Origin of the sequence: Polaribacter porphyrae (assembly GCF_002954685.1) — a bacterium.
Taxonomy (GTDB): Bacteria; Bacteroidota; Bacteroidia; order Flavobacteriales; family Flavobacteriaceae; genus Polaribacter; species Polaribacter porphyrae.
This window is the reverse complement of the sequence record NZ_MSCN01000001.1, coordinates 1,119,980-1,177,650: the sequence shown is the minus strand read 5'-3', so window position 1 is coordinate 1,177,650 and position 57,671 is coordinate 1,119,980. Positions and strand designations below refer to the sequence as shown.

64 protein-coding genes (1 of these 64 cut by a window edge) are annotated in these 57,671 nt (G+C 28.2%); 45 read left to right on the top strand and 19 right to left on the bottom strand.

What is annotated here, in order from left to right; translation table 11 throughout:
• A protein-coding gene (gcvP, locus tag BTO18_RS05420; protein ID WP_105015251.1) for an aminomethyl-transferring glycine dehydrogenase crosses the window boundary here: on the bottom strand, nt 1-2,014 show its 5' portion. 824 nt of this gene lie to the left of the window's left edge; 2,014 of the gene's 2,838 nt are visible here — the first part of the coding sequence; the start codon lies at nt 2,012-2,014; the stop codon falls past the left edge of the window.
• Between the two features lie 185 nt (nt 2,015-2,199).
• Between gcvP and BTO18_RS05415 the strand changes: the two genes are divergently transcribed.
• Both BTO18_RS05415 and serA read left to right on the top strand, forming a co-directional pair.
• Nucleotides 2,200-3,021 (top strand): UbiA prenyltransferase family protein, encoded by an 822-nt coding sequence (locus BTO18_RS05415; protein ID WP_105015250.1) that lies wholly within the window; start codon nt 2,200-2,202, stop codon nt 3,019-3,021.
• Nucleotides 3,022-3,159: 138 nt separating this feature from the next.
• Nucleotides 3,160-5,052, top strand: coding sequence for a phosphoglycerate dehydrogenase (gene serA, locus BTO18_RS05410; RefSeq protein WP_105015249.1), 1,893 nt, complete (start codon nt 3,160-3,162; stop codon nt 5,050-5,052).
• Between the two features lie 331 nt (nt 5,053-5,383).
• Here the strand turns inward: serA and BTO18_RS05405 are convergent, their stop codons facing one another.
• The 3 genes from BTO18_RS05405 to BTO18_RS05395 form a co-directional block, all read right to left on the bottom strand.
• Nucleotides 5,384-5,695: a hypothetical protein gene (locus BTO18_RS05405; RefSeq protein WP_105015248.1), complete on the bottom strand. Its 312-nt coding sequence runs from the start codon at nt 5,693-5,695 to the stop codon at nt 5,384-5,386.
• A gap of 204 nt (nt 5,696-5,899) precedes the next feature.
• Nucleotides 5,900-6,136, bottom strand: a complete 237-nt coding sequence (locus BTO18_RS05400; protein WP_105015247.1) for a hypothetical protein — start codon at nt 6,134-6,136, stop codon at nt 5,900-5,902.
• Between the two features lie 244 nt (nt 6,137-6,380).
• Nucleotides 6,381-7,562 carry a C40 family peptidase gene (locus tag BTO18_RS05395; RefSeq protein WP_105015246.1) on the bottom strand — a complete coding sequence of 394 codons (1,182 nt, stop codon included), beginning with the start codon at nt 7,560-7,562 and terminating at the stop codon, nt 6,381-6,383.
• A 115-nt stretch (nt 7,563-7,677) separates the two neighbouring features.
• On the opposite strand from BTO18_RS05395, the gene BTO18_RS17585 reads away from it, so the two are divergent.
• The 18 genes from BTO18_RS17585 (at nt 7,678) to BTO18_RS05305 (ending at nt 23,032) form a co-directional block, all read left to right on the top strand.
• Nucleotides 7,678-8,475 carry a 2-oxo acid dehydrogenase subunit E2 gene (locus BTO18_RS17585; protein ID WP_170063232.1) on the top strand — a complete coding sequence of 266 codons (798 nt, stop codon included), beginning with the start codon at nt 7,678-7,680 and terminating at the stop codon, nt 8,473-8,475.
• A 6-nt stretch (nt 8,476-8,481) separates the two neighbouring features.
• Complete coding sequence (locus tag BTO18_RS05385) at nt 8,482-9,129, top strand: sterol desaturase family protein (protein WP_105015244.1); 648 nt, start codon at nt 8,482-8,484, stop codon at nt 9,127-9,129.
• A gap of 67 nt (nt 9,130-9,196) precedes the next feature.
• Nucleotides 9,197-10,495 (top strand): kynureninase, encoded by a 1,299-nt coding sequence (gene kynU, locus BTO18_RS05380; protein ID WP_105017509.1) that lies wholly within the window; start codon nt 9,197-9,199, stop codon nt 10,493-10,495.
• Between the two features lie 23 nt (nt 10,496-10,518).
• On the top strand, nt 10,519-11,970 hold the full coding sequence (locus BTO18_RS05375) for an FAD-dependent oxidoreductase (RefSeq protein WP_437438436.1): 1,452 nt from the start codon (nt 10,519-10,521) through the stop codon (nt 11,968-11,970).
• A 45-nt stretch (nt 11,971-12,015) separates the two neighbouring features.
• Entirely contained in the window at nt 12,016-12,618 is a 603-nt protein-coding gene (locus tag BTO18_RS05370) for a DUF1697 domain-containing protein (RefSeq protein ID WP_105015243.1), read from the top strand.
• 135 nt (nt 12,619-12,753) lie between these two features.
• Nucleotides 12,754-13,155: a RidA family protein gene (locus tag BTO18_RS05365; RefSeq protein ID WP_211295574.1), complete on the top strand. Its 402-nt coding sequence runs from the start codon at nt 12,754-12,756 to the stop codon at nt 13,153-13,155.
• Between the two features lie 78 nt (nt 13,156-13,233).
• Complete coding sequence (locus BTO18_RS05360) at nt 13,234-14,004, top strand: DUF6090 family protein (protein WP_105015241.1); 771 nt, start codon at nt 13,234-13,236, stop codon at nt 14,002-14,004.
• Nucleotides 14,001-14,759, top strand: coding sequence for a DUF6090 family protein (locus BTO18_RS05355; RefSeq protein WP_105015240.1), 759 nt, complete (start codon nt 14,001-14,003; stop codon nt 14,757-14,759). Before BTO18_RS05360 ends, BTO18_RS05355 begins: the two co-directional genes overlap by 4 nt.
• A complete protein-coding gene (locus tag BTO18_RS05350; RefSeq protein ID WP_105015239.1) occupies nt 14,752-15,519 on the top strand; it encodes a DUF6090 family protein in 768 nt (255 codons plus the stop codon). The genes BTO18_RS05355 and BTO18_RS05350 overlap by 8 nt, the downstream gene beginning before the upstream one ends.
• A 59-nt stretch (nt 15,520-15,578) precedes the next feature.
• Nucleotides 15,579-16,295 carry a DUF6090 family protein gene (locus BTO18_RS05345; RefSeq protein ID WP_170063206.1) on the top strand — a complete coding sequence of 239 codons (717 nt, stop codon included), beginning with the start codon at nt 15,579-15,581 and terminating at the stop codon, nt 16,293-16,295.
• A gap of 181 nt (nt 16,296-16,476) precedes the next feature.
• Nucleotides 16,477-17,172 (top strand): DUF6090 family protein, encoded by a 696-nt coding sequence (locus tag BTO18_RS05340; RefSeq protein ID WP_146106882.1) that lies wholly within the window; start codon nt 16,477-16,479, stop codon nt 17,170-17,172.
• 41 nt (nt 17,173-17,213) lie between these two features.
• The gene (locus BTO18_RS05335) at nt 17,214-17,927 is read left to right on the top strand and encodes a DUF6090 family protein (RefSeq protein ID WP_170063205.1); all 714 of its coding nucleotides are present in this window, start codon (nt 17,214-17,216) and stop codon (nt 17,925-17,927) included.
• Entirely contained in the window at nt 17,920-18,660 is a 741-nt protein-coding gene (locus BTO18_RS05330; RefSeq protein WP_105015235.1) for a DUF6090 family protein, read from the top strand. Before BTO18_RS05335 ends, BTO18_RS05330 begins: the two co-directional genes overlap by 8 nt.
• A 20-nt stretch (nt 18,661-18,680) precedes the next feature.
• Nucleotides 18,681-20,123, top strand: coding sequence for an aldehyde dehydrogenase (locus tag BTO18_RS05325; RefSeq protein WP_105015234.1), 1,443 nt, complete (start codon nt 18,681-18,683; stop codon nt 20,121-20,123).
• Complete coding sequence (locus BTO18_RS05320; RefSeq protein ID WP_105015233.1) at nt 20,116-20,334, top strand: DUF6500 family protein; 219 nt, start codon at nt 20,116-20,118, stop codon at nt 20,332-20,334. The genes BTO18_RS05325 and BTO18_RS05320 overlap by 8 nt, the downstream gene beginning before the upstream one ends.
• A 78-nt stretch (nt 20,335-20,412) precedes the next feature.
• Nucleotides 20,413-21,189 (top strand): SDR family oxidoreductase, encoded by a 777-nt coding sequence (locus tag BTO18_RS05315; RefSeq protein ID WP_105015232.1) that lies wholly within the window; start codon nt 20,413-20,415, stop codon nt 21,187-21,189.
• A 168-nt stretch (nt 21,190-21,357) separates the two neighbouring features.
• Nucleotides 21,358-21,840, top strand: a complete 483-nt coding sequence (locus BTO18_RS05310; protein WP_105015231.1) for a 3-hydroxyanthranilate 3,4-dioxygenase — start codon at nt 21,358-21,360, stop codon at nt 21,838-21,840.
• Nucleotides 21,841-21,946: 106 nt separating this feature from the next.
• Nucleotides 21,947-23,032, top strand: a complete 1,086-nt coding sequence (locus BTO18_RS05305; protein WP_105015230.1) for an amidohydrolase family protein — start codon at nt 21,947-21,949, stop codon at nt 23,030-23,032.
• 69 nt (nt 23,033-23,101) lie between these two features.
• Here the strand turns inward: BTO18_RS05305 and BTO18_RS05300 are convergent, their stop codons facing one another.
• From BTO18_RS05300 to BTO18_RS05270, 7 genes are all read right to left on the bottom strand, one after another.
• On the bottom strand, nt 23,102-23,725 hold the full coding sequence (locus BTO18_RS05300; RefSeq protein WP_105015229.1) for a tetratricopeptide repeat protein: 624 nt from the start codon (nt 23,723-23,725) through the stop codon (nt 23,102-23,104).
• An 11-nt stretch (nt 23,726-23,736) separates the two neighbouring features.
• Nucleotides 23,737-24,354: a DUF2306 domain-containing protein gene (locus BTO18_RS05295; RefSeq protein WP_105015228.1), complete on the bottom strand. Its 618-nt coding sequence runs from the start codon at nt 24,352-24,354 to the stop codon at nt 23,737-23,739.
• Complete coding sequence (locus BTO18_RS05290) at nt 24,354-24,788, bottom strand: DUF2141 domain-containing protein (protein ID WP_105015227.1); 435 nt, start codon at nt 24,786-24,788, stop codon at nt 24,354-24,356. The genes BTO18_RS05295 and BTO18_RS05290 overlap by 1 nt, the downstream gene beginning before the upstream one ends.
• 111 nt (nt 24,789-24,899) lie before the next feature.
• Nucleotides 24,900-27,086 carry a TonB-dependent receptor gene (locus BTO18_RS05285; protein ID WP_105015226.1) on the bottom strand — a complete coding sequence of 729 codons (2,187 nt, stop codon included), beginning with the start codon at nt 27,084-27,086 and terminating at the stop codon, nt 24,900-24,902.
• A gap of 96 nt (nt 27,087-27,182) precedes the next feature.
• On the bottom strand, nt 27,183-27,464 hold the full coding sequence (locus tag BTO18_RS17815) for a GyrI-like domain-containing protein (protein WP_105015225.1): 282 nt from the start codon (nt 27,462-27,464) through the stop codon (nt 27,183-27,185).
• A 350-nt stretch (nt 27,465-27,814) separates the two neighbouring features.
• Nucleotides 27,815-28,120: a hypothetical protein gene (locus tag BTO18_RS05275; protein WP_105015224.1), complete on the bottom strand. Its 306-nt coding sequence runs from the start codon at nt 28,118-28,120 to the stop codon at nt 27,815-27,817.
• Entirely contained in the window at nt 28,120-29,412 is a 1,293-nt protein-coding gene (locus BTO18_RS05270; protein ID WP_105015223.1) for an NAD(P)/FAD-dependent oxidoreductase, read from the bottom strand. The genes BTO18_RS05275 and BTO18_RS05270 overlap by 1 nt, the downstream gene beginning before the upstream one ends.
• Nucleotides 29,413-29,564: 152 nt before the next feature.
• On the opposite strand from BTO18_RS05270, the gene BTO18_RS05265 reads away from it, so the two are divergent.
• A complete protein-coding gene (locus BTO18_RS05265) occupies nt 29,565-30,107 on the top strand; it encodes an rRNA adenine N-6-methyltransferase family protein (RefSeq protein WP_105015222.1) in 543 nt (180 codons plus the stop codon).
• 2 nt (nt 30,108-30,109) lie between these two features.
• On the opposite strand, the gene BTO18_RS05260 is transcribed toward BTO18_RS05265, so the two are convergent.
• From BTO18_RS05260 to dnaK, 7 genes are all read right to left on the bottom strand, one after another.
• Nucleotides 30,110-30,643, bottom strand: a complete 534-nt coding sequence (locus BTO18_RS05260) for a hypothetical protein (RefSeq protein WP_105015221.1) — start codon at nt 30,641-30,643, stop codon at nt 30,110-30,112.
• The gene (locus tag BTO18_RS05255; protein ID WP_105015220.1) at nt 30,644-31,528 is read right to left on the bottom strand and encodes a metallophosphoesterase; all 885 of its coding nucleotides are present in this window, start codon (nt 31,526-31,528) and stop codon (nt 30,644-30,646) included.
• 57 nt (nt 31,529-31,585) lie between these two features.
• Complete coding sequence (locus BTO18_RS05250; protein ID WP_105015219.1) at nt 31,586-32,047, bottom strand: hypothetical protein; 462 nt, start codon at nt 32,045-32,047, stop codon at nt 31,586-31,588.
• Between the two features lie 97 nt (nt 32,048-32,144).
• Entirely contained in the window at nt 32,145-33,371 is a 1,227-nt protein-coding gene (locus BTO18_RS05245; protein ID WP_105015218.1) for a T9SS type A sorting domain-containing protein, read from the bottom strand.
• An 88-nt stretch (nt 33,372-33,459) separates the two neighbouring features.
• Nucleotides 33,460-34,209, bottom strand: a complete 750-nt coding sequence (locus BTO18_RS05240; protein ID WP_105015217.1) for a LytR/AlgR family response regulator transcription factor — start codon at nt 34,207-34,209, stop codon at nt 33,460-33,462.
• A 3-nt stretch (nt 34,210-34,212) separates the two neighbouring features.
• Complete coding sequence (locus BTO18_RS05235; RefSeq protein WP_105015216.1) at nt 34,213-36,159, bottom strand: tetratricopeptide repeat-containing sensor histidine kinase; 1,947 nt, start codon at nt 36,157-36,159, stop codon at nt 34,213-34,215.
• A gap of 236 nt (nt 36,160-36,395) precedes the next feature.
• A complete protein-coding gene (gene dnaK, locus BTO18_RS05230; RefSeq protein WP_105015215.1) occupies nt 36,396-38,291 on the bottom strand; it encodes a molecular chaperone DnaK in 1,896 nt (631 codons plus the stop codon).
• 248 nt (nt 38,292-38,539) lie between these two features.
• Between dnaK and BTO18_RS05225 the strand changes: the two genes are divergently transcribed.
• Both BTO18_RS05225 and BTO18_RS05220 read left to right on the top strand, forming a co-directional pair.
• Nucleotides 38,540-38,881, top strand: coding sequence for a DUF2853 family protein (locus BTO18_RS05225; protein ID WP_105015214.1), 342 nt, complete (start codon nt 38,540-38,542; stop codon nt 38,879-38,881).
• Nucleotides 38,882-38,970: 89 nt separating this feature from the next.
• Nucleotides 38,971-40,395, top strand: a complete 1,425-nt coding sequence (locus BTO18_RS05220) for an L-serine ammonia-lyase (RefSeq protein ID WP_105015213.1) — start codon at nt 38,971-38,973, stop codon at nt 40,393-40,395.
• Here the strand turns inward: BTO18_RS05220 and yaaA are convergent.
• Complete coding sequence (gene yaaA / locus BTO18_RS05215; RefSeq protein ID WP_105015212.1) at nt 40,392-41,150, bottom strand: peroxide stress protein YaaA; 759 nt, start codon at nt 41,148-41,150, stop codon at nt 40,392-40,394. The genes BTO18_RS05220 and yaaA overlap by 4 nt on opposite strands.
• Before the next feature lie 183 nt (nt 41,151-41,333).
• Here yaaA and BTO18_RS05210 point away from each other — a divergent pair, with 183 nt between their 5' ends.
• The 22 genes from BTO18_RS05210 to BTO18_RS05105 all read left to right on the top strand — a co-directional run.
• Nucleotides 41,334-41,873: an RNA polymerase sigma factor gene (locus BTO18_RS05210; RefSeq protein ID WP_105015211.1), complete on the top strand. Its 540-nt coding sequence runs from the start codon at nt 41,334-41,336 to the stop codon at nt 41,871-41,873.
• 41 nt (nt 41,874-41,914) lie between these two features.
• Nucleotides 41,915-42,451, top strand: a complete 537-nt coding sequence (locus tag BTO18_RS05205) for a hypothetical protein (protein ID WP_105015210.1) — start codon at nt 41,915-41,917, stop codon at nt 42,449-42,451.
• A gap of 82 nt (nt 42,452-42,533) precedes the next feature.
• Nucleotides 42,534-43,409 carry a hypothetical protein gene (locus BTO18_RS05200; protein WP_105015209.1) on the top strand — a complete coding sequence of 292 codons (876 nt, stop codon included), beginning with the start codon at nt 42,534-42,536 and terminating at the stop codon, nt 43,407-43,409.
• Between the two features lie 46 nt (nt 43,410-43,455).
• Entirely contained in the window at nt 43,456-43,929 is a 474-nt protein-coding gene (locus BTO18_RS05195; RefSeq protein ID WP_105015208.1) for a hypothetical protein, read from the top strand.
• Nucleotides 43,930-43,938: 9 nt separating this feature from the next.
• Nucleotides 43,939-44,856 (top strand): hypothetical protein, encoded by a 918-nt coding sequence (locus BTO18_RS05190; RefSeq protein WP_105015207.1) that lies wholly within the window; start codon nt 43,939-43,941, stop codon nt 44,854-44,856.
• 57 nt (nt 44,857-44,913) lie between these two features.
• Complete coding sequence (locus tag BTO18_RS05185) at nt 44,914-45,240, top strand: ArsR/SmtB family transcription factor (RefSeq protein ID WP_105015206.1); 327 nt, start codon at nt 44,914-44,916, stop codon at nt 45,238-45,240.
• Between the two features lie 10 nt (nt 45,241-45,250).
• On the top strand, nt 45,251-45,712 hold the full coding sequence (locus BTO18_RS05180; protein WP_105015205.1) for a DUF6428 family protein: 462 nt from the start codon (nt 45,251-45,253) through the stop codon (nt 45,710-45,712).
• A 44-nt stretch (nt 45,713-45,756) separates the two neighbouring features.
• Nucleotides 45,757-46,119: a DUF2200 domain-containing protein gene (locus BTO18_RS05175; protein WP_105015204.1), complete on the top strand. Its 363-nt coding sequence runs from the start codon at nt 45,757-45,759 to the stop codon at nt 46,117-46,119.
• Between the two features lie 391 nt (nt 46,120-46,510).
• Nucleotides 46,511-47,506, top strand: a complete 996-nt coding sequence (locus BTO18_RS05170; RefSeq protein ID WP_105015203.1) for a hypothetical protein — start codon at nt 46,511-46,513, stop codon at nt 47,504-47,506.
• A 129-nt stretch (nt 47,507-47,635) separates the two neighbouring features.
• On the top strand, nt 47,636-47,998 hold the full coding sequence (locus BTO18_RS05165) for a hypothetical protein (RefSeq protein WP_105015202.1): 363 nt from the start codon (nt 47,636-47,638) through the stop codon (nt 47,996-47,998).
• 45 nt (nt 47,999-48,043) lie between these two features.
• A complete protein-coding gene (locus BTO18_RS05160; RefSeq protein WP_105015201.1) occupies nt 48,044-49,189 on the top strand; it encodes a pyridoxal phosphate-dependent aminotransferase in 1,146 nt (381 codons plus the stop codon).
• Nucleotides 49,179-49,637: a GNAT family N-acetyltransferase gene (locus BTO18_RS05155; RefSeq protein WP_105015200.1), complete on the top strand. Its 459-nt coding sequence runs from the start codon at nt 49,179-49,181 to the stop codon at nt 49,635-49,637. The genes BTO18_RS05160 and BTO18_RS05155 overlap by 11 nt, the downstream gene beginning before the upstream one ends.
• Before the next feature lie 54 nt (nt 49,638-49,691).
• Entirely contained in the window at nt 49,692-50,222 is a 531-nt protein-coding gene (locus BTO18_RS05150; protein ID WP_105015199.1) for a GNAT family N-acetyltransferase, read from the top strand.
• A gap of 11 nt (nt 50,223-50,233) precedes the next feature.
• Nucleotides 50,234-51,361, top strand: coding sequence for an alpha/beta hydrolase (locus BTO18_RS05145; protein ID WP_170063230.1), 1,128 nt, complete (start codon nt 50,234-50,236; stop codon nt 51,359-51,361).
• Between the two features lie 93 nt (nt 51,362-51,454).
• A complete protein-coding gene (locus tag BTO18_RS05140; protein ID WP_226789009.1) occupies nt 51,455-52,510 on the top strand; it encodes an ATP-grasp domain-containing protein in 1,056 nt (351 codons plus the stop codon).
• A gap of 39 nt (nt 52,511-52,549) precedes the next feature.
• Complete coding sequence (locus BTO18_RS17810) at nt 52,550-53,242, top strand: cupin domain-containing protein (protein WP_211295573.1); 693 nt, start codon at nt 52,550-52,552, stop codon at nt 53,240-53,242.
• Nucleotides 53,243-53,249: 7 nt separating this feature from the next.
• The gene (locus BTO18_RS05130) at nt 53,250-53,957 is read left to right on the top strand and encodes an HAD family hydrolase (protein WP_105015197.1); all 708 of its coding nucleotides are present in this window, start codon (nt 53,250-53,252) and stop codon (nt 53,955-53,957) included.
• 18 nt (nt 53,958-53,975) lie between these two features.
• Nucleotides 53,976-54,536 carry a helix-turn-helix domain-containing protein gene (locus BTO18_RS05125; protein ID WP_211295572.1) on the top strand — a complete coding sequence of 187 codons (561 nt, stop codon included), beginning with the start codon at nt 53,976-53,978 and terminating at the stop codon, nt 54,534-54,536.
• 95 nt (nt 54,537-54,631) lie between these two features.
• Nucleotides 54,632-55,534: a carboxypeptidase-like regulatory domain-containing protein gene (locus BTO18_RS05120; RefSeq protein WP_105015195.1), complete on the top strand. Its 903-nt coding sequence runs from the start codon at nt 54,632-54,634 to the stop codon at nt 55,532-55,534.
• A gap of 41 nt (nt 55,535-55,575) precedes the next feature.
• A complete protein-coding gene (locus BTO18_RS05115) occupies nt 55,576-56,460 on the top strand; it encodes a hypothetical protein (protein ID WP_105015194.1) in 885 nt (294 codons plus the stop codon).
• A gap of 86 nt (nt 56,461-56,546) precedes the next feature.
• A complete protein-coding gene (locus BTO18_RS05110; RefSeq protein ID WP_105015193.1) occupies nt 56,547-57,065 on the top strand; it encodes a DUF421 domain-containing protein in 519 nt (172 codons plus the stop codon).
• Between the two features lie 229 nt (nt 57,066-57,294).
• Nucleotides 57,295-57,671 (top strand): AraC family ligand binding domain-containing protein (locus tag BTO18_RS05105; RefSeq protein WP_211295571.1); only part of this gene is annotated, 377 nt, incomplete at its 3' end.

Genomic DNA, 57,671 nt, shown 5'->3' with positions numbered 1-57,671 from the left:
CATCCATATACACTTGCCCTCCATTATCGTGAATAATTCCAGTAATTTCTTGAATTTCACTTTCAAAAACGCCATGAGTTGATGGATAAGTTACCATTAATGCAGCTAAATTGTCTTTATGCAATTCTGCTTTTTCACGTAAATCAGCAACATCTATATTTCCATTTTCAGCGGTTTTAGTAACCACAACTTTCATACCAGCCATAACAGCAGAAGCAGGGTTTGTACCATGTGCTGATGCAGGAATTATACAAATATTTCTATGCGAATCGTTTCTTGATTGATGATAAGCTCTTATTGTCATTAAACCTGCAAATTCTCCTTGAGCTCCAGAATTTGGTTGCAAAGAAGTACCAGCAAAACCAGTTATAATATTTAATTGATGTTCTAATTTTTCTAAAACATCTTTATAGCCTTCAGCTTGGTTTAAAGGCACAAATGGGTGAATATTTCCCCATTGAGGATTGCTTAAAGGCAACATTTCTGATGCTGCATTTAACTTCATTGTACAAGAACCCAGAGAAATCATAGAATGATTTAAAGCCAAATCTTTTCGCTCTAATTTCTTGATGTAACGCATCATATTTGTTTCAGATTGATACGTGTTGAATATTTCATTATCTAAAAAAGAAGTATTTCTTTGTAAATTTTCAGGAATAACATTGATAGGTAATGGTAATTTTCCAGATTTTAAATTAAAAGCTTTCTCAAAACAATTTACAATTGCTTTTACTTCTTTAATACCAACAGTTTCATTTAAAGATATAGAAACATGTTTTTCATCAATATAATTAAAGTTAATTTTATTAGCTTCTGCAATTTCTTTTAATTTAGTAGTATCTGCTTGAATTAAAATGGTATCAAAATATGCAGAATTTAATTGCTCAAACCCTAAATCTTTGAGCAGTATTGCTAAAGTTTTAGTAGTAGTGTGTACATAATCAGCAATGTGTTTTAACCCTTCTTTACCATGATAAACAGCATACATACCAGCCATAACAGCCAATAATACTTGGGCAGTACAAATATTTGAAGTCGCTTTTTCACGTTTAATATGTTGCTCTCTAGTTTGTAAAGCCATTCGCAAAGCACGTTCGCCATCTTTATCTTTAGTAACTCCTATAATTCTACCAGGTATACTTCTTTTATATTTTTCTTTAGTTGCAAAGTATCCTGCATGTGGTCCTCCATAACCTAAAGGGATCCCAAAACGTTGAGTAGTTCCAACAACAACATCAACCCCAAACTCTGCAGGAGCTTTTAATTTTACTAATGATAGAATATCTGCAGCAACAGCCACTTTAATGTCGTTTTCGTTAGCTTTAGCAACAAAATCTGTATAATCATAAACCTGACCATGTTTACCTGGGTATTGCAAAATTGCACCAAAGAATTCAGTAGAAAAATCAAACTCTCTATGATTACCAACAACTAATTCAATACCAATAGGAGTAGAGCGTGTTAATAAAACTGATAATGTTTGCGGTAAAATTTCTTCAGAAACAAAGAATTTACAAACACCAGCTTTTTTTTGAGCTCTTTCTCTAACATCAAATAAGAGAGCCATTGCTTCGGCTGCAGCTGTACTTTCGTCTAAAAGCGAAGCATTAGCCAACTCCATTCCTGTTAAGTCACAAACCATAGTTTGGTAATTCAACAAAGCTTCTAAACGACCTTGTGCAATTTCTGCTTGATAAGGAGTATAGGCAGTGTACCAACCTGGGTTTTCTAAAATATTACGTTGAATAACGCTTGGTACTATAGCTTCATGATATCCTAAACCAATATAACTTTTAAATACTTTATTTTTTTCAGATAATTCTTTAATATGATTTAAATATTGATACTCACTCATTGCAGGAGCCAAATCTAAATCTTCTTTAAGCCTAATGTTTTCAGGTACAGTTTCGTTGATTAGTTGCTCTAAACTATCAACTTTAATGGTTTGTAACATTTTATCCTGTTCCTTTTTACTAGGGCCAATATGTCTTAATTGAAAAGTATTTGTATTCATAAACTAAAAAATTTAAGTCTATAATTTCAATCGATTTAGTTGCGTATTTTTATCTCTTTAATCAACTGAAAATTAATTTTGCAAAAATAGTGATTTTACAAGATTTAATTTCTAAAAATAACTTCCTTTAGATATTAATTATTAACTAAATAGAATAATTATAAACAATAGGCTATTTTTGTGTTGTGAAAATTTTAAAAACCATTTTCAATTTTTATATCAATGCTAGTATTCATGTTGCATTAGCTGTTTTTGCATTTGTAAGAATTACCGAAATTTATTTTGATTTATCTTATAATCAAAATTTAAACTACTTCATTTTTTTTGGTACTATTACTGGTTATAATTTTGTAAAATATGCAGGTGTTGCAAAGTTGCATCATAAAAGTTTAACGGATGATTTAAAAATTATTCAAATTTTTTCGTTTCTCTGTTTTTTAGCTTTGTGCTATTACACCTATTTGATTGATATACAAACACTCCTATTCATACTCCCTTTAACTTTATTAACAGTTTTTTATGCAGTCCCTTTTTTAAGTGGATTTGAAAAAAATCTACGAGAAATAAGTTATTTAAAGATTGTTGTAGTAGCATTAGTTTGGGCATGTTTTACAGTAATAATTCCTTTAGTCGATGCTGATAAAGTTTTAACATATTCAGAGCTAGTTTATACAATACAGCGTTTTTTACTGGTAGTTGTTTTAATTTTGCCTTTTGATATTAGAGATGTTAAATATGATGCTATTTCTCTACAGACAATTCCTAAAAAAATAGGTGTTGAAAAGACAAGGAGAATGGGAGTAATGTTAATGATTATCTCTTTAATTCTAGAGTATATTTTAGATACTCCATCAAGTGTGAAAACACCATTCATGTTGTTTTTCTTTTTTGTTATTATTTTATTAATGAGAGCGAAAATTAATCAACCTAAATATTACAGTTCTTTTCTAGTGGAAGCATTGCCTATTATTTGGTGGTTACTTCTTTTAGGATTTCATAATTTTTAAGGATTTTAGTGAAATATTTTATGAACCTTTTTATAATTTGATATAAATAAAATCAATATGATAAAATTTTAAAAAGCTTTCTCAAATCCCTAGTATCTTTGTAGATTTACCCACTTAAATAATTGATGTTTTAGATAAATGATTACCACAAAAAGAAATTATATTTTCGATTTCGATAGCACATTAACACGTGTTGAAGCACTAGATGTTTTAGCGGAAATTACATTGAAAAATCACTCAAAACAAGATGAAATTATTCAAGAAATCATTGATATTACCAATTTGGGGATTGATGGCGAAATTTCATTTACAGAATCTTTAGAGCGTAGAATTAAGTTGTTAGAAGCTAATAAGTCTGATCTTACAAAATTAGTAGAGAGTCTAAAAAAGCAAGTTTCATCATCCATAGAAAGAAATAAAGAATTTTTTGAGTTATATACAGATGACATTTATGTGATTTCTTGTGGATTTAAGGAGTTTATAGACCCAATTGTAGCAGAATATAATATCCCTTCAGAAAGAGTATTTGCCAATACTTTTGAGTTTGATAAGAATGGGAAAATTATAAGTTTTGATAGCAACAATCCTCTATCGCAACACAATGGAAAAATCAAGTGTTTAAAAGATATGAACCTTGAGGGAGAAATACAAGTAATTGGTGATGGTTACAGTGATTATGTAACTCGTGAAGCTGGTGTAGCAGATAAGTTTTTTGCTTATACAGAAAATGTTTCTAGAGATAAAACCACAGAAAATGCAGACCATATTGCACCAAATTTAGATGAATTTTTATATGTTAACAAGTTGCCAAGAAATATAAGTTACCCAAAGAACAGAATTAAGATTCTATTATTAGAAAATGTACATCCAGATGCTTTTACAAAATTATCTACAGATGGTTTTTCAGTAGAAACGGTTTCTAAAAGTTTGTCAGAAGATGAACTTATCGAAAAAATAAAAGACGTTCACGTTTTAGGAATCCGTTCTAAAACAAACGTAACGCAAAAAGTAGTAGATGCTGCAGAAAAATTGATGGTGGTTAGTGCATTTTGTATTGGTACAAAGCAAATTGATTTAGAAGCGTGTAAAGAAAAAGGAATTGTAGTTTTTAATGCACCTTATAGTAATACTCGCTCTGTAGTTGAATTGGCTATTGGAGAAATTATTATGTTGATGCGTTCTGTATTTCAGAGAAGTACAGAAATTCATAATGGTCAATGGCAAAAAACAGCAGCAGGTTCTAGAGAAGTTCGTGGTAAAAAGTTAGGAATTGTAGGTTATGGTAATATTGGTAAGCAATTATCGGTATTAGCAGAAGCACTAGGAATGGATGTGTATTATTACGATGTAGAAGATAAATTAGCTTTAGGTAACGCAACTAAAATTAATACTTTAGAAGAATTACTTTCAATTGCTGATGCTGTAAGTTTGCATGTTGATGATAATGCTGCTAATAAAAACTTCTTTGGAGCAAAAGAAATCGCTCAAATGAAAGATGGAGCAGTTTTAGTGAATTTAGCTCGTGGTTTTGTAGTTGATATTCCTGCTTTGGTTGCTGCTTTAAAAAACGGAAAATTAGCAGGTGCTGCAGTTGATGTATATCCTTCTGAACCAAGAAAAAATGGTGAATTCGAAACAGAATTACAAGGTTTAGATAATGTTATTTTAACACCTCATGTTGGTGGAAGTACAGAAGAAGCACAGAGAGATATTGCAGATTTTGTACCTGGTAAAATTATGGCGTACATTAATTCTGGTAATACAGTAGATGCTGTAAATTTCCCAAATATTCGTCTGCCAAGACAAACCAATGCACATCGTTTTTTGCATATACATGAAAATGTGCCTGGAGTTATGGCAAAAATCAATAAAATTTTAGCAAAATACGATTTAAATATTACTGGTCAATATTTATCTACAGACCCAAAAGTTGGTTATGTAATTACAGATTTAGACAAAGAATACAATAAAGAAGTAATAGATAAATTAAGAGCTGTTAAAGGAACAATTAAGTTTAGAGTGTTGTATTAATATTAGAAACAAGATTTTTAGACATAAGAGCCAAGATTACGTTTAGTTTTGGCTTTTTTGTCCCTCACAAAATCTCAAACAAAAGCGTGACTTGAGCTTGAAGAAAAGGTTCAACCTGGGCTAAACTAGTTTGTAAGCTTTTCTCTTATGGATATAGTTATTGCTTTTTTAATGTTTCGTTAACGTTTTGGTATAAGCTTTGTTGCGTTTTAGTTATGCTAAAAGTAAGCAAAATATTAAACAACTTTGTGTCTGTGTATTTTTCCGAAGGAAAAATTTAGCAGCAATAAAGTTTATACTGCTTAAGTTTGTTTTTTAATTCAAAATAAATTTATTGTTTGATTTCAAATCCTTGACTAATAAGTGATATTTTTGTTAATATTTTTCGTAATTCTTTATGTAATTTCATATTGTCAATTATTACTTTTTCACTAATGATTATATAATGTGGTTTTTCATTTGGTGGTTTTACCTCTAAAATTGGTGTGAAATTTGGAAATAAAAAGGATAAAAAACCGTGAGTATAGCAGTCTCTGTCGTAAATGTAATTATGCAAACTTTTTGTAAAATTTTTTCTTTTTTCTGAATTATTCAGTTCGTTTATTTGATGAAATACTTTGTCAGTTTTAACTATACAACTCAAAATGTTTCTTAATTGATTGAATGTTAAATTGGCATTTAATGGGTATTTTTTTAATTCTTTACATTTACTGTTTCTTTCAATTATCTCTGTTATTTCATTATTCTTTAAGTAAAAATTATAAATACTCTCAAGTTCTTTATTTATTGTTTCGGATAATCTACTTAATTTTGATATTCTACAAGAGAGAAATTCATATTTATTTATTTATTTATTTATTAAATTATCAATAACATTTTGATTCAATTGATTCAGTTCATTTCTTACTTCATATAAAATCTTATGAAAGTTTACGTTATCTTCATTTTCAATTCTTGCAATTTTAATTAATACTGACATTTCCATTACTTCAGGATTTTCTTCAAAATCCTTACTTGGAATTGTCAATTGTGCAGAAGTGAATATTTCTATTCTTTCAGGTCTTGCAATTTCTTCAATTTTCATTTTATTACAGGTTCAGATTTCAGTTTGGCAATGGTAGGTAACTATTTTCGAATATACCGAGTCTTAATTCGTTATATTCAGAGTTAACGAAGTTAGTTTTTTAGAACTAGAAAGTCAATAGAAAAAATAATTGTTATGTAAAAAAATCTATTATTTTTTGTCATTGCTTGTTTACGAAGCAATTTTTTTTCTTGTGATTACTTTTTATATCAATCATAGAGGTGGTTCTTGCATCTTGTATAGTTTAATTTTCTTCTTTCAAATCAACAATCATTTCATCTTTTACACCTAAATAACGTCTGCTACCTAAATATCTGTTTTTATTCATTTCATCATAATGAGGTTGAGTTGCATCCATAGAACTCAAATGTACGTTTCCAGAAGCATGAATAAATTCCATTTTATCATTCCCCAACCAAATGCCTACATGAGTAACTCTTTGTTTTTTCTCTGCTGTAGCTTTTTTTCCAAAGAATACTAAATCTCCTTTCTGTAAATCAGAAAAGTTAAGGTCTTTGTCAACAGTTTTACCAGCATTTATTTGTTGTGAAGCATCTCTAGGAATTATATATCCATTCATTAAATACACCATTTTTGTAAAGCCACTACAATCCATTCCTTTGCTCGAGGTTCCTCCCCATAAATAAGGGAAACCGTCCATTTTTTTAGCAACTTGTTCAATATTTTCTTGTGAAGTATTTAATTTGTTTAACCAAGAATCATACATTAGAGATTCCTCTCTTTTTACAAAACCTTTTCTTTTATCAGGATATTCTACCTCAAAAAAGTCCTTGCTTAAACCTTTAAATTTTAATATTCCTCCTAAAGTAATATCAGAAATAATTTTAGAATCTTTAGTTTTATCAGCATAAACATATCCAAAATTTTTGGTAAAAATGATTTTCTTACGATTATTCCAATTATCAAAATCAGCTTTATTTATTTTTGTAATTCCACCTTTATCAACCCAAGAAATATACTTATCAGGAGTTTGAATTCTATAAAAATCGCCTTTTTTATCTAAAACTTTTAAAGGCATTCCTAATAAACCTTGTGTGCCTAATTCAGCAGAATGCTTGGGTTTAGAACGAATATTAATCACAGAATTTCTAGCTATAGCATATTTTAAATCACCTACAGCAGAATCTGGTAAAACTCTTATTTTATTAATAAAAGTAATATCTAAACTTTTTAAACTATCTAATAATTTTTGATAAGCTGGTTTTAAATTTGTTTCTCCTGATGCAATAATTTTTCCATCATTATTGTCAATTTCAATATCATAAATAGCTACTCTTTTATCAGGTGCATATTGCGATTGTATGCTTTCACTAACACCTTCTATACCCGAAACTAACAATGAATTGTTATTACAAGAAAACGAGATAAATATGAATACAAAAAGTAGATTTTTAAACAAATTCATTTTTGGCTAATTTATAGATGAAACAAAACCTAAAGATAGTAAGATTTAATATGATAATAATTGTATTATTTAAACGTTTTTAATTAAGGCTAAAGAATAATTAAAAAGAGATTAGATGAAACACATTTCTTACAAATCGAAATTAAAGTTGAGTGCTTGGCGAAAAATCTCTTTAGGTTCTTGGAAGCCCAGAGGAGATTCATCTATTTACGCTTTCGAAGATTTTAATGTAGATAATGTAATAGAATTCTGCAAAAACCAAAGTATTTCTTTCAGTAGCTTTGTAATTAAAGCATTATCATCAACCATCAATCAAAATAAAAGAATTAATAGTATTATTCGTTTTGGGAGTATTTATCAAAGAGCACAAAACACCATTTTTGTACATACATTAAAAAATACAAATGAAGACGATTTGTCTGGTGTTTTAATAAAAGAAGCTTTTCGTAAAGAAATTCATAAAGTTGATAAAGAATTTAAAACCGAAATAGAAAAAGTAAAAAAAGGAAAAGAAAAACATGGAGCTTCCAAACAAAGTTTTCAAAAAATTCCTGCAATGTTATCAAAATATGTGTTAGATGGTTTAAGTTTTTTAATGTATTCTCTTAATATTCATTTTAAACAATTGCCTTCGATTAAAGACCCTTTTGGTAGTGTAATGTTAACAAATATTGGTAGCCTAAATCTTCAAAAAGCATTTTGCCCAATTGCACCTTATACTAGAATTCCTATGGTAGTTTCTTTAGGAAGAATTGAATTAAAACCAACTATTTTTAAAGGAGAAATTGTAAAAAGTAATATGGCTACTTTTGGTTTTACTTTCGATCATAGAATTATGGATGGCATGCATTTCTCAAAGTTTATAGAAACATTTCAAAGCTTTTTTTTGAATCCTAAATTAATTTTAAAATAAGATGATATGAAGAGTAATATGGCTTCAGAAAATCATTTTTTATTGCATTTTTTTGCTTCGAGGAATCCAAAATTTGTTTTATTAAAAATTATCCCGATTTTAGTTTTTTATTGTGTTGTTATTTTTAAAAGTGAGATTGCTTTTTATAAAATAGTAGGCTACTTTTTAATCGGTTTGTTTAGTTGGAGTTTCTTTGAATATATTGTACACAGAGTCGCGTACCACAAGAGAACAAAAAGTAGAGGAGTACAATGGTTTTTAGATGCTTTTCATTTACATCATCATAATAACTTAATGGATTATAGGGTGTTAAACGCTGGTGTATTGTTGATTTATCCGTTAACAATTATCATTTTAGGAATTGTATATCTACTTACAAGTAATCTTGTTTTTGTTTCCAGTTTTGGATTAGGTATGACTTTATATTATCTCTTATACGAATATATACATTACCAAATTCATAAAAAAAGACACAAAAAAGGATATTTAAACATGCTACAGAAATATCATTTACACCATCATTATAAAAACTGGAACAAAAATTTTGGCAATACAATTACCATTTGGGATAAAGTTTTCAATACCTATGACGTAAATTATAAACATTTGATTTTAACCGATAATCAAGTAAATGATTTAATCCTTAAAGAATAATTTTCAGTCAAAAAGTTTAGGTTGCAGAATGATTGTTTTATATTTGGTAACAATCATTTTTTTATTGATGAAATTAGAAAACTCATTAGCATTTGCCAAACAATTAGATCAAGAAGATAAACTTTCGTCTCTACGAAATCAATTTCATATTCCCAAAGATAAAGAGGGAAATGATTGGTTATATTTCACAGGAAATTCTTTAGGATTACAACCAAAATCAACCAAAAAATATATCAATCAAGAATTAGAAGATTGGGCAAATTTAGGCGTAGAAGGTCATTTTGAAGCCAAAAATCCGTGGTTGAATTATCACGAGTATTTAACAAATAAAATGGCAAAAATAGTAGGTGCCAAACCTATTGAAGTTGTAGTAATGAATACGCTTACCACAAATCTTCATCTGCTAATGGTGTCTTTTTATAGACCCACAAAATCAAAATATAAAATTGTTATTGAGAGTGATGCTTTTCCTTCAGACAGATATGCAGTACAAAGTCAATTAAAATTCCACGGTTTTTCAGAAGACGATTTAATTGAATGGAAACCAAGAGAAAATGAAGAATTATTAAATATTGAAGATTTAGAAAAGATTGTTTCAGAACAAGGAGATGAAATTGCACTTTTACTAATTGGAGGTGTAAATTATTACACAGGTCAGTTTTTAGATATTAAAAAAATAGCAGAAATTGGGCATTCTAAAAACTGTATTGTTGGTATAGATTTAGCACATGGAGCTGGAAATATTCAACCAAATTTGCACGATTCTAATGTAGATTTTGCAGCTTGGTGTACCTATAAATATTTAAATTCTGGTCCAGGAAGTTTAGCAGGTTTGTTCGTACACGAAAAACACGCTAAAAATAAAGAGTTACCACGTTTTGCAGGTTGGTGGAATCATAATAAAGCAACACGTTTTAATATGAGACAACCTTTTGATGTGATGGAAGGTGCAGAAGGTTGGCAATTATCGAATCCGCCAATATTATCTATGGCAGCCATAAAAGCTTCTTTAGATTTATTTGATGAGATTGGAATGGTCATTTTAAGAAAAAAATCAGAAAAACTAACAGGCTATTTTGAGTTTTTAATCAACGAAATTAATTCAGATGATATAAAAATCATCACACCAAAAAATCCGAAAGAAAGAGGTTGCCAATTATCCATTCAAGTAAAAAATGCTGATAAAAGTTTGCATAAAAAACTGACAGAAAATAATATTATTACAGATTGGCGAGAACCAGATGTAATTCGTTGTGCACCTGTGCCACTATATAATTCTTTTGAGGATGTTTATAGAATGGTAAAAAGCCTATCCTCAATCCTTTCCAAAGGAAAGGAAGTCAAAATTCAAAACAAAATATATTGAGTTCAAATAAAAAAAAAACACGTATCGATGAGAAAGTCCTCCCTTTTGGGGAGGATTTAGGAGGGGCTTCAATTTTGATAATTGGAGCAGGACTTTGTGGCTCACTACTAGCTTTAAGACTCGCCCAAAAAGGCTATAAAGTAGAAATATACGAAAGCAGACCAGATTTAAGAAAAGTTGATATTTCTGCTGGTAGATCTATCAATTTAGCTTTATCAGATAGAGGTTTAAAAGCGTTACGTTTGTGTGGAATGGAAGAAAAAGCTAGAGAAATTTGCATACCTATGTATGGCAGATTAATGCACGATAGCCAAGGAAATACTTTCTCATCAAACTATTCTGGGAGAGAAAACGAATATATCAATTCCATTTCTAGAGGAGATTTAAACGCTATTTTATTAGACGAAGCAGAAAAACATGAAAACGTAAACATCCATTTTAACAGCGGATGCAAAAAAGTCGATATCGAAAATAAAATTGCTCATTTTAAAAGTTATGAAACGGGTGAGAAATTCAAGGTAAAAGCAGATGTTATTTTTGGAACAGATGGAGCAGGTTCATCTTTAAGAAAAAGTTACATTTCAGAACGCAAGTTTCTGTTTAGTTATTCTCAAAACTATATAAATCATGGATATAAAGAATTAGAAATTCCAGCCGATAAAAACGGAAATCATCAAATAAGCAAAGAGCATTTACACATTTGGCCTCGTGGAGATTTTATGCTAATTGCCCTACCAAATATGGATGGAAGCTTCACAGTCACCTTATTTTTAAGTTACGATGAAGGTGAATACAACTTCAATAATTTAACTTCCGAAGAAAAAATGATTGCCTTTTTCGAGAAGGAATTTCCAGACGCTTTGGTTTTAATTCCAAATATAAAAGAGGAATTTGCTAATAACCCAACAGGACCATTAGGAACCATAAAATGCAGTCCTTGGAGTTATCAAAATAAGACATTATTAATGGGAGATTCAGCACACGCAATAGTTCCTTTTTACGGACAAGGAATGAATGCTTCTTTCGAAGATGTGGTTGTTTTTGATGAAATACTTTGTCATTTCGAGCGCAGTCGAGAAATCTTCGATTGGGAAGCTATTTTCAAAGCCTATCAAAAAGCAAGAAAACACGACACAGATGCCATAGCAGATTTAGCGATTGATAACTTTTATGAAATGCGAGATCATGTTGCAAATCCTTTGTTTAAAGAAAAACGAAAGATAGAAATGGATTTAGAAAAAACATTTCCAAATCAATACTCATCTAAATATTCATTAGTTACTTTCAACGAAAATATCGGTTACAATGAAGCTATGAAAAAAGGTAGAGCACAAGACAAAGCTTTACTGAATTTAATTGCAGATGATGAGGTGCACACACATTTAGAGATGACAAAAGAAGAATTAAAAGTGATTTTAGATAAGGTAATTTATGAAACAGACAGAATTTTAGAGGAAGATAAAATCCTATCCTAACCTTTCCAAAGGAAAGGGAATAGCAAGTTTGTAAAAATATTTCGTATGAACACAAAAGAAAAACACAAAGTTGAGAGTTCCTCTCCTTTGGAGAGGTTAGGAGAGGCTTCAGTTTATATTGTTTTACTTCGTGGCATAAATGTATCAGGAAAAAATAAACTTCCAATGATAGATTTACGTAAAATTTTAAATGGTTTAGGATATCAAAATGTGCAAACTTATATCCAAAGTGGAAATATTATTTTAGAATCAAATGAAAGTAAAAATATTATTTGTAAAAATATAAAAGATGCTATTTTAGAGAAATTTGGATATGATGTTCCAGTTATCGCAAAAACAATTCCAGAATGGGAAAAAGCAATTGAAGAATATCCATTTTCTAAAGACTATGAAAAAATTGTTGCTTTTACTTTTTTAGATAAAATATCAGAAATCAAAGAGCTAGAAATTAAAAATATTGGTACTGATAAATTCAAAATAAACAATGATGTAGTGTACATCTATTGCCCAAATGGATTTGGGAAATCAAAAATTACAAACGATTTGTTTGAAAAGAAATTAAAAGTTACAGCAACTACAAGAAATTTAAGAACCACTTTAAAATTATTAGAGTTAGCTCATCCTAACCTTCCCAAAGGGAAGGAGTGAGTAAGTTTGAGAAGAAAATAAATTTAGAATTTTCTTAAAATAAAATAGTAAAAAATAAATATTAATAAAGAATTTCAAATTTACACCCAGTTTGGAATCCCTTCCCTTTGGGAAGGTTAGGATGGGCTTTAGATTATGAGTAGAAAAGTAACACCAAGAGGTGCATATCCACACGTAAAAGTTGTAGGAGATTTTATTTTTGTATCAGGTACAAGCTCCAGAAAACCAGATAATTCAATAGCTGGAGTGGTAATTATTGATGAAATGGGAACTAAAAAATTGGATGCTTATTTGCAAACAAAAGCAGTTTTAGAAAACATAGATCGTAATTTAAAAACGGTGGGAGCATGTTTAAAAGATGTAGTAGATATTTCTAGTTTTTTAGTAAATATGAATGATTTTGCTGATTACAATAAAGCCTATGCAGAATTTTTTGAGAAAGAAACTGGTCCAACAAGAACAACAGTTGCTGTGCATCAATTACCACATCCAGATTTGGTAGTTGAGATTAAGGTTACTGCTTATAAGAAGTTGTAAGTTATAACTTTTGTCAAATCAAAGTTTCGTAACATTTTTTGTATCTTGACTACTAATTAGTTACTAACCCAACTTTTAATGATTAAATTCTTCCGTAAAATTAGACAACAGCTGTTGTCTAAAAATCAATTCCGTAAATATTTTAAATATGCATTTGGTGAAATAGTTCTTGTGGTTATTGGTATTTTAATTGCACTTCAAATTAATAACTGGAATGAGAATAGAAAACTGAATAAAGAAGAAGTAGCAGTACTAGCTGAATTAAGAGAAGATTTAAAAACCACTTCAAAAGAGTTAAAAAACGATTTAAAAACTCATATTACAGGGTTAGAAGCAAATATTCAATTTATACAGTTTTTAAAGTTTAATAAAATACCAGATAAAGATATAGGTCAAGTTTTTGCTTTGTGTAATAGAGATGCACAAGCTTATCCTAAAACAAGTGGTTATAAACTTTTAGAGTCTAAAGGCATTTCAATAATTACAAACGATACATTTAGAAAAGAGATTTCTAAATTATATCAATTAAACATAAAAAGAGTAACAGAGCGTGGTAAATTAAATCCTTATCATGACATTGCAAAAGTATTAGACTCATATGAGAAGGTGCATTTTACACAAACTAATTCCCCTTATTATAGTGTCTATAACAATGATATTAAAGATAGTATTCAATTTTACAAGTTTAAGACAGTATCAATAGAAAAATTAAAGAGAGATAATAACTTACTAATTGATTTAGAAAAGATTGTTAGTATAAGGATGAGTAAAATTTATGCTCACAAAGATGCTATTTCACAAATTAAAACTGTTTCAGAAATTATAAATAAAGAGCTTGAAAAATTATGATTAAATTCTTTAGAAAAATCCGTAAAAACTTAATTATGCAGAATAAGATTTCTAAATATTTTAAATATGCAATTGGCGAAATTGTACTTGTTGTAATTGGAATTCTAATTGCTTTGCAGATTAATAATTGGAATGAGGATAAAAAATCTATAAAACAAGAAAAAACCTATTACTGTAAAATTTCTGAAGATTTACAGGTTGACATTATTAATATTGATAGTTCTATTGTTTCAGTTGGCAAACGTTTTAAAATTACAAAAAGATTATTAAAAAATCTCTTAAAAATTCAAGAAAACAAGGATGTAATTTTAAAAGATTTTATAGCTACTTTTAGATCTTATCAATTTTTACCCACAACAGCTGCAATTACTGATATTACTTCATCAGGATTTTCTAATCAAAACATAAAAAACAGAATTCTAAATCATTATACAGAACAAGAAAGTGCCTTAAAAATTATTGAAATTAACTCTAACAAACATGTTGATAAAACTTTTGAGTTAGAGCATTTTGCAGATGTTGGCTTTCAAGAAATACCAGAATACCAAGATATATTTGATCAGGAATTACAAGGACTTTTGGCTAGTACTGATTCGCATAAAAACCCCAATAGTGCTATTTTTATCACTATGAAAGAAGTTATGATTCTAAATATGATTATAGGACAAAGAGAAATAGAGCTTTTAAATCAAATAAAAAAAGATGCAGTAGCTCTAAATGATTTACTAGTACCAAATTGCCATTCAAATGATTAAATTCTTTAGACATATTAGAAAATCACTATTAGAACAAAACAAAATGGGTAAATACTTTAAATATGCCATAGGCGAAATAATTTTAGTTGTTATCGGAATTTTAATTGCTCTAGGCATCAACAATTGGAACGAGAACAGAAAAAGTAAACTAGTTGAAAGAGACGTACTAAATAATATTTATGAAAATTTAGGTGTTGATTCAACACAATTTAATTATTACAATAACCAATACAAACAGATAGACAAGCTGCATCTAGACTTGTATAAGTATGGTATGAAAAATGAAACAATCGATTTAATTTCGGAACCGATACTTATTAGACGGTCTTTATACTTCAAGCTATTAATTAATTCAGATTTTAAAGAAAATCTCTACACCATAAATAATCAAAAAATAAAAAAGGAATTAGTCTCATATATTGGAAGCATTAATGATATGGAGACAATTTATTGGATTGAGCTTGTACCTTTAATAAATGACAGACTAAAACCATATCTCGCAGAACAAGAGCTTTATAACGCTGAAAACTGGTTTGAATTAAGGAAAAGAACCATTCAGAGTGATACATTTGAAGAAATTACCGGTAAAAATATTATTGACAAGGATAAGCTACTTGCACTGGCAAAAACGAAGAAATTTCAGCAAATTTTATTTGAAGTCAATGCGAAATGGAGTGATTTCTTCACGCGCTTAAAAACTGTAATAGAAGAAAATAATGACTTAAGAATGCTAATAAAATCTGAATTGAAAAACTATTAAAATCAGAAAACAAATTGTATATGATTAAATTCTTCAGAAAAATCCGTCAAAAACTAGTTATGGAAAACAAAACAAGTAAATATTTAAAATACGCCATTGGCGAAATCGTACTTGTAGTTATCGGGATTTTGATTGCCCTTCAGATTAATAATTGGAATGAGCAAATTAAGTTAGATAAATCAATAAACAGCCATCTTGAAATACTAAAACAGAACTTAATTGAAGACAAAATACAATTACAAAATTTAAAAGAAAAGATAACAAATGGAAAAGCAGCAGCAGATTCTACTATATTGCAAATAATGACAATTGTCCCAGTAGATATTCATTTGAAGAAATATTTAGCATTGTTACTTCTTGAATATAATTTTAGTCCAAATACTAATGCCTTTGAGACCATAAACCAATCAAACGAAATACCCTCTTTAAAAAATGAATTAAGGACAGCTATTCTCGATTACTATGCTTTAATCGAGAGAACAAAAGAAAGAGAAATTATTTCGAACACTCAAATAAAAACGAAATATGAACCTTATGTATATCAGGAATATCCGAACATTTTTCAAAAAAACAATGAATGGGATATTCTCGCAACAATTTATGAAAAAGACCCTAGGCCTTCAACTTTGATTGATAAAGACAGGTTTCTCAACGACAAAACATTTGAAGCACTAATAGTAGCTAGATATTACCAATTAATTGCGTTAGAAAAATTTTATGAAGATTTAATTGTATCGAGTAATAAAATAGTTTCAATTATAAATAAAAATAAATAACCAATGATTAAATTCTTCCGAAAAATCCGTAAAAACCTACTTATGGAAAATAGGGCAGAACGTTTAGAAAATGTAATGTGGATATTTTTAGTGAATGAGCCAGCTTGTCGCGTTGGATTTAAAACTTACTAATATGATTAAATTCTTCAGAAAAATAAGATTTGAACTTATTAATAAAAATATGAATACAAAATACTTCAAATACGCCATTGGTGAAATTATCTTAGTGATGATTGGTATTCTTTTGGCACTTCAGGTAAATGACTGGAATACCAAAAGAATATTGAAATCTAAAGAGCAGGTCTATTTAAAACAAATTAGAATTAGCTTAAACAATGATTTAGAAAGTATAAAAGACGTAAAAAAATTTAATGCTGAAAAAGCTTCTTATATAGATTCAACCTTTATAGCGCTAGAACAATCTTCTAATCCTGAAAAATATATGCCTCTAATTACCAATTACCTGTTTGTAATGGGTGAGTTTAATGTTTTTGAACCTAATAATATTGCTTTTGAAAATATGATAGCTTCAGAAAATATTGACCTTATTACCAATATGAAGTTAAGAAAAAACTTGTCACTATATTATAAAAGAGATTTTGTGAATAGTACTCAAGAGCGTATTAAAGAACAAACGCGCCAATTCGTAGATTATTTAACTCCTAAAATAACCAACAAACAATTTATAAAACAATTTACGAAACACGATTCTCATTTGCCCAATATTTTTGAGGTTAAAATTCATAGTGACCAACAAGTTTATGCGCACCTACTTATTATGATTTTAAACATAGATAATCAGAATGAACTTTTAGACACTACTACTGAAGAAATAAAACGTTTACTAGATTTAATTGATAATAATCTAAAATCATAGGAATGATAAAATTCTTTCGAAAAATCCGTCAAAAACTACTTATGGAAAACAAAACTTCTAAATACTTTAAATACGCTTTTGGTGAAATTATTTTGGTAGTTATTGGAATTTTAATTGCGTTGCAAATTAATAATTGGAATGAAAATACAAAAGAAAAAATAGCATTAAATGGCTATTTAAAAAACATAAGTAAAAACTTAAAAAGTGATATTAAAAAGTTAACCGAATTAAAAACTTTTAGAGATAGTACAAAATTGGGTGCAAGCCTTTTTATGAAAATTGCAGATCAAGAAAAAATAAATGCAACAGATTTAGGAATCTATTTAGATAAGTACCTTTTTTCTTACAATGCTTTTTTTGATGTTTATTTTAAAGCTGATAAAAGTGGTTTTGAGTCTTTAAAAAACTCTGGTTATTTAGGTAAACTTCAAGGAACATCTCTAGAATCTCAACTATTTGATTATTACAATTTAATTGAAACGATAGAAGACGAAGAAAAAAGTTATAACAACTTTATTGAAGAAATGGAGTATGAAACTTTTAAAAAAGATGTGATATTCACTTTTATAAAACGATTAAGAATATTTTCTAAAAACCCCAACCCAAAAACGTTAAATGAAATTCATATGTTAATGAATAAACCCTCTTTTAAAGGAGCAAATTTTAGAACCAGAACTTCTGAAAATTTTATAGAAAAGTATATCGATGCAAAAAATATTGCAAGTAATATTATTGAAATTATAGAAAATGATTAAATTCTTTCGTAAAATCCGCCAAAAGTTAGTAGTTGAAAACCGTTTCAATAAATACTTGTTGTATGCCATTGGCGAAATTATTTTGGTGGTTATTGGAATCTTAATTGCTTTACAGATTAATAATTGGAATGAAAGTAATAAAGAAAAAAAACAAGAAAAAGCAATACTTTCTAATATACATAGAGAGTTTAAACAAAATAAAAAAGCACTTTTAACAGATTTAAAAACAAATAATAATGCTTTTAATTCTGGGTTAAAATTAATGGAATTAATGGGTAAAACCCAGAGTAAAATTAAAATGTATAATACAGATAGTTTAATATACTCAATTGTAGAATTTAATAGTTTTAATCCTTCAGAAAGTGCAATTTCAGATTTATTACAATCAGGTAGATTACAGCTTTTAAGTAATGAGAAACTAAAAGACCAACTCTACGAATGGTCTAGAATTATGACAAAAGCAAAAGAAAATTATCAAGGTTTTGATAGTAAAGTTGAAAATGATCTTATGCCATATTTAACAAAATATTATTCATTAAAAGATATTGATAAGTATGGTTTTTTAAAATGGAAAAAATCTTCTATTCTAAAGGTTGATAAATTAAAAGTATTTCAAGATATAGAATTTGAAAATTTAATTGATGACGCTCTTTTTAGATTAAAAGTATATAATACTACTCTACATAATGCCAGTTTAATTATTGATCATATTTTAAATGAAACAAAAAAGTAATTACTAAATTTATGCAGTAAATGAAAACACAAAACTACATCAATAGCGAATTTGTAAATCCAATTCAAGACAATTGGTTAGAAAACTACAATCCAGCAATAGGAGAAATCTACGGACAAATCCCAAATTCAACCAAAGAAGATGTAGAAAAAGCTTATGAAGCTGCAGAAAAAGCATTTCCAAGTTGGAGTAATACTAGTTTAGAAGAAAGAAGTAAAATCTTATCAAAAATCGCTGATTTAATTTTAGAAAAGTTAGATTTTTTAGCAACTGCAGAATCAAAAGACAATGGAAAGCCAATTAGTTTAGCAAAACAAGTAGATATTCCAAGAGCTGCAAGTAATTTTCAGTTTTTTGCGAATGCAATTACACAGTTTTCATCAGAAGCTCACGAAAGCGTAGGTTTGGGTGCTGTTAATTTTACTTTGCGTCAACCAATAGGAGTTGTAGGTTGTATTTCTCCTTGGAATTTACCTCTCTATTTATTCACTTGGAAAATTGCTCCTGCAATTGCATCAGGCAATTGTGTAGTTGCAAAACCAAGCGAAATTACACCAATGACAGCCTATTTATTAGGAGAAATTTGTAATGAAGCTGGTTTGCCTAAAGGGGTTTTAAATATTGTTCACGGTTTAGGAACAACTACAGGTCAAGCAATTGTAGAACATCCAAATATCAAAGCAATTTCTTTTACTGGAGGCACAAAAACAGGAGCTCATATTGCCAAAGTTGCAGCACCAATGTTTAAGAAGTTATCTTTAGAATTGGGAGGAAAAAATCCAAATATCATTTTTGCAGATTGTGATTATGATAAAATGTTAGCAACTACAATTCGTTCATCTTTTGCAAACCAAGGACAAATCTGTTTGTGTGGTAGCAGAATTTTAGTAGAAGAAACCATTTATGAGAAATTCAAGAAGGATTTTATTCAAAAAGTGTCCGAATTAAAAGTAGGAAATCCATCTGATTCAGAAACAAATATTGGAGCATTAGTTTCCAAACAACATTTAGAAAAAGTAAAAAATTATATTGATATTGTAGCACAAGAAGGAGGTGAAATTCTTTTTGGTGGAAATAGAGTTACAGTTAAAGATTGCGAAAATGGCTATTACTTACAACCTACAATTATTGAAGTTACTAATAATGATTGCAGATTAAATCAAGAAGAAATATTTGGACCAGTTGTAACAATTATGTCTTTTAAAACTGATAAAGAAGCATTAACTTTAGCAAACGACACAAAGTACGGATTATCAGCAATTTTATGGACTAACAAGTTAAATAGAACAATGCAGTTTTCTAAACAATTACAAACAGGAATTGTTTGGGTAAATACGTGGATGTTACGAGATTTAAGAACACCTTTTGGAGGCGCAAAAGAAAGTGGAGTAGGAAGAGAAGGTGGTTTTGAAGCCTTACGATTTTTTACGGAACCAAAGAATATTTGTATTCAATATGAATAAAGAAATCATAGAAAAAATTATTCGAATTTGTGATGAGAAAATTGCAAAAAAAGGAGAAAATGTAGGTTTATCATTTTATGCATTTTTCAAAAATAAAAATGATAACCCAAAGTTGTTAATGGAAGTTGCCACTTGGTGGATTGAAATCCATAAATTAGATCACTTTGAAAAAGCGGTTAAGATTAAAAAAATGATTACAGAAAATAAATAAGAATCAGGAAAAGAGAATAGAAAAGAAAGGTTGGAAAGTCTTTATTCTTGTCTCTTTTTTCTTACATCTATTTTAGATATGAATTTAAATTTAAAAAATAAAAACGCATTAGTTTGCGGAAGCACACAAGGAATTGGTAAAGCAACAGCAATTTTATTAGCAGAAGAAGGTGCAAACGTAACTTTAATTGCCAGAAACGAAGAAAAATTAAAATTGGTTTTAGCAGAATTATCAAATAATAATCAAAATCATAATTATTTAGTAGCCGATTTTCTAGAACCAGACCAACTGAAAAATGTTTTACAAACTATAGATTTGCAATTTCATATTTTGGTAAATAATACTGGAGGTCCTGCAGGAGGTCCAATTTTTAATGCAGAAATTGGCGAATTCGAAAAAGCATTTACCTTGCATTTAAAATGCAATCATATTTTAGTTCAAGCACTTGTCCCATTTATGAAAACTGCAGCATATGGCAGAATTATCAACGTAATTTCTACTTCTGTAAAACAACCTTTAGATGGTTTAGGAGTTAGTAATACAATTCGTGGAGCAGTAGCAAATTGGTCTAAAACCTTGGCAAATGAGTTGGGCCAATTTAGCATCACAGTAAATAACGTTTTGCCAGGAGCAACAAATACAGAACGTTTAAATGAAATCATCAAAAATAAATCAGCAAAAACAAGATTATCTATAGATGAGGTTTCCAAAATTATGATGAATGCATCACCAGCAAAACGTTTTGCAAAACCCCAAGAAATTGCCAATGCAATTGTATTTTTGGCAAGTGAGCAAGCAAGTTATATCAATGGAATAAATGTTCCTGTAGATGGTGGGCGTACAAAGAGTTTATAGTTTTTTCAGAAGCTATTTCCTGCTTTTCACTATATCTTTTTTATGAAAAATAAAAAAGGATGTCGTTTCAATCAGGGCTAAACTTGTTTGCCAAATTAAGTAAATTTAAAAGTAGTAATTTTAAAGTCTAACAATCAAAACATCCAACCATCTAAAAATCTAAAAGAAATGAGCAATTTAGTACAACCCATAAATTTTAAAAAGTGGATAGAGGAACATCGTCATTTATTAAAACCACCTGTAGGTAATAAAGTGGTGTGGAAAGATGCTGATGTTATTGTAATGGTTGTTGGTGGGCCAAATAGCAGAACAGATTATCACTACAATGAAACACCAGAATTTTTCTATCAAGTAGAAGGAGATATCGTTTTGAAAGTTATTGAAAATGGCAAACCAAAAGACATTCATATTAGAGAAGGAGAAATTTTCTTTTTGCCACCAAAGATTCCTCATTCTCCAAGACGTGGAGAAAATACGGTTGGTTTGGTAATCGAATATCCAAGACCAGAAGGTGTAAAAGATAAATTGCAATGGTATTCAGAAAAAGATACAAGTCTAATATATGAAGAAGAGTTTACTTTAGAGAACATTGAAACTGATATGCCTGCAATTTTTGATAGATATAATAATACCATAAAGAATAAAAAATAAAAAAAGAGTAGTTGTAAAAAATAAAAGTTCGTCATTACGAATGAGGAACGAATGAAGTAATCTGTTTATTAACGATGAGATTGCTTCGTAAACTCACAATGACAAAATGAAAAATCGCAAACTACGAATTAACGGACACTCACACTTATTACCATATCCAGAAGAAATTCCTCAATTTATGAAGGAAAAAGAAATTTTTTGGGTAGACGATGAACGTAAACATATGTTACAAAAAGGTTGGAAACGACCTGTAACAGATTCTAGTTTTTTTTTAGATGAGAAACTAAAATGGATGGAGAAAAACAAACTAGATCACGCAGTTGTTTTAAATCTTTCTCAATTGTATGGAAATGGATTGCGTTTAGAAGAAATGAAAAAAGCACTTCGTTTTCAAAATGATTTTAATGCTAAAGTGCAACACAATCATCCAGATAAATTTACTTGTGGATTTGTAGTACATCCAGGCTTTATTTATGGAGCTTTATATGAAATGGAACGTTGTATAGAAGAATTGGGCTTAAAAGTATTGTGTTTGCCAACTCATTTTATGGATTCTATTGGGCAGTGGAGATGTGTTTTTGATAAGGAAAATGATAGAATTTTTGAGCTTGCTGATAAATACAAACTAGCTATTGAAATCCATCCTTATGATGGAGATAAAATGATAAAATTAGAAAACACCAATTGGCGTTTTCATTTAATTTGGATGCTGGCTCAATGTGGAGATGCCTATCATTTTTATACGTTGAATGGCATGCAAGAACGTTTTAAAAATATAAGAACTTGTTTTGCTCATGGAGGTCAATTAGCGCAAATGAATCTAGGTAGAAGGATACAAGGTTTTGATGGCAGACCAGATTTGTTTGAAGGAAAAACGCATCCAAGAAAAGCAGTTGGTCATAAAAACATCTTCTTTGATACTTTGGTTCACGATACAGATTCTTTAAAATTAATGTTTGATAGACAAGGTACAAAACAAGTTTTAATGGGTTTAGATGATCCTTACCCTTTAGGAGAAATGGAAAGTGATAAACAATCTTCTTATCCAGGAAAAATTTTAGATTTAGCTATCGAAAAAAATATTATTTCAGAAACAGAAAAAGACGAAATCTGGGAAGATAACGTCTTACAATGGTTGTTTGGTGATGATGAAAAAGCAAAGCAAGAATTGGTTGATAAAATACTTGGTTAGCGTATTAAGTCTTCAGTGGTAGTATTCAGTCAAAAACTAAACTTTATACTGAAGACTGTAAACTACTTGCTAACTTTGACACTGTTTCAAAACTTGTTCAGCTCTTTTTACCTGAAATTTAGGATAAAACTCTTGCTCAATTTTTTCTTTTTTACCTAATTCAATAGCTTTTTTAATTTGTTCACAGTAAGGTTTTGTAGATTTTCCAAAGAATTTGGCAGCACCCATATTCCATTCTGCATTTCCTAAAAGTACTCTTGGGTTTTCAGGAGCAATTTTTAAAGCTTTAGCATATAATTGTGCATTTTTTCCAGACAAAGTCATACCATATTTCTGACCATCAAAAGCAATATACGCAGTGTTTAATAAGGCTTGGGTAATTATAATTTCAGGATTATTTTCTGAATTTGATTTGGCATCATCCAAAAATTCTTGAGCTTTGGTTAGTTTTGCTTTCAATTTTGTTTCATCTTTTAAACCAAAACTTCCTAAAATTTCAATAGTAGCTGCATAATAAGAAGGCAACCAATTTGTTGGTTCAGCTTTAGAAATTCTTTCAAATAATTGAGAAGCTTTATTCATTTCTCCTTTTTCCCAATGAGAAAATGCTTTTTGCATTCCTGTTTGATATTTTGTTTGTGCAGAAATTCCTGTCGCAATAAAAATTGTGATAATAAATAATACTTTTTTCATGATGTTTTTGTTTAAGTTGTTTTTTTAAATTGATATTTAATGATAAAGTAGGCTACTATAATATTCGGTATCCAAGATAGCCAAGCAACAATTCTGTAGGCTGGTAAAAAACCTCCTAATGCACTTGATAAAATTGGGAGCCATATTCTTAAGGTTACTGCAGAGAAACATGCTGCATAACTATAAATCATTAGTTTTTGATGTTTGATAACTTTTCCGTTTTTAATAGCAGTAAACCCTAATAATGTTGAGAAAAACCAGAACAAAGCCATAGAAGCAAAACCTAATTTTGGGCTAATACCACCAGTTGCATGTAAAGCAATATAAAACCCCGAAATTCCACTCAATAAGCAAGAAGTTATATAAACTTTTCCGATATTTCTATGGAGTTGTATATTCTTTACTCTTAATTTTTTATTGAATTGTAACCATCCAATTAGCAATGCAATTCCTCCTAAAACGATATGAGTATAAAACATAGTATTCCATAATCCGTCTGCTAATAAAGCTTCTGTTTTACTTGCAAGTAAACCGAATTTTCTATCTATAATAAAATAGATACTTGGATATAACCCAATAGAGATACAGCAAATTGCTAAAAGATAATATGAGATTTTTTTGGTTAACATTAGTCTACTTTAATTGTAATCGTTTTATTAGCTTCAATAGAAAATTTTGCATCTTTATATTTTGGAGGTCCCATAAAACCAGTTGCATTATTAGAAAAGCCATAAGGCTCTTTGGGTATACCAAAAATTTTAGTATCCATTTTATTATTGTCATTTTCATCATGAAATAATGAAACAGCATAATCTCCTTTTTTTAATCCCTTAAAATAAGCTATTGCTTTACCATCTTTTACAACAGCATTTGTGCCTTTTGTAGTTTTACTAGATTTTAAGAAAGTTTTTTCACTATTGTATAAAGCTATAAAAACTTTCCCTTTGTCAGTTTCCATACCAGAAATTTCAATAGTTAAATCATAAGTTTCTTTTCCTTCTTGAGCTTGTAGAGATAAGTTTCCACAAATTAGAAATACTGTTATTAAAAAGATTTTTTTCATTGTATTGTTTTTTATTTATTATTATTTTCTTGAATCAAATATCTAATGTTTCTGTGACAATTTAGCAATTATGATACCGAATTGTAATTTTTTGTTTCTGAACTGTATTTTTTATAAGTTATTTAAATTATTCGATTTTTTATCATCACTAATCGTCCAGAAAAAGCCTACAAAAAAGAATGTATCAGCATTAGGTACAATAGCTTGTCTGTCAAAATTTCCATTTGCATTTGGTGTGTTTTTATAGTTGTAACCAAATACATTTCTTGTACCCAAAGCATTATTTAAAGAGAAATATAGAATTTTTTGTTGATCTATTAAATATGCCCAATTAATACTGACAGAATTAAAGTTTTTGGTTTTGCTATTTAAAAAACCAGCCTCATTTGGGTTTGTATAAGTTCTACCTGAAGCAAAATTATAAGCAAAACCAACTTGACTCTTTAGGCTCTCTATCCAATGTTTGCCAACGATTGATACATTATGAGATGAAGCAAAATTTGGTGTAGCTGCAGTTGGGTAATTTCTAAAATCTCTTTCTGTGTCTAAATAAGAATACGAAACCCAATAATCGGTATTTTTAATTTTCTGATTTTGTCTCCAAAAAACATCAACTCCTTTTGCAAATCCAAACCCATTATTATTGAAATTACTATTAAACGTTGGTTGTACATCATTTGGATTGGTGCCATTAATATTGTTATTATCAAACTTTACTAAACTATTATAATCTTTATAATAGGCTTCTATTCTAAAAATTTGATTCGGTTTTGTGTGTTGAAAATTGGCAATTAAATGTGATGCATTTTCAGATTTTAAATCTTGATTAAATTTTAAATATCGATTGTTTGGATTTTGATAAAACTGACCATAAGCCAATGAAAATTGTGAGTTTTTACCAGTTTTATAAGAAAGAGATGCTCTTGGTGAGATTGTGAATTCATCAGAAAAACTAGAATGTTCTGCTCTAACCCCAATTTTAGTAGCTAGGTTTTTAGAAAAGAAAATATCAGTTTCTGCAAATGAAGCAAATAAATTATTATCAAAACCATAATTAAAAGATTGGTTATTTAGAGGGTTATAAGTTTCATCAAACTTTGTAATAAAGTATTCTGAACCAAAACTTATACGAAATCTGCTAGAAAATTGCTTTCTTAATTTTACTTTAAAATGTGTAGAATTTTCTTGATTATTAATGTTATCGTCTATGATTTTCGCTTTTGTATTGTCGTTAGTAAAACTTAAACCAGTTTCAATTCTCCAATTATTTCCAAATTTATTCTTATAAGAACTATTTATGTATAGATTTCTATTGTTTAGTCCAAAACGCAAACCGTCTGAAAAATTGATGTTATCTTGAAGCACATCTACATCTGTGTAACTAAATGCACCATAAACTTTTAACATAGAATCATCTTTAAAAGTATGCCTGTAAACAGCCTCTCCACTTGCAGTTTGAAAAGGACTTACCCACTTATCTCTGTTTGGAAAAATTTCTGTGTAAGGTCCTAGATTGATATAAGATGCATTTAGACTTAAAGAATTATTTCCCCAGATTTGTGTATTTCCTAACCCACCACCAAGTGTCATTAAAGAGATTTCAGTTTTTTCTTGGTCTGGTTTATCAATAGTGGTTAAATCTAAAACTCCTGATAAAGCTTGCCCAAATTCAGCAGAATAACCACCTGTAGAAAATGTAATTCCTTCAAACAAAAATGGCGAATATCTTCCACGAGTTGGAGTATTGTTTGGTGTTGGGCTGTAAGGTGTAAACACACGAATACCATCAATAAAAATTTGCGTTTCTTCTGCATCTCCACCTCTTACAAAAAGGCGTCCATCTTCAGCAGCAGCCGATGTTCCTGGCAAAGTTTGTAAAGCACCTAAAACATCACCAACAGCACTAGCAGTAGTTACAATATCTAAAGGTTTTAATACTGTTACTTTTGCTTTTTCTCCTGCTTTAAATGTACCAGCATTAATTGTTACAGCATCTAGAGAATTTACGTCATCTCTTAATTTTACAGTTAAATTTTTGAGTTTAGAAACGTCATCCATTTTTACAAAAGTTTCAAAAGAAACAAAAGAAATAACAAGTGTTTGGGGGCCTTTTTCTTCTGTTATAAATGAGAATTCTCCTTTTTCATCTGTAGAGCCACCATCATAAGTGCCATCTAAATAAACATTTGCACCTACGATAGGATTTTTTTTAGTATCAGTTACTTTACCTGAAATAGTAGTTTGAGCTAAAAAAGAAAATTGAGTTATTATAAGTAATAAAAATAAAATACGTTTCATCAGTTTTGTTTTTTTTGATGATACAAAGATGTGTGGATTACATCTTTTTTAATAAAAATAAATACCGAATTGTAAATTTTAAATACCGAATTGTATTTATAAAATTGGAATACACAAACCAACAATAAATTTGTTTTCTGGATGATTTGAGGCATCATTATAATAAATTTCAAATGGATTTAGAGTTGATTTTTTGTAGCCATTTTCTGTCATCCAAACAAAAGAATATTCCCATGCTTGTTGAAAATGAAAAGGGGAGAAATACGCTTTTTGTGATACATTACCCAATGAGAGTTTTTTATCTAAATTCTCATCAATATAGTTAATAGTATTAAAAATTCTTGTAACTGTTTTATTAAATATTTGAGTTTTTTTCAATTTTTGTCTTGTAATAAATAGAATAATAATCCACCTGCAAAGTATAACAAAACATCAATATAATCTTTGGTATATCTTGCTAAAAAATTGGGAAAGATAAACTCAAAAAGAATGCTATACATAATGCACAGGTATATAACTATAGGTAAGCTTAAGGTGAAGTTTTTATTATTTCTAGACCATCTTAAGAAAAGTAAACAGATGAAAAGTACAATAGGTATAATTAAAAAATCATTTACATAATTATTAATAAGGTAGTGTAAATCAATTTTTAAAAATTGAAAAAAATAAATTATAAATGCTATAAATAGAGAGATTAAAAACAGTAAAATAAGTCTTTTGTTCATTTTTTAACCAGCTGCAACCATTGCAATAAACCAAGCTAAACCTGCACCAATAGCACTAACTACAGTAATTACAGAATATAGCAACCAACCTGTAATTTTATACAAAATATTTGGATGTTTTTTTAAACGTTCTGCTAAATTGGGGTTTTCAAGTTCTTGAATTACTTCTTTTATTTGTTTTTGCTTTACTTCATCTGCTTTTATTTCTCTCTTTTTACGATCAGAAATTAAAGTATTGCAAAACTCACAATAATCATTATTTTTATTTAGTGTACCACAATTTGAACAAATAATAATTCTAGTTCCCATTAAAAATTAATTTGTTTATTTTTTTGTTTGAAAGGGCGAATAATCAAACGTGTTTCTCTGTCAAAACGAATATAATTATATATCCAATTCAGAAAAACAATCGCTCTGTTTCTAAATCCTATTAGAGAAAAAAGGTGTACAAACATCCAAACAAACCAAGCAAAAACACCTTGAAATTTCCAATTTTTTAAATCTACAACAGCTTTATTTCTTCCTATAGTAGCCATAGAACCTTTGTCGTCATAAATAAAAGCTTTAGTTTTTTTACGAAATAGCTTTGCTAAAATATTTTTTGCAACCAATTTTCCTTGTTGAATAGCAGGTTGTGCCATCATTGGATGTCCATAAGGATATGCTTCAGATTGCATACAAGCAACATCACCAACTGCATAAATATTGGTATAGTTTTCTATTTGATTAAACTCGTTCACTTTATATCTTTCTGTTCTTGGAATAATTGAGGAAGCCTCTAAACCTTTTACATTATCACCTTTAACACCAGCTGCCCAAATAACAGTTTCAGCTCTAAAATTGTCTTCGCTATTTGTAGTAACTATTTTTCCATCATAATCTAAAACGCGTACATTTTTCCAAATATTTACACCTAATTTAATCAAGAAGTCTTCTGCTTTTTCAGAGGCTTTTGTACTCATCCCTTTTAACAGGCATTCAGAGCTTTGTATTAAATTGATTTGCATTTGTCTAATGTCTAAATCAGGATAATCTTTAGGTAAAATTCCTTTTTTCATTTCAGCCAAAGCACCTGCTAATTCGACTCCTGTTGGTCCACCACCAACAATTATAAAGTTCATTAAAGCATTACGTTCTTCAATATTATCTGTTAATAAGGCTTCCTCAAAATTCTCTAATATTAAACTTCTAATGTCTAAAGATTGAGGAACAGACTTCATTTCCATCGTGTTTTTTTGGATATTTTTATTCCCAAAAAAATTAGTAGTTGAGCCTGTAGCTATTATTAATTCATCATAATCTAAATTACCAATTGAGGTTTCTATAATATTTTTCTCTGGATGGATTTGTACAACTTCTGCCAATCTAAAATAGAAATTATCCACATCATTAAAGCGTTTTCTTAAAGGAAAAGCGATAGAATCTGGTTCTAAACCACCAGTTGCAACTTGGTACAATAGAGGTTGAAATGTATGGTAGTTGTGTTTATCTATTAAAACAACCTGTAACTCTTTTTCTTCTAGCCCTTTTGCAGCTGCTAAACCAGCAAAACCACCACCTATAATTACAATTCTAGGAAAACTTGATTGTGGAATATTCATTTAAAATTAACCTTTTTACAAATTTACTGAAAAGAAAATTTTAAAAATTAATAATCAAATTTTTATTATACTTTTTTTAAAATTATCTATGCATAATACTCTAATCGGTTTTTAATTTATTATTTTAGTAAAAATTAATTTCCCCCAATAAAATGCTAGATACTTTAAAAACTTCGATATCTTTTACTAAAAACCTATTTACTGTAGGTGCTTTTAAAGAGACTAAACCAGAAACTGTTAGAGCAATTTGCTCAAAGCTGCCAAAAAACAAAGATATTACTGTTGTTGAATTCGGTTTAGGACATGGAAATATGACCAGTCATATTTTAAATTCTATAACAGAAAACTCCTCTTTACTCTCTTTTGAAATAAATCAAGAATTTTGCAAATACGTTCGAGAAAATATTAAAGATAACAGGTTAAGAGTAATTAATGATAGTGCTTTAAATTTTCAGAAATATATTGTAGATGGTATTGATAATTTTATCATTTCAATACCCTTCACATTTTTAAAAGATAAAGAAGCAATTGCTCTCGTAAAATCTTGTTTTGATAGTTTAACTGAAACAGGGGTTTACAGCCAAGTTGTATACAGAGACAAAACATTACTGAAAGCTATAGGTAAAAGACCTTACGAAAAGAAAATTATAAAAGCATTAATTAATGAGAAGGTTTTTCATGTAAAAAACAGTTGATTTTATAAAAAATCAGCTTTTATTTCTTGGAGTTTTTTATTGGAATTAATGTAAAGTGTAATTATTTTTTGCTTGATAAATTCTTTGTCACCATTAAAATAAGTAACCCACCTGTCATTTTTTAGAAGATAATTTATTTTTTTAACTTTTTTTTGGGCTTCATTAAAACTGAACAAGTGTTTGTTAGAATCTCTTTTTTCTGATTTTATTTTTACAGAGGATTTGTCGAAATCAACTTTAATAAAAAAGAGTTTTTGGGATGAATTTAAAGGATAAAAATTACTCCATTTCGCAAAACCAACAACTGTTTGTTGATTTTTATAGTTATTGTTAGAAATTAATTTCCATCTGCAATTGGCAACTCTTCCCCAGTGATTTGATTTTCTATATACGCCTTCATCAGCATAAAAGTATGTACTTTCTGATTTGCTTTTGTAGTTGTTGTTTTCTGGAAAATTAAAATCATCAACCTGTTTAAACTCACAAAAAGTATATTTAAAAAAATTTGTCGAATTGTATTTTTTGATGATAGACATTTATTTTATGACTAATTTTCTAGAAGGTTCTCTTTGATAACCTTTTATATAAATAGTGTCTTTTTCAAATTTAACTTTTGCAAAAGCGGAAGAATTTTCAGTATCAACCATTCCTTTAAAAGTAAGAAAATGTACATTATTTATAAACTTATAAGCACCATTATGATTATGACCATTAAAAAAAAATTTTACATTTTTATATGGTTTTATTAATGATATAAACTGCTCTCTATTCCAGAGATTGTCATTGTCTATTGGATAAATAGGAAAGTGACAATAAAAACCAACTTTTTGATTTTGTTTAACTGCTTTGTCTAGCTCTTTTTGAATCCAGTTTAATTGTTTATTACTTAAACCACCATTCCATATTTTTAAATAAGGTAAATCTTTATCTTTTAATAAATTGAATAGAGAATCTGTTTGTTGTTTTTTTTCTTCGGATAAAGTGCCGTAAAAACTCAAATCATTTCCATCTAAAACTATAAAACGCCAATCATTTTTGGTAAAACTATAATATCTATTTTTAATATTTAATTTGTCTAAAACCTTTTGTTTGTTGACTTGGCCAACATCAAAATCGTGATTGCCTAAAACGTGATATTTTTTAGATTTTAGAGTGTTCCAAGTTGGTAAAATACTATCTAAACTCCATATTTGTTTATCAATAAAATCGCCTAAATGGATGGTATATGCTAAAGAATCTTTATTTAAAGTAGCAACAGCTTCTTTTAATCTTTGTGGTGCTTTTTTATAATATCTGCCCCATTTAATTTCACAATTACAATATTGGCAATCAGCAATTACACCTATTTTAAAAGGTTTATATTTTTTTTGGGCATAATTAGTAATTGAAAAGAAAAGTAATAAAAAAAACAGTTTATTCATACTTGTAAAAGTAGAAAAAACTGTTTGATTTGAATTTAATCAAGAGAAATTTAATTGTTATTTTTTTGACAATGCAATCGCAAAAGCTTCCAATTTTTCTTTAGTCATTTGAGCAACTTTTGTTTTACTCTTCGAATAAAAGTTAGAGAACCCGAATTTAGTCCAAGTTCCTGAACCCAATTTTTTATCAACAAAAACAATAATAAAACTTTCTTTATCATAAGTAATGGCATACAAACCAAAATAATTGAAGAAGATTGGTGTACCGTATTTTTTACTTTCTTCTTGTTTGTAAGAAAAAATTGCTGGCGTACATTTTTCACAAGCTGCTACTGCTAATAATTTTTTACCATTATTTTCTCCAAATTCTACAAATTTTATTTTTGAAGGTTTATTGTCTATACCTTTTTCAGCTTCTAGTAAATGGTATTTACCATTAAAACGTTTTGTCAGGTTATCTTGAGCATTACTGTTAAATACATTTGCAAAGAGAAAAAAGAGAAAAATTAATTGTTTCATATTTAGTTTTTAAGTTAAAAAAGCTTGTTGGAAAGTAAATTCCCAACAAGCAGGCATTAATAAGTTGGGTACTTTATAAATTCTTCCCCCAAAGAACTTATTTTTTTATCATTTTTCTTAATCCAATCTTCCCACTTTCAGTTTCAATTTTTAATAGATATACACCTTTGTTTAGATTTGAAACATCAATATTTTTGTCTTTAAATGTTTTTACTTTTTGCCCAATCCAATTGTAAATTATTCCTTTTTTAATAAATGTATTTACTTCAATTTGAATAAGTTTAGTCGCAGGGTTTGGATATATACTAATATCAATTTTATTAAAGTTTGTTATGCTCGCAGTTGCGCTACAGTTATCACTCCAATTAGCATCATCATCTTTAATCCAAAGACGACCATTTACTCTAGAAGTAGGGTCAAAACCACTATCATGTTGTATGCAGGTTAACTTTGGTGTTTTATTAGTCCACATATTCGTTAACGATACGTTATTTCCATTAGCTACGTTTAAACTTTCTAAATCTGGATTGTTATCACTAATAAACTGAACCAAGTTCGGATTGTTTGATGCATCTAAATTTTTAAGTTTATTGTTTCTTAAATTCAAAGTAATCAAATTTTGGTTTTGAGATAAGTCCAAATTTGTTAATGAATTATTTTGAATTTGAAGTGTTTCTAATAATAAATTATTTGTTACGCTTAAAGATGAAATAGAGTTATAGTCTGCGTTAAGTGTTTTTAAATTAATATTAGCAGAAATATCTAAATTTATTAGGTTGTTTCTCGCAAAATATAATGATTCAAGAATAATATTTTTACTTAAATCTATTGTGGATATTGAATTTAATCTAAAATTTAATATAGTTAAGGCAGAATTAGCTGTAACATCTACAGTTGTTAAATTATTTTCTTCGACACTTAAGCTTTCCAATAACACATTTTTAGAAACATCTAAATTTGATAAAGAATTTGAATTTGCATTTATTAATATTAATTTGGTGTTAGCTGTAACATCTAAAGTAGTTCCAGAATTAAAACCTACAAAAAGCCTTGTAATATTTGGGAATTGTTCCAAACCAGTAAAGTCAGAAATATTTTTGTTAATAACGTTTATAGAACCTGTGTAATTTGTTGCTTCACTACATTGTATCACTCCATCATTATTGATGTCAATTTTGCTAACACCAATTCCACTAATAGAACTTCCATGAGCTAAAAGTGCTACTTTAAAATTAGTATCTGGGATACTTATATTTGATGTACATTGCGAATGTAATTTGTTGTTAATTACTATAAGAGTTATAAGCAGTAATATTTTTTTCATCTGTAATTAAAATTTAATTTTAGTACAAATGAAATCTTATTGTAAGAGACTCGTTAGTTATACTTTCCCAATGCTTTTTTATTACTTCCTAATGGTTTGAAGTTTTAAATAAATCTTCAAATTTTTCTTTATAACTTTTACTAATAGGAATTATAGTTTGATTGCTTAATTCCAGATGTTTTTCTTTTTTAGAATACAAATAAATATGTCTTGTATTTACAATCCAAGATCTGTGAATGCGAATAAAAGTTTCTGAATTGCTTAAAATATCTTCATAATAACTTAATTTTTTTGATGCTGTATAGGTTTTTCCATCTATTAATTTTATATGAGCATACATTCTATCTGCTTCAATACACGCTATTGTATCAACATCAATAATTACATAATCGCTTTTATAAGGAATTGCTATTTTTTTTAACTTCTTCTGATTCACTTTTAGTAATTGTAAACGTTTTTGTAAATCGTCTTTTGCTAAATTATCTGTAACTTTTTTTACAGCATTTTTTAATTCTTCAATATCAATAGGTTTTAGCAAATAATCTAATGCAGAATATTTAAAGGCTTTAATGGCATATTTATCATAAGCTGTTACAAAAATGATGTAAAAGTCAATTTTTTTAAAGTGATGTATTAGCTGAAAACCATTTTTTTGAGGCATTTCTATATCCAAGAATACAAGTTGAGGTTTGTAGCTTTCAATAGCAGTAATTGCACTGTCTACATTACTTGCTTCGTAAACAATTTCAATTTTTGGGCAAAATGTTTTTGTGAGATAACGTAAGTTTTCTCTCGCATTTATTTCATCGTCTACAATAATGGTTTTAATGGTTTGCACAAGCTATTTTTTATAAGGGACTTTAATAATTACTTTAGTTCCGTTTTTAATATCCTCATAAGAAAACCCAATATTCATTTTATAATATTCTTCTAAAAATTGTAATTTTTCTTTGATTGATTTTGTAGAAAACGATGTTTCTTTTCCATTGTTTTTATTAATTTTTTTAGATGCTTTAAAACCAACTCCATTATCTGTAATGATGCAGGTAAACACATCATCTAAAAAGAAGTCGATTTGTAATTTCTTTACTCCATCAGTCTTATGAATTAAACCGTGTTTTATGGCGTTTTCTACAAAAGGTTGAATAATCATAGAAGGTATTTTAATGTTTTCTACAGCATTTGCTCCTTTAATTGTGTATTCAAACCCTTCTCTAAAACGTAACTTTTCTAACTCTAAATATTTTTCTAAAAGTGATAATTCTTCCTCAAAATTCACAAAACTCTTTTCACTGATATTTAGATTTTCTCTTAATAATGATGCAAATTTTGTAAGGTAGGTATAAGCTTCATGTTTATTGTCTTTTAAAATTAAACTCTGTATGGAGTTCATAGCATTAAATATAAAATGAGGATTCATTTGTGCTTTTAATGCTCTTAATTCAGAATTTTTATACTGCTTTTCTAACGCTAATCTTTTTTTAGTTGCTGCAAGTTCTAAAGCTGTTAAAGCAGCCTGTTTTTTTACTTTTAACCTGCTATAATAAAACAAACCAGCAACTAATATTAATAGTATTATTATTAAAGATCCAGTAAATAAATTCCTGTTTTTTTGATTTTCTAGTTCTAATATTTTTGATTTTTTCTCGATAATATCTTTATCACGTTTTATTTTTTCGGTCTTATATTTTACCTCTAAATTGGCTATTGCTTTCTGTTTTTCAATACCTAAAATAGAATCTGTAAGAATGATATCTTTTTTCAGATAATCTAAAGATTTTTGGTACGCTCCTTTTTTCTCATAGAGATTTGCCAGCATTTTTTGATTGTGAGATAATGATTTTAAATTTCCCTCTTTCGCTAAAAGTTTTTTTGATTTTAAGAGATATTTTTCTGCTTGTTTAAATTTACCCCAAGCAATAGAATTATTTCCTAAATTATTGTAAGCTAGTATAATACCTGAATTACTTTTTAGCTTTTCATAATTCTCTAGCCCTTTTAAAAAATATTGATGTGCCTTTTGATGTGTTCCTTTTTTCTCATAAATAGACCCCATATTTGTATACAAGTCTGCTAAACCTCTAGTATTATTTTTAAATTTTTCTGCAATTTTCGCATATTCTAAAGCTTTATCTAGTTGATTTACTTTTTGTTTTGTAGCACATAAATTTATAGAAACTGCTCTTAATAATCTTTTATTTTTTTGAGCTAAAGGATCATTATATATACTTTCTAAAAGATCATCTGCGGTTTTCCATTCTAACATGTTTATGTAAACACCAGATAAGTTGAATTGTGTAATTAATTTTCTCGTTTTGAATTTTTCTTCCCTTTTGTCAAAAAAAGTAATTACTTCATTAAAGTATTTTATCGATCTTTTAAAATCTCCTTTAGCTTTATAAACATTTGCTAAAGAACTTTTAGTAATATTTATTTTAGTACTGTCTTTAAGTTTTGCATAAATGTTGATAGATTTTTTATAGTTGATTATAGCAGAATCTAAACTTCCTTTTTTTCTGTAATAAATGCCTAACTCTCTTTTAAAGTTTGCTTCTTGGTTTTTATTTTTGGTTTTTATAGCTTTGTATATAGCTTTTTCAATAATAAAGAGATGTAGTTCTGAATCCCTATTTCTATAATAGCTTGATTTCTTATTAAATACTGCAAAAAGTAAACTGTCAGATTTTATTTTAGAAAAAATAGAATTTAAACTATCTTTTTTAATGCTTTGAGATGAAGTATTATTACTAAAAAATAATATAAAAAATAAAAAGAAAATTCTTCTCACTATAAATGATAGATTAACAAGTGTAAAACACTAAATTATAATTTATTTAGTAGTATTTCTGAATAAAACTTTAATAAATTATTAATGATAACAGATTGCAATTTTTGAAAACGATAACTAAAGCAAATAAATACTTTCCGAAAGAAATAAATTTATTTCCCAATAAAAAAACGCAATCATTAATTTGATTGCGTTTTAATATATATAGACTCTGAATTAAAATTCAGAAGGGTTGCCTATTTCACTTCTTCAAAATCAACATCTTCAACATTGTCTCCTTGGTCTGCATTTGCTTCTGGCTGACCTTGAGTATCTGCTCCTGGATTTCCTCCTTGAGCAGCATACATTTCTTCACTTGCAACTTTCCAGGCTTCATTGATTTTTTCCATTGCAGCATCAATTTGAGCTAAATCTTTAGACTCATGAGCAGCTTTTAATTCAACTAAAGCAGCTTCGATTGGCTCTTTTTTATCCGCAGATAATTTATCACCAAATTCTTTCAATTGCTTTTCTGTTTGGAAAATCATAGAGTCAGCTCCATTGATTTTTTCAGCAGTTTCTTTTGCGGCTTTATCAGCATCAGCATTCGCTTCTGCTTCTTGTCTCATTTTTTCGATTTCTTCTTCTGATAATCCTGAAGAAGCTTCAATTCTAATTTCGTGAGATTTGTTGGTTCCTTTATCTAAAGCAGAAACTTTAATGATACCATTTGCATCAATATCAAAAGTTACTTCAATTTGTGGAACACCTCTTTGTGCAGGTGGTAAACCATCTAAATGGAAACGTCCAATTGTATTATTATCAGCAGCCATTGCTCTTTCACCTTGTAATACGTGAATTTCCACAGAAGGTTGATTATCAACAGCAGTTGAAAATACTTGTGATTTTTTTGTTGGAATGGTTGTGTTTGCATCAATTAATTTTGTGAAAACATTCCCCATTGTTTCAATACCTAATGATAAAGGTGTAACATCTAATAACAATACATCTTTCACATCACCAGTTAACACTCCACCTTGTATTGCAGCTCCTAAAGAAACAACTTCATCAGGATTTACACCTTTACTTGGTGCTTTTCCAAAGAATTTCTCAACAGCTTCTTGTATTGCAGGTATTCTTGTAGAACCACCAACTAAAATAATTTCATCAATTTCTGATGTTGATAAATCAGCATTTTTTAAAGCTGTTTTACAAGGCTCAATTGTTCTTTTTACTAAATCATCAATTAATTGCTCAAATTTTGCTCTAGACAATGTTCTTACCAAGTGTTTTGGTCCACTAGCAGTAGCAGTTACATAAGGTAAGTTTATTTCTGTAGATGTAGAACTAGATAATTCAATCTTCGCTTTTTCAGCAGCTTCTTTTAAACGTTGTAAAGCCATTGGGTCTTTACGTAAGTCCATATTTTCATCAGCTAAAAACTCTTCTGCTAACCAGTTAATGATTTTTTCATCAACATCATCTCCACCTAAATGTGTGTCTCCATCTGTAGCTAATACTTCAAAAACGCCATCACCTAATTCTAAAATAGAAACATCGTGTGTACCACCACCAAAGTCAAAAACAACAATTTTTTTATCGTCATTTGCTTTGTCCATTCCATAAGCTAATGCAGCAGCAGTTGGCTCATTAATAATTCTTTCTACTTTTAAACCAGCAATTTCACCAGCTTCTTTAGTAGCTTGTCTTTGTGCATCGTTAAAATATGCAGGCACAGTAATAACTGCTTGAGAAACATCTTGCCCTAAATAGTCTTCAGCAGTTTTTTTCATTTTTTGAAGCACCATTGCAGAAATTTCTTGAGGTGTGTATAAACGACCATCGATATCTACTCTTGGTGTGTCATTATCTCCTTTTACTACTTTATAAGGTACTCTTTTTACCTCTTTAGAAGATTCAGAAAATTTATTACCCATAAAACGTTTAATCGAATAAACGGTTTTAGTTGGGTTAGTTACTGCTTGTCTTTTTGCAGGGTCACCAATTTTTCGTTCTCCTCCTTCTACAAAGGCAACAATAGATGGTGTAGTTCTTTTTCCTTCAGCATTAGGAATTACAACTGGCTCATTACCTTCCATTACAGAAACACATGAGTTTGTTGTTCCTAAATCTATTCCTATAATTTTACTCATAATATTTATTTTTATTAAATTTTGTATTTCAATTTTACACTTACAATTAGTCAAATGCTATGCCAACAGGTTTTTAAATAAAAAATGTCAGTTTTTTTTAAAAAAGATGAATTATTGATGTGACATATTGACATAAATTGTATCTTAATAACAAAGAGCATTCAAATTTGTAAACCATTTTAAATTTCATATATTTGAGATGTTCTAATGAGAATCAAAATATTATACAATAAATTAAACACAAAATCATGAGTAAATTTGACGAAAAAGTTGCTTTGTACAAACAATTTATGGACGATAGAAACCTACGTTCTAATACTGAATTATTAGCTGCAGTAACAAAAGGTTTAGGACCTTCTATTTATAAAGCTGATGCTGAAACTGTTTCTGGATCTGATGCTAAAGAGTTAGAAACTGTTAAGAAAAACTTTTTAATGAAAAAGTTAGGTTTAGAAGATAGCCCAGAACTAGATGCAGGTATTGCTGAAGTAATGGAAAGAATTGGAAAATCTGAAAGAAAAAAATACAGAGCAGTAGTTTACTACATGTTAATGAAAAAGTTTGATAAAGAATCAGTTTACGGTTTCTAAACAAACTTAATATTAAATTATTATTAAAAATCCGACTCATTGAGTTGGATTTTTTACATTTACAACGTTTTTAAATCTAATTTTTACGAATGTCTCAATTTATTAGTGTTTTTGATATGCTCAAGATTGGTGTTGGTCCATCAAGTTCGCATACATTAGGTCCTTGGAGAGCTGCTCAAGAATGGGTTCAAAAAATTAGAGAGAATACTATTTTTGATGCAATGGATGCTGTTAAAGTTGATTTATATGGTTCTTTATCTTTAACAGGTAGAGGTCATGCTACAGATTTGGCAATTTTGTTGGGTTTGAGTGAAGCTGATCCAGAATATATACCCATAGAAGACATTTTTATTATTGTAGATAGAATAAATACACAAGAAGAAATTCATTTTAAAGGCGGAAAAAAAGTCCCATTTTTAAAGAATTCAATTGTTTTTAATCGCGATTTTTTACCATTTCATTCTAATGGAGTTACGTTTAGAGCTTTTTCTAAAGGACAAGAAATATCAACAGAAACCTATTATTCTATTGGAGGTGGTTTTATTGTGCAAGAGAATGATAGTTTAGAAGATGAAATTGAAATTAACAAACAAAACTTTCCTTATCCTATAAATAAAGCAAAACAATTAGAAGACTATTGTGAAAAAGAAGACTTGTTAATCTCTGAAATTGTTTTTAAAAATGAACTTGAAATTAATTCCGCAGAAAAAATTGATTTCGAATTGAATAGAATTTGGGAAACAATGTTAGAATGTATGTACATTGGTTGTCATACAGAAGGCATTCTTCCAGGAGGACTACATGTAAAAAGACGTGCTTACAATACGCATCAAAAATTAATAAAAGATGCAACCTATTCCAATCAAAAAGAATGGATTACTGCGATTAGAAGTACAGAAGTAAGGTTTCGTGAAATTTTAAAATGGGTAAGTTGCTTTGCATTGTCAGTTAATGAAGTGAATGCTTCTTTAGGTAGAGTAGTAACAGCACCTACCAATGGAAGTGCAGGTGTAATTCCTGCTGTTTTAATGTATTATTTGGTCATCGAAAATCACGAAGCCAATTTTAAACACATCAAACAATTTTTATTAACCGCTGGCGAAATTGGCAGTATTTTTAAGAAAAATGCTACAATTTCTGCAGCAATGGGTGGTTGTCAAGCAGAAATAGGAGTTTCTTCAGCAATGGCAGCAGGTGCATTAACAGAATTGTTAGGAGGCACTCCAGCACAATGTTTGGTGGCAGCAGAAATAGCTATGGAACATCATTTGGGTTTAACTTGTGATCCTATTGGAGGTTTGGTACAAGTGCCTTGTATTGAGCGCAATTCTATGGGAGCTATAAAAGCAATTAATGCAGCAGAAATGGCTTTAGATACAGACCCTAAAGATGTAAAAGTACCTTTAGATAAGGTAATTGACACGATGTGGGAAACTGCAAAAGATATGCACAAAAATTACAAAGAAACTTCTGAAGGTGGTTTAGCGATTCATGTTGGTTTGGCAGATTGTTAACGTGTAAAAACCAACTCATTCCCTTCAGACATTTCTTCAGAAAAACCATAACCTTCAACATCAAATCCCTTTAATTCTTCTAAAGTTTTTACGTTGTTATCAATAATATAACGTACCATAAAACCACGAGCCATTTTAGCATAAGTCATTATGGTTTTGTACTGTCCATTTTTAAAATCTTTAAAAACAGGAGTAATCATTGGCACTTTCAACACTTTTTTTGGTAAGGCTTTAAAATATTCTGAACTTGCTAAATTGATTAGTAATTCATCTTCTTCTAGTTCTTCATTTAAAGATTTTGCTAAATCTGTATCCCAAAATTTATACAAATTATCTCTTCTACCCACTTTTATGCGTGTTCCCATTTCTAATCTGTAAGGTTGAATTAAATCCAAAGGTTTTAACAATCCATACAATCCTGATAAAATTCGCAAACGTTCTTGTAATAATGGAATTTTTTCCTCTTCTAAAGAATTTACGTCAATACCTTGAAAAACAGCACCAGTAAACGCATAAATAGCTTGTTTAGCATTTTCTAGAGTAAATGGAGTTTCCCATTCTTGGTTTCTTTTATAATTCAATCTTGCTAAATCATCAGAAATCGACATTAAATCTGATAATTTCTTTTTCGAAATTGTTTTTAATTTTTTATTCAGTTTTTCAGATTGTGCTAAAAAACGAGGTTGTGTGTGCAAACTTGTAGGTACTTTACTTTCAAAATCTAACGATTTTGCTGGAGATATAATGATTTTCATATTTTTACAAGATGTAATTATTAAAACGTTTAGTTTTAACTGTAAAAATACGAATGATTATAAATTTTTTCAATGATTCTTATCACTTAAAATTGATAAACTTATTTATAAAATTTATAGAATTCTTTTAAATCAAAATTATTTTATACTTTCATCAAAACATAAAAATTAACAATATAATTTTTGAGTAAAGACACTGAACTTGTAAAAAAGTTACAAAATCCTGCACTAAAAGATTCCGCTTTTAGTGAGTTGCTTGACGTTTATCAAGAACGCTTGTATTGGCATATCAGAAAGATTGTACATACACATGAAAATGCTGATGATGTATTGCAAAATACGTTTATCAGAATTTATAAAAGTATTGCTAATTTTCAGGAAAAGAGTTCTTTACATACTTGGATGTATAGAATTGCCTACAATGAATCTATTCGTTTTTTAGAAAAAAATAATAAAAAAAGTTATAATAATATTGATGAAGTTTCAGAATCGAATTTAGAAGTTTTATTTGAAGACGAATATTTCGATGGTGATGAAATTCAAAAAAAACTGAATATAATAATTGATGGATTTAAGGAAAAGCAAAAACAAATCTTTCAAATGAAATATTTTGACGATTTAAGTTTCAGGCAAATTTCAGAAATTTTAAATGTATCAGAAAGCACATTAAAATCTACCTATTATACTTGTGTAAAAATTATAGAGAAAAAAATATTAATGTAAAACCAAACTATTCACAAAAAGCTGGGTCTAACTATTAAATTATGAAAAAATCAACAGAAAATAACAACAAAAAAAGCTTTCTAAAAGAAGGTTTTAAAAGTGATATTTCTAAACATCATAAAGATTATTTAGGAACAGGAATTCCTGAAGACTATTTTGCGAAATCGAAAATCTCAATTTTAGATAAAATAAAAGAAGAAGCAAGAGTAGAAGAGGAGCAACCTAAAAAACAATTGGTTTTTTATATGCGTCCTCAATTCAAATATATAGCAGCAGCCTCTTTGGTTTTCATATTAAGTTTAACAGTTTGGCTACAAAATTTCGATACTAAAGAGGATTTTAATAATTTGAAAATAGAATCTTTAGCCTTTGAAGATGATATTTTAATAGAATCATTATTAGTAGATGATAATGATTTGGATGCATTTACAGACACTACTTTGTTTAATGAAATTGTAGTAAAAGCAGAATTAAAAGAACAAAAATTAGATAATTTAATTTTAAATTCATTGATTGTAGAAGACTCATTATTAGATAATTATATTAATGAAGAGCTGATTGAAACAGTAATTTTATAAAAAAAATAATTTTTTTTTAAACTATTTAAAAAATTGGGGTTCTAAATAAACAGAAACAATTATTAATTAAAAAATACCAATTATGAAAACTTCAATTCAAAAAGAAAACATTTTAAAGTCGAGTATTCTGTTTTTTACAATTTCTGCATTTATTTTATCAGCATTATTATTTACATCTTGTTCAGATAATGAAGGTATAGAAGTAAACGACGATACAGTTTTAATAGAAAAAATTGAAAGTGCATCTAAAACTGAAGTAGATGCAACAAGCTTACCAGTAGCAACAGCATCAACCTTAAATGGTGATTTAGCAGATAGTTTTGTAGAAACAGTGCAATTAGCTAACGGATTAGGTTTTAAAGTATCTGTAGATACTTTTAATGAGTCTAGAGAAGAAGAAAAAAGTGATGTATTCTTTTCATTAGAAGGAAGACAATTAAACGATACTGATGAAAAAAGAAAAAGAAAAAGAAACAAATGTTTTGAATTTGTTTTCCCTATCGATTTTATAATGCCAGATGATTCTAGTATTACATTAAATAGTAAAGATGATTGGTCTTTAATTAAAGACTGGTATGAAGCAAACCCAGATGCAGATGAGCGTCCAGAATTAGTTTTTCCTGTTGATGTAACTTTGAAAGAAGATGGCTCAACACAAACTTTAATAGATATAGATGAGTTAAAAACTATAAAAAATTCTTGTAAGAGAAGTAAAGATAAAAGAAAGTGTTTTAAGTTAGTATTGCCAGTAACATTTACAATGCCAGATGCCTCTACAATTGAGGTGACAGAAAGAGCTGGTTTTAAATTATTGAGAGAATGGCATAAAGCAAATCCAGATGCAACTGAAAAAGGTGCTTTGAATTTTCCAGTTGATGTCGAATATAGAGATGGAACTACAGCTACTGTTAATGATGAAACAGAATATGAAGCAGCAAAAGATAGTTGTCGAGATTAATTTATAAATTTGTACTTTAGATTTTGCAGCATAAAAAACAACAAAAATGAACATCAAAAATATCATATTAACTTTCTCATTTATAAGTTTGATGCTATTGAATACAAAAGTTTTTGCTCAAGATTCTAATTACAGCCTTATAAAAAAAGAGTTGACTCAAAAGCAGAGAGATTTGTTACAGAAAGAACGAGAAGTGATTAAAGCAAATCGTGAAGCGTTTAAAAAATCACTAACAAAAGAACAGTTAACTATTTTAAGAGATAAAACCATATCAAAATCTGAAATTAGAAAACGTTTGGTTGCTACTTTTTCTAAAACTCAAAAAAGTATGGTGCAGAATCAACAAATTCGTTTACGAAAAACTAGAGAAAACTTTAGAAAAACCTTAACAGGAGAGCAACGAAAAATGTTGAAAGAACGCATAGATAAAATAAGAAACTCTAAAGATAGAGGAGAATTGAAAGATGGACCAAGAGTAAACAATAGTAAAGATAAAAAAGTGAGAAATAGAGGAAACTAACTATTGTTTATGGTACAACTTCATCAAAGAATTAAAACAATAATAAAAGTTTTTGGGTTGCTATTGGTTACAATAGCAACCTCTTTTTGTTCTTATGCACAAGATAATTCTACTGACAATTTAGAAGATATAGATGGGTTAATAGACGAACTTTTTTTTGATGATAAACAATTTATAGACGAACTGATAGAAGGTGGTTTTTCTTATAATTTTTTATATACGTCAGTTGCTTATAGTAGTAATACTTTTTTCTCTGGTAGAGATTCTGGTATAAATCAATTTAACATTATCCCTCAAGTAAGTTACTATCATTCTTCAGGTTTTAATGCTAGTATTTCAGGAATTTATTATCAAGAATTTGCACCTGCTTGGGATTTTACTAGTGTTTCTTTAGGGTATTTTAATACGTTTGGTAAAAATAATTCCTTTGTATATAATCTTGGTTATACCAAATTTTTCTATTCAGATGAATTTGATGATTTTACAAATTCAATAGACCTTAATTTAGGAGTGAGAAACAAAAAAAGAACACTTGGCACAACATTAGCTTTCTCATATTTGTTTGGTAGTGATGAGTCATATCAAATTGTATCTAACAGTTTTGCAAGTATCAACTTAAAAAGAACATCTAATTTAGCCTTAAGATTAAGACCAAATATAAGTTTTGTAATTGCAGATCAAAATATAACATTTGTTAGACCAGTTAGAACTCCAACTGGTCCACAATTGAGAGTTTTTACCCAAGATGTTTTTGATTTGTTAAATACACAACTTTCTATTCCTATTTCACTTTCTACTAATTCTTGGGATTTTGAACTAGGTTATAACTTGAATTTACCAAAGGCTTTACCCAATGAAACCGATTTAAGTACTACAGGGTTCTTTAACTTTTCTGTTGGCTATATGTTCGATTTAAATAAAAAATAATCAATTTCTTTTTTATCCAATCCTTTTATCGTAATATTGCAATAAATAGATTAAATAGTGGGATTAACCAAATCAGAAATATTTACCAAAGAACAAAACCAGATTGCTTTAATAGCAAAAGTTTTGGGACATCCTGCAAGGATAGCAATATTAGATTACCTCATAAGATTAAAATCTTGTGTTTGTGGAGATTTAGTAAAACAAATTGGATTGGCACAGCCCACAATTTCACAACACTTAAAAGAGCTTAAAAAAGTTGGTATTATAAAAGGAACGATAGAAGGTACAAGTGTTTGCTATTGTATAAACCAAGAAAATTGGGATACTATTAAATCTATGTTAAACAAATTTTTGAATAAAAATACAACAGATAATTGTTGTTAATTAGAATATTATGAAACTATCAGAAATAAAAAATCACCTACAAAATTTAGAAACCATTGCATTTCAATTACCCAATGGAAAATTAGTTCCTGCTCATTTTCATGTTACAGAAGTTGGTAAAGTAACCAAAGATTTTATTGATTGTGGAGGTAAAGTAAGAAACGAAACTGTGATTAATTTTCAATTATGGAAAGAAAGAGACTACAATCATAGACTACATCCTGAAAAATTATTAAAAATTATAGAGATTTCTGAAAAGATGTTTCAATTTGATGATTTAGAAATAGAAGTAGAATATCAAGGAGAAGAAACTATTGGAAAATACAATTTAGATTTTGATGGCACTAATTTTATATTAACTCCAAAAGTTACTGCTTGTTTGGCTTTGGAAGAATGTGGAATTCCAAAACCGATTATAAAAGTTGCTCAAGCTGTAAATTCTTGTTGTGATCCAAAATCTGGCTGTTGTTAAATAGAGTTCGATATTTTTTTTAAATTAGGAGAAATTTATCAATAATGAAAACAACCGAAAAACACAATGAACGAATTGCTAATATGAAATTCTTTTCAGTTTGGCCACATTACGTGAATAAAATAGAGAAAAAAGGAAGGACTCTTGAAGAATTGTATCAAGTTATAGAATGGCTAACAGGATTTACTGAAAAAGATATTCAGCAAATTATTGATGAAAAAATAACCTTTAAAGAGTTTTTTGATAGAGCTACTTTACACCCAAATGCACATTTAATAAAAGGTGTTATTTGTGGTTATAGAATAGAAGAGATAGATAATGAGTTAACAAAAAAAGCACGTTATTTAGATAAAGTAATAGATGAATTGGCGAGAGGAAGAAAAGTGGAAAAGATTTTGAGAAAATAGTTTACACAAAAAATCAGAAACTTAAGAATGAGCATTATAAAAAATAAAAAATCTAAACATGTAGATAAAAATAGGAAGAAAAATTGTGAATTTTCAAATTATATGGTCAGTATTGCTTTCATTTTTATTGTGTATTTCTCCATTTATATCTCGTAAACTGTTTCCTAATTATCCAATTATTTTAGTCGTTCTGTTTTTAGCTTATGTTATTAATGTTGGTGTTGTTTGTAGTATTACTATAAAATTACAGGGCAAAAAATTTTAATTTTCTAAATATTCCACTTCGTTTTATTTAATGCTATAATTTTATAATTGTCGTAAAATTGACGTTACAAAAAAACTAATTTGTATGTAGTTTTCTTTTTTATTTGTAAAAATTAAATACTTATAAATGAAGAAAAAAATAGGTTACATTTTACTGATTCTTTTTGGATTATTACTTATTGGAGCTTCTGTTGGAATCTGGAAATTTAACAATGCGCTATTCAAAGAAAAGCCAAACTATTTAAAATATACTTTTGAAGATAAACCAATTCATTTTAACTGGGCAGCAAATTCTACTGGCTCTGGAGATTATGCAGAGCCACAAGCAGCAATGACAATTCCTTTAAAAATTGAAGGCATAAAACATCAGTTTTATATGCAGTTTGATACTGGAGCACCCAATTCATATATTTATGAAAATGATTTGAAATCTTTACGTAAAATAGGATTAGATATTAAAGAAGTTGTAAATGGTAAAGTACGTTGTGTTAAAAACTTAAATTTCATTTTAGGTGTAAATCATATCGAGGCTACAATGATTCCAATTTTAAAAAACTATGGACATAATTTTGATAAAAATGATACTCTCAAAAGAATAGGAATTGGAACAATTGGAAGCGATTTTTTAGAGAATAAAATTACCTCAATCGATTTTAAAAATCAGAAAATTCAACTTTTTGATAAAAAGCCTAATTGGATGAAATCTTTACCTGATTTTAAAAAATTTGATTTTACTGGCAGAAAAATTATGCTACCAGTTAAAGTCGATCATAAAGATTATGAGTTTTTATATGATTCTGGTTGTAGCGCATTTGGATTAATTACGATAAAAAGTAGATTTGAAAAGTATTCTAATGCAAAAACTGAAGAAATAAAATACGATGCTAAAAGTTGGGATGATAAAATACCAATACGAAGTAAATACACAGATCATTTATTTACAGTTGGTAGTGCAACTTTAACATTAAAAAGAGTTAGTTATGTAGATATGTATACTATAACTCAGCCATTAGTAACACCATTTACAAGAATTGGAGGTTGGTTAGGGAATCAACCTTTTAATGAAAGTATGTTGATTTTGGATACTAAAAAAGAGGAATTTGTAGTAATTACAGAAGATTAAAAAGAGTTAAAAACAATTCTGGACTACACATTGTGTTTGTTCTGGATTGTTACAATAGACCAAATAAATACTATTTTTGAGATAATGCCTGTATTTATGAATTAAATATTCACAATTAATATAAATGAGATGAATGAGAATATTATATTGAACAAAAATCCAAGAATAGAATTACAACTTTTTAATGACGGATTTAAGTTAATAGATGAGCAAACAAAACAAAATTCTGGATTTTATGCTTATAATAATATACAATCAACTGATTTAAATAAACTCTGGTTTCCTAAACTTGCAAAATTTTTAATAGTTCTTACTTGGATATGTAATGGAGTCCCATTTTTTCCAGATGCTGAATCTGGAAAAAAATCAAATATCAGTATTCATTTTAAAAAGAATAAATTGGGTATACATCTTATTGATAATTATATGATTCGTAAAGCAAAAATGCTGAAAGAATTATTAGATACAAAAATGGAATACAATAATTTGTAAAACATCAATATTTATTATAAACTTATTTTTTATCAACTAAAAAAAATGAAATTTCCAAATAATGATATTATTACACTTTTAGATGAAAGATTGGAGTTCAATCTTGCAGAAAGTACCAACAAGGATTTAATTCTCAAAGAAATTTGGGATGATAATTTTTCTAATGAACTAAAAAATCTAAAATTAGAATATGGAACATCTCAAGGAAATGAAAACTTACGACAAAAAATTGGAGAGAAATTACATGTAGATAAAAGCCAAATAGTAATCACAAATGGAGCTGTTTTTGGAATTTTCTTATCAATGTTATGTTTGTGTGAGAAAAATGATGAAATAATTACTGTACAGCCAAACTTTCCACCAACATTAGATTTAATTGAAAGTTTAGGTTTTAAAAAAGTAGTGATTAAGTTGTCTTTTGAAGAGGAATATCAAATAGATGTAAATAAGTTATTTGATTTAATTACAGAAAAAACAAGATTAATTATTTTGGTTTCACCTTTGAATCCAACAGGAACAATACATAGTAAAAGTGAAATATTAAAAATTTCAAATCGCTTAAATGAGCAATATCTAAATTGTAAATTGATGATTGATGAAACTTATCGAGAAGCAACTTATGGAAATAATACTATAATTCCTACTTATGCAGGTTTAAGAGATAATATTATCACTATATCGTCTTTATCAAAATGTCATGGAACACCTGGATTGAGAATTGGCTGGTTGCAATCCAATAATGAAAATTTTATTGAACAAGTTAAAATTGCTAAAATGGATACAGTAATTTCTAATTCCGTATTAGATGAATTTGTAGCATCAAAAGTTCTTGAAAAAGAAGATGAAATTTTTAAAAGCAGAAGAATTCATTCTATTAAAGGATTAGAAATCACTAAAAAATGGGTAGAACAAAACAATCAATTTATCAACTGGATTGAACCTAAAGCAGGTGCTCTTTGTTGCATCAAGTTAAATGAAGAACGTTTTACAAAGAGCAATATTGATGAGTTTTATTCGACTTCAAAAAAAGCTGAAATTCAAATTGCAGTTGGAGAATGGTTTGGAGCATCTAAACGTTATTTTCGATTGGGTTTTGGTTATATGGAAATCGAAAAGTTAGATTTAACCTTAAATAAATTAAGTAAAATATTAATAAGTACAGCATCAAAAAAGCAAAAAAATGAAATTTAGAAAAGCAACAAAAAATGATATTTCAGCAATTGTAGCAATGATTGCTGATGATGAACTTGGAAAAACCAGAGAAAATTTTCAAATTCCATTACCCACTGAATATCTAAAAGCTTTTGAGAATATTAATGCTGATAAGAACCAAGAATTAATCGTAGTTGAAAATGATGAATTTGAAGTAATAGGTACACTTCAATTATCATTTATTCAATACTTAACATATCTTGGTGGAATAAGAGCACAAATTGAAGCAGTAAGAATAAGAAAAGACCAAAGAAATATTGGACTAGGAAAAAAAATGATGAATTGGGCAATTAATAGAGCACAAGAAAGAGATGCACATTTATTACAACTCACTACTGATAAAAAAAGACCAGAAGCAATAAAATTTTATGAAAATTTGGGCTTTAAATCAACTCACGAAGGAATGAAGTTGCATTTCAAAAAATAATAATTGAAAGAGTAATAAAAAGACGGAAGACAAGTTGATCTAAAAAGACAAGAAATGAATTTGACTGTAAGAGAAATGCAATTAAATGATATAAAGAAAATAGTAGACTATTTTGTTTTTGCAGATACTAAATTTTTATTAGGAATGGGAGCAGATAAAAGTAAGCTACCAAATAGAGAAGATTGGATTAATAAACTCGAAATTGAATACCGAAAACCATACAAAGCAAAAGAATTTTATTATATAATTTGGTTGCTAGATAATAAAGCAGTTGGTCATTCAAATATCAACAATATTGAATATGGAAAATTGGCCACAATGCATTTACATCTTTGGAAAACTAATACAAGAAAAAAAGGACTCGGATTAAATTTTTTAAGAAAAACGATTCCTTATTATTTCAAAAATTTTAAACTTCAAAAATTGATTTGCGAACCCTATTCTAAAAATATTGCTCCCAATAAAATAATGTTGAAATATGGGTTTGAATTTGTGAGAACTTATGAAACTAAACCCGGTTTTATAAACTTTTATCAAGAAGTAAATAGGTATGAACTGAATAAAGGAATAAAAAATGTAAACTAATTATGATTGATATGTCTAATTTTTCAATTGGAAAATCTGGTAAAAACTTAAAAGCAATATTGATAGTATCCGTTTTTATAATATTAACAATGAGAACCAATTCTCAATCAACAACCTTTAATTTTAAGTTAATCGATATTCCATCTCCCTCATTAAAAGATGCGCTTATTGATCCCCATAATACATACAAAGTTGGAATTAGTCTTCCACCATCTTATGAAAAAAGTAACAAAAAATATCCTGTAGTATATAATTTAAGTGGTTATACAGTTTATCCTGGTCAATATCCAGCTACAGAAGCTTTAAATGATTCTTACAAAAAAGGGTTATTGAAAGAAATGATTGTAGTGGATATTAGTGGATACAATGTTTTTTTAGGAACTATGTATACAAATTCAAAAGTAACAGGAAAATGGGAAGATTTTGTAACAAAGGATGTAATTCAATTCATTGATAAAAATTTCAGAAGCATTCCTAAAAGAGAAGCTAGAGGAATAATGGGACATTCTATGGGGGCTGCAGGTGCTGCTAACATTAGTATGAAACATTCAGATAAATATACTTTAGTTTATTTAATGAGTCCAGCAATTGGATCAAATGCTGAAACATACATGTCTCAAATGTTTTCTAATAATTCTACTTTAAACCAACTAGAGTTTTTATCAGATAAATTATTGAATGTAAAAGACAAGAATTTCCAAAGTGAAATTATGAGAATTCTGGATACTTTTAAAAATAAGCATACTCTTTTGTGGACTTTAGCTTATGGAATGGCATTTTCTCCAAATCTCACAAAACCGCTTAAAATGAAGTTACCCTATATAAGAAATAAAAAAGGAAAATATGTTGTAAATCAAGAAGTATATGATGAATGGATTAATGGTTTTGCAGAATTTGATTTAAAAATTAAACAAAATAAAGAAGCATTAAAAGCATATAAACTCATTGCAATTAATTGTGGCAATAAAGACAGTCGTTCTATTGTAAATGGGACAAAGCGTTTTACAGAATTATTATTCTCAAACAATATTCCCTATTCAATGGATTGGTATGATGGTGATCATTCAAATAGAGTTGGTGAAAAATTAGTTAACACCGTTTTTCCTATAATTTCAGTCAATTTAGAAACGCAAGAATAATTTTACTTTTAACTAGCTTATAAATTCCATAATAGAGGATATTTAATATAAATCAATCATAAATTTAAACAAGTTTTAACCAGCAAAAAGATTGTGCAAACATTAGCAATTTTATATCAAGCAAAACTTCCACCAATCCAAAATGGAATTCAAAAACCTATGAAACCAGGTGGATATTCTGATAGCGGAGCAGATATTGCTTTTGAGTTAGAAAAAAAAGGCATCTCAATTGTTACGCCAATCAGTAATCCGAATATCAAAACAGATTTAGATTGGGTATTTCCAGATACAAAAAAAGGAATTCAAAACGCATTAAATAAAGGAGCTAACACGTTTTGGTTAAATACGGTTTTATACAAAAAACACGAAGTAGAAAACTTCTTTGATCGTGATTTAAAATTTGTCGGACAAATACCAAGTCAAGTAGGTATTTACGATGATAAATATGCTACGAACGAATTTTTGAGAAAAAATGATATTCCTATTCCTAAAACAAAATTGATTTCAGTCGAAAATTTAACTGATTATATATTAGATATAGACTATCCATTAGTAGTTAAGCCAATAAGAGGAAGAGGTAGTCAAGGTGTTTTATTAGTTGAAAATAAAAAAGAATTGGACGACAAACTTAAAACAGTATTTGCGAATAAAATATATGGAAATAAAGTATATGTTGAAGAGTTTTTAAGTGGTCAAGAAATAGCGGTTACTGTAATGCCATCTGGTAATTATCTAATAGATAATCAAGAGAGGGTTTATAAAAAGCCTTGGTGTCTTCCTGCTGTAAAGAGGTTTAACCATAAAAATGGAATTGCGCCTTATAATGGAATTATAGCTGTAATGAAAAATAGTTTGGTACTTGAAAATGACGAATTAAACACAAAAAAAATAATTGAAGTGTATAGAAATTGTGAAAAGGCTGGCGAATTATTAAAAATTAAAGTACCAATTCGTATAGATTGTCGTGCAAACGACAATGGAAATTACTTTTTATTTGATTTGAATATGAAACCGAATATGACTGGACCTTCAAGACCACATAGACAGAATCAAGATAGCCTTTCTTTATTGGCTTCGAAAAAAATAGGTTGGGACTATATTGATTTATTAAAAAATATAGTTAAACAAGCTTGGAAAGCTAATTATTAACAAAATAGCATAGCCTTTATACTTATGAAAATATCCGAAATGAAGAAATCAAAAGAAAATAGTGAACATTATTATTGGAGAAATAATTGTAGTGGTTGGCATTTGGTTAAATCAGAAAATTTAAGTGTTATTGAAGAACTAATGCCCGCTTATACTTCTGAACAAAAACATTATCATAATTTCTCTGAACAATATTTTTATATATTGAATGGAACAGCAACTTTTGAAATAGAAAATAAAATATTACAAGTTAATAAAGGGGAAGGATTGCATATTTATCCTCAAGTTATTCATCAAATTAAAAATGAAACAGCTACAAATTTAGAGTTTCTCGTCATTTCACAACCTACAACAAACGGAGATAGAGAAAATCAGCCTTTTGAAAAGAAGCAACTAAATCTAAATGGCAAAAAATTCAAATCTGTTTCCAGTTCAGATAATGGAGAAGTAAGTGCAACCACTGTGTTTCATTATCGACAAAAAGGAACTGTAATTTGGGCAACTTATGAAGGTGGAGAAATTCTATTTGGAACACTTTCTGGTAGTATTGAAAAAGACAATCTAGTTTTTACATACCAACATCAGAATAATAATGGCGATTTTAAGACAGGAAAATGTAAAACTATTGTTGAAATGAAAGATGGAAAGTTGATTTTAAATGAAGAATGGGAATGGACTTGTGATGATTATTCTAAAGGAGAATCTGTTCTTGAAGAAATAAAACATTACTAAAAACTGAATGACAGCAATAATTTTTGATATTGATGGAACATTAACAGATACCATTAAAGTTGATGATAAATGTTTTATAAAAGCTTTTAAAAATGTATTTGGTATTGATATTTCAAATCAAAATTGGTCAGAATTTATTAATGTAACAGATTGGGGAATAACAGAGGAATTAATTTTAAAGCATAAAAACAGAATTCCAACAGTTATCGAATATCAAAAAATGATTTCTGAATTTGTAACGCTTTTACAATATGAATTGAATACAAATAAAAATCAGTTTAAAGAAATAAAAGGTGCTTTAAACTTTATTGAGTATTTAAAATCCAAATCCAAATCCAATTTAGAAATTGGAATTGCAACTGGAGGTTGGGAAAAATCTGCAGTTCTAAAGTTGAAATCTATTGGGATAAACGCATTAGACTTTGCTTTTTCAAATAGCAATCATTTTAAAACAAGAGAAGATATTGTGTCAGACGTTATTCACAAATTAAATCAAAAACATAAACATAAAATTAACAAAGTCATTTATTTTGGAGATGGAATTTGGGATTATAAAACCTGTAAAAAATTAGGAATTGAATTTATTGGAATAGATAATTCGAAAAATAATAAACTAAACAATATTGGTGCAAAAACGATTTATAAAAACTTTTCAGATTATCGATTAATTTATAAAAACCTCAAAATGAAAGAAAACACTATTTTTAGAATTTAAAATACCGTTTTATAAATGATGAGCATCATAAAAAACATAAGAGAAAAATCTGGTTTTACACAAGCAGCATTAGCGAAAAAAACGGGTTTATCTTTAAGAACAATTCAACGTTTAGAAGCAACCAATAAAGAACCAAAAGGGCATTCTTTAAAAGTGCTTTCTGAAGCTTTTAATATGAAGCCTGTGTTTTTACAAAATCAATTTATTAGTAATCAGTCTACAAAAGAGTCAGAAATAACCACTATTAAATTTATCAATTTATCAATTCTAACTTTTTTAGGAATTCCTTTTGGAAATATTATTTTTCCAATAATTCTTTGGAGAAAACACCATAAATCTGAATTTGTAAATGAAATAGGAAAGCGTGTTGTAAATTTTCAAATTATCTGGTCAATAATACTCTGTTTTTCGCTTTGTGTTTCACCTTTTATTTCAAGAAAATTTTTCCCAAATTCAGCTATAATTTTATATGTTTTATTTGCGATGTATGCATTTAATGTGGTGGTTGTTTTTTATACAGCTAGAAAATTAAAAAGAAATAATTTCGATTTTTTAAACACTCCACTTCAGCTAGTTTAGCTTTAAAAAAGGGAATTGACGTAAAATTGGCGTTATAAAAAACCTGATTATAAAGTATTTTTCACTTTCATTTGTAATTTACAAATTAGAAACAGATGGAGAAAATAAAAGGCTATTATAGAATAACAAATAGGAAAACTTTAGTAGCAGTATTTCTTTTTTTTAATACTTGTTTTTTAGTTTTAGGACAGCATATTACTAGTCAAATAAAAAATGCTATTACCAAACTTCCTATTGAATATGTAAATATTGGTATTCCTGGTAAAGATATAGGTACAGTATCAGATTCTTTAGGTTTTTTTAAAATAATACTCAAAAATTTTTTAGATATTGATACTTTAAAAATTTCTGCAATTGGCTATAAAACTAGAAATTATAGTATTATAGAATTAAAAAACAATGAATTTCCAAAAATTGTTTTTTTAGAAGAAGAAATTGTTCAATTAAAAGAAATCATAATTAGTAATAAAAAACGAGAACCCTTTCAGTTGGGTTTAAAAAAGAAGTATTGTTATCCAATACCTTTTTATAAAAAAGTAAGTGGGCAAGTGCCTTTTCCTCAAAAGAATCTATTTCATGAAATTGGTACCCGATTCAAAAACAAAAAAGTTATAAAATTAGATAGTATTCAAATAAATTTTGCAAAAGTTAATCTTGATAATTTAGAATTTAGATTGAACATTTATGCAATCAAAAATGAAAAAATAACCAACATTCTTACACAACCAATTTATGTTTATTTATCAAAAGAAGAGGCTCTAAATTTTCCTGTCATCAATTTAAAAAAATACAATATTGATTTAGATTCTGATTTTTCAATCGCCATAGAAAATCATAAAAAACTGCAAAATGGAGCTTTAACGTTTTTAGCAAATGCAAAATCTAGAGGTAAAAACTATCCAACGTTTTATAGAGATAATAGCCAAGGAAATTGGACTGAACTAAAATCTAAAAAGAAAAAACCGGTTGCTATAAGTTTACTTGCATTTGTACATTAACTACTTTAATAGAGAATATACAATCAAAATTTATGAAGAATATGAAAAAAATACTATTAGGTTTTTTATTAATTCCTTTCACAATGAGCTTATTAGCAATAGTTAAATATAACATCCAACTAAATAATTTTATTGATGATGTAAAATATGAAACTCAAGAAAATAAAAATATAGATCAACAAAACAAAACAGAAGTTTATATTTTAGGAACGCTACATTTTGAAACAGAAAAATTGAAAAGGCATCATTTTTACAATAGAATTGATAGTATTTCTCCAGATATTATTTTATATGAAGGTATAGAAAGTACTGTAAAAAGAATGGTAAAAAGAACAGATTTTATTGCTCAATTGATGAATGCTTTTAAGAAAGAAAAAAAAATAGAAAGCGCAGTAGTTTTAAAATATCTCGATAAGAATCTAGATTGTAAAGTATTACCTTATGAATGGGAAATTAGAGATAAATATCATCGCAAATATAAATTAAGGAAAAATTCAAAAAATATGATTAATGGTGTACTTAAATTGTATAGTAACAAATTACTAAATGAGGAGGAAACTGCAGTAATAGATAGTTTTTTAGTAATCAATAAATCACTAGTTACAATAGATAATAATCCAACTATAAACAAGATTAATAATTTAAAAACGGATAGTATTTTAAGAAAAAGACAAAACTATATTTACAATAAGATACCAAAAATTGCAAGAAACAGAAAAGAATTAAAAAAGTATTTCGATTTTATTCCGTTTCATGAAAGTTATTGGGATACAAGAAATAAAGCTATGGCTCAAAATATTTTAAATCATATAAAATTAAACCCAAACAAAAAGATAATTGTTTTAAATGGATTTTATCATCGTTATTATTTAATTGATGAATTAAAAAAATACGAATTGTACTACAGTTTTAGATTGATGTTTTAACTATTTTTAATATAATTCATTATTTTAAGTTAGCGAATTTTGTACTTCATTTTTTTAATAGTTAATTTAGCAATTAAAACAGAAATATGGAATGGATTTATAAAATAGATGACCCATTATTAGAAACTATCTTTGCTAGTTTTTTAATTTTTTTAATAATAATTATATATACTAGGATAATTGGGTTAAGATCTTTTGCAAAATTTACGGCTTATGATTTTGCTTTTACAATTGCTATAGGAAGTATTATTTCATCTATACTTACATCATCTACTACACTCGTACATGGAGCAATAGCAATTGCTAGTCTGTTAGGTTTAACATTTTTATTCTCCTTTCTTCAGAAAAAATCTTCGGCTATAAGTTCTTTATTATCAAATAAACCACTATTGCTTATGGATAAGGATCAAATTTTATATGACAATTTAAAAAAAGGGAGAATAGAAAAATCGCAACTAATTGCAAAGTTAAGAGAAGCTAATGTGTTAAATTTTAAGCAAGTAGAAGCTGTAGTTTTAGAGTCTACAGGAGATATTTCTGTATTACATACTTCTGATAAAAATATAAAACTTGACAAAGAGCTTCTAGAAGAAGTAAGAAAATGAAATCTTATTTAAAATATCTTTTTTAAGACTTGTCAATTTTTGTTGTTAATAAATATAATTTCTCACACAATTTCTTCTTTAGAGTTTTCAGAATATTTTCTCTACTTTTCTAAAAAATTTTGCAACTTCATTAAAAAAGAAGAGTCATTAACATATCAACTATATTTTTCTATTTATTTTAGAAAAATTCTAATAAGGTATTTAGAAAAATAATTTTTTTTGAATGTGAATGGATTTGAAAAATAATAAAAACCTTAATAAATATTACCAAACTTCATTTTTAGATGGACTAGAAATACTGTATGCAAAATCATGTACTACTGATTTTCCTCCCCATTCTCACTCAACTTACAATATTTCATTAATCTTAAAAAACACTTTTAAAACAAGGTTGGAGGATAAGATATTACAAGCTCCTGTTGGAACAATCTGTATTACAAATGCGGATGAAGTGCATGCAACTCCTTGCGATTCAATTGTTGGAAACTCTTTTTTTACATTTTATATTTCATCAGATTTAATGATAAAATTAAATAACAACCAAGATTTATTTTTTAATGAAAAAGTTATTTATAATCAAGATGTTTTTAAAGAATTGTATTTTTT

Coding starts and splice junctions, on each gene's coding strand:
- BTO18_RS05265 (WP_105015222.1), top strand. CDS start 29,565: ATGCTAGATACTTTAAAAACTTCGATATCTTTTACTAAAAACCTATTT.
- BTO18_RS05125 (WP_211295572.1), top strand. CDS start 53,976: ATGAGCATCATAAAAAACATAAGAGAAAAATCTGGTTTTACACAAGCA.
- BTO18_RS05110 (WP_105015193.1), top strand. CDS start 56,547: ATGGAATGGATTTATAAAATAGATGACCCATTATTAGAAACTATCTTT.
- BTO18_RS05260 (WP_105015221.1), bottom strand. CDS start 30,643: ATGTCTATCATCAAAAAATACAATTCGACAAATTTTTTTAAATATACT.
- BTO18_RS05335 (WP_170063205.1), top strand. CDS start 17,214: ATGGAAAACAAAACTTCTAAATACTTTAAATACGCTTTTGGTGAAATT.
- BTO18_RS05165 (WP_105015202.1), top strand. CDS start 47,636: ATGAATGAGAATATTATATTGAACAAAAATCCAAGAATAGAATTACAA.
- BTO18_RS05220 (WP_105015213.1), top strand. CDS start 38,971: ATGTCTCAATTTATTAGTGTTTTTGATATGCTCAAGATTGGTGTTGGT.
- BTO18_RS05400 (WP_105015247.1), bottom strand. CDS start 6,136: ATGAAAATTGAAGAAATTGCAAGACCTGAAAGAATAGAAATATTCACT.
- BTO18_RS05330 (WP_105015235.1), top strand. CDS start 17,920: ATGATTAAATTCTTTCGTAAAATCCGCCAAAAGTTAGTAGTTGAAAAC.
- BTO18_RS05190 (WP_105015207.1), top strand. CDS start 43,939: ATGGTACAACTTCATCAAAGAATTAAAACAATAATAAAAGTTTTTGGG.
- BTO18_RS05170 (WP_105015203.1), top strand. CDS start 46,511: ATGAAGAAAAAAATAGGTTACATTTTACTGATTCTTTTTGGATTATTA.
- BTO18_RS05160 (WP_105015201.1), top strand. CDS start 48,044: ATGAAATTTCCAAATAATGATATTATTACACTTTTAGATGAAAGATTG.
- BTO18_RS05385 (WP_105015244.1), top strand. CDS start 8,482: ATGAAGAGTAATATGGCTTCAGAAAATCATTTTTTATTGCATTTTTTT.
- BTO18_RS05315 (WP_105015232.1), top strand. CDS start 20,413: ATGAATTTAAATTTAAAAAATAAAAACGCATTAGTTTGCGGAAGCACA.
- BTO18_RS05355 (WP_105015240.1), top strand. CDS start 14,001: ATGATTAAATTCTTTAGAAAAATCCGTAAAAACTTAATTATGCAGAAT.
- BTO18_RS05180 (WP_105015205.1), top strand. CDS start 45,251: ATGAAACTATCAGAAATAAAAAATCACCTACAAAATTTAGAAACCATT.
- BTO18_RS05305 (WP_105015230.1), top strand. CDS start 21,947: ATGAAAAATCGCAAACTACGAATTAACGGACACTCACACTTATTACCA.
- BTO18_RS05345 (WP_170063206.1), top strand. CDS start 15,579: ATGGAAAACAAAACAAGTAAATATTTAAAATACGCCATTGGCGAAATC.
- BTO18_RS05120 (WP_105015195.1), top strand. CDS start 54,632: ATGGAGAAAATAAAAGGCTATTATAGAATAACAAATAGGAAAACTTTA.
- BTO18_RS05360 (WP_105015241.1), top strand. CDS start 13,234: ATGATTAAATTCTTCCGTAAAATTAGACAACAGCTGTTGTCTAAAAAT.
- serA (WP_105015249.1), top strand. CDS start 3,160: ATGATTACCACAAAAAGAAATTATATTTTCGATTTCGATAGCACATTA.
- BTO18_RS05340 (WP_146106882.1), top strand. CDS start 16,477: ATGAATACAAAATACTTCAAATACGCCATTGGTGAAATTATCTTAGTG.
- BTO18_RS05310 (WP_105015231.1), top strand. CDS start 21,358: ATGAGCAATTTAGTACAACCCATAAATTTTAAAAAGTGGATAGAGGAA.
- BTO18_RS05225 (WP_105015214.1), top strand. CDS start 38,540: ATGAGTAAATTTGACGAAAAAGTTGCTTTGTACAAACAATTTATGGAC.
- BTO18_RS05350 (WP_105015239.1), top strand. CDS start 14,752: ATGATTAAATTCTTTAGACATATTAGAAAATCACTATTAGAACAAAAC.
- BTO18_RS05200 (WP_105015209.1), top strand. CDS start 42,534: ATGAAAACTTCAATTCAAAAAGAAAACATTTTAAAGTCGAGTATTCTG.
- BTO18_RS05195 (WP_105015208.1), top strand. CDS start 43,456: ATGAACATCAAAAATATCATATTAACTTTCTCATTTATAAGTTTGATG.
- BTO18_RS05245 (WP_105015218.1), bottom strand. CDS start 33,371: ATGAAAAAAATATTACTGCTTATAACTCTTATAGTAATTAACAACAAA.
- BTO18_RS05290 (WP_105015227.1), bottom strand. CDS start 24,788: ATGAAAAAAATCTTTTTAATAACAGTATTTCTAATTTGTGGAAACTTA.
- BTO18_RS05115 (WP_105015194.1), top strand. CDS start 55,576: ATGAAAAAAATACTATTAGGTTTTTTATTAATTCCTTTCACAATGAGC.
- BTO18_RS05300 (WP_105015229.1), bottom strand. CDS start 23,725: ATGAAAAAAGTATTATTTATTATCACAATTTTTATTGCGACAGGAATT.
- BTO18_RS05255 (WP_105015220.1), bottom strand. CDS start 31,528: ATGAATAAACTGTTTTTTTTATTACTTTTCTTTTCAATTACTAATTAT.
- BTO18_RS05155 (WP_105015200.1), top strand. CDS start 49,179: ATGAAATTTAGAAAAGCAACAAAAAATGATATTTCAGCAATTGTAGCA.
- BTO18_RS05205 (WP_105015210.1), top strand. CDS start 41,915: ATGAAAAAATCAACAGAAAATAACAACAAAAAAAGCTTTCTAAAAGAA.
- BTO18_RS05175 (WP_105015204.1), top strand. CDS start 45,757: ATGAAAACAACCGAAAAACACAATGAACGAATTGCTAATATGAAATTC.
- BTO18_RS17585 (WP_170063232.1), top strand. CDS start 7,678: ATGAAACACATTTCTTACAAATCGAAATTAAAGTTGAGTGCTTGGCGA.
- BTO18_RS05130 (WP_105015197.1), top strand. CDS start 53,250: ATGACAGCAATAATTTTTGATATTGATGGAACATTAACAGATACCATT.
- BTO18_RS05250 (WP_105015219.1), bottom strand. CDS start 32,047: ATGAAACAATTAATTTTTCTCTTTTTTCTCTTTGCAAATGTATTTAAC.
- BTO18_RS05295 (WP_105015228.1), bottom strand. CDS start 24,354: ATGTTAACCAAAAAAATCTCATATTATCTTTTAGCAATTTGCTGTATC.
- BTO18_RS05285 (WP_105015226.1), bottom strand. CDS start 27,086: ATGAAACGTATTTTATTTTTATTACTTATAATAACTCAATTTTCTTTT.
- BTO18_RS05270 (WP_105015223.1), bottom strand. CDS start 29,412: ATGAATATTCCACAATCAAGTTTTCCTAGAATTGTAATTATAGGTGGT.
- BTO18_RS17810 (WP_211295573.1), top strand. CDS start 52,550: ATGAAGAAATCAAAAGAAAATAGTGAACATTATTATTGGAGAAATAAT.
- BTO18_RS05395 (WP_105015246.1), bottom strand. CDS start 7,562: ATGAATTTGTTTAAAAATCTACTTTTTGTATTCATATTTATCTCGTTT.
- BTO18_RS05275 (WP_105015224.1), bottom strand. CDS start 28,120: ATGGGAACTAGAATTATTATTTGTTCAAATTGTGGTACACTAAATAAA.
- BTO18_RS05365 (WP_211295574.1), top strand. CDS start 12,754: ATGAGTAGAAAAGTAACACCAAGAGGTGCATATCCACACGTAAAAGTT.
- dnaK (WP_105015215.1), bottom strand. CDS start 38,291: ATGAGTAAAATTATAGGAATAGATTTAGGAACAACAAACTCATGTGTT.
- BTO18_RS05325 (WP_105015234.1), top strand. CDS start 18,681: ATGAAAACACAAAACTACATCAATAGCGAATTTGTAAATCCAATTCAA.
- yaaA (WP_105015212.1), bottom strand. CDS start 41,150: ATGAAAATCATTATATCTCCAGCAAAATCGTTAGATTTTGAAAGTAAA.
- BTO18_RS05145 (WP_170063230.1), top strand. CDS start 50,234: ATGTCTAATTTTTCAATTGGAAAATCTGGTAAAAACTTAAAAGCAATA.
- BTO18_RS05150 (WP_105015199.1), top strand. CDS start 49,692: ATGAATTTGACTGTAAGAGAAATGCAATTAAATGATATAAAGAAAATA.
- BTO18_RS05370 (WP_105015243.1), top strand. CDS start 12,016: ATGAACACAAAAGAAAAACACAAAGTTGAGAGTTCCTCTCCTTTGGAG.
- kynU (WP_105017509.1), top strand. CDS start 9,197: ATGAAATTAGAAAACTCATTAGCATTTGCCAAACAATTAGATCAAGAA.
- BTO18_RS05320 (WP_105015233.1), top strand. CDS start 20,116: ATGAATAAAGAAATCATAGAAAAAATTATTCGAATTTGTGATGAGAAA.